Source organism: Halomonas garicola (assembly GCF_031935715.1).
Classification (GTDB): Bacteria; Pseudomonadota; Gammaproteobacteria; order Pseudomonadales; family Halomonadaceae; genus Vreelandella; species Vreelandella garicola.
Window position 1 is genome coordinate 1 of sequence record NZ_JASSZF010000012.1, and the last position, 56,151, is coordinate 56,151.

At 66.1% G+C, this 56,151-nt stretch carries 53 protein-coding genes and 1 pseudogene (1 of these 54 only partly in view); 33 read left to right on the top strand and 21 right to left on the bottom strand.

Going from position 1 to position 56,151, the window contains the following annotated elements:
• Window positions 1-104: pseudogene (locus RS027_RS06040) on the top strand (IS5/IS1182 family transposase); the annotation flags it as partial.
• Between the two features lie 64 nt (window positions 105-168).
• Here RS027_RS06040 and asd read toward each other — a convergent pair.
• Genes asd through rsgA form a run of 3 tightly spaced genes read right to left on the bottom strand, consistent with a single transcriptional unit; the run spans window position 169 to window position 2,953 of the window.
• Entirely contained in the window at window positions 169-1,032 is an 864-nt protein-coding gene (gene asd / locus RS027_RS06045) for an archaetidylserine decarboxylase (protein ID WP_311955023.1), read from the bottom strand.
• Window positions 1,033-1,062: 30 nt separating this feature from the next.
• A complete protein-coding gene (locus RS027_RS06050) occupies window positions 1,063-1,905 on the bottom strand; it encodes a sulfurtransferase (protein ID WP_311955024.1) in 843 nt (280 codons plus the stop codon).
• Between the two features lie 28 nt (window positions 1,906-1,933).
• Window positions 1,934-2,953: a small ribosomal subunit biogenesis GTPase RsgA gene (rsgA, locus tag RS027_RS06055; protein WP_311955025.1), complete on the bottom strand. Its 1,020-nt coding sequence runs from the start codon at window positions 2,951-2,953 to the stop codon at window positions 1,934-1,936.
• 119 nt (window positions 2,954-3,072) lie between these two features.
• On the opposite strand from rsgA, the gene orn reads away from it, so the two are divergent.
• The gene (gene orn, locus RS027_RS06060) at window positions 3,073-3,663 is read left to right on the top strand and encodes an oligoribonuclease (RefSeq protein ID WP_311955026.1); all 591 of its coding nucleotides are present in this window, start codon (window positions 3,073-3,075) and stop codon (window positions 3,661-3,663) included.
• Between the two features lie 9 nt (window positions 3,664-3,672).
• On the opposite strand, the gene queG is transcribed toward orn, so the two are convergent.
• The gene (queG, locus tag RS027_RS06065; RefSeq protein ID WP_376717583.1) at window positions 3,673-4,854 is read right to left on the bottom strand and encodes a tRNA epoxyqueuosine(34) reductase QueG; all 1,182 of its coding nucleotides are present in this window, start codon (window positions 4,852-4,854) and stop codon (window positions 3,673-3,675) included.
• A 100-nt stretch (window positions 4,855-4,954) separates the two neighbouring features.
• On the opposite strand from queG, the gene RS027_RS06070 reads away from it, so the two are divergent.
• The 11 genes from RS027_RS06070 to RS027_RS06120 all read left to right on the top strand — a co-directional run bounded on the left by RS027_RS06070 (window position 4,955) and on the right by RS027_RS06120 (window position 18,110).
• Entirely contained in the window at window positions 4,955-6,493 is a 1,539-nt protein-coding gene (locus RS027_RS06070; protein ID WP_311955027.1) for an NAD(P)H-hydrate dehydratase, read from the top strand.
• Window positions 6,494-6,497: 4 nt separating this feature from the next.
• A complete protein-coding gene (gene tsaE / locus RS027_RS06075; protein ID WP_311955028.1) occupies window positions 6,498-6,995 on the top strand; it encodes a tRNA (adenosine(37)-N6)-threonylcarbamoyltransferase complex ATPase subunit type 1 TsaE in 498 nt (165 codons plus the stop codon).
• A 17-nt stretch (window positions 6,996-7,012) separates the two neighbouring features.
• Window positions 7,013-8,446 (top strand): N-acetylmuramoyl-L-alanine amidase, encoded by a 1,434-nt coding sequence (locus RS027_RS06080; protein ID WP_311955029.1) that lies wholly within the window; start codon window positions 7,013-7,015, stop codon window positions 8,444-8,446.
• Window positions 8,447-8,470: 24 nt separating this feature from the next.
• Complete coding sequence (mutL, locus tag RS027_RS06085) at window positions 8,471-10,429, top strand: DNA mismatch repair endonuclease MutL (RefSeq protein WP_311955030.1); 1,959 nt, start codon at window positions 8,471-8,473, stop codon at window positions 10,427-10,429.
• A 35-nt stretch (window positions 10,430-10,464) separates the two neighbouring features.
• Window positions 10,465-11,403: a tRNA (adenosine(37)-N6)-dimethylallyltransferase MiaA gene (gene miaA, locus RS027_RS06090; protein WP_311955031.1), complete on the top strand. Its 939-nt coding sequence runs from the start codon at window positions 10,465-10,467 to the stop codon at window positions 11,401-11,403.
• A gap of 166 nt (window positions 11,404-11,569) precedes the next feature.
• Entirely contained in the window at window positions 11,570-11,812 is a 243-nt protein-coding gene (gene hfq, locus RS027_RS06095; protein WP_311955032.1) for an RNA chaperone Hfq, read from the top strand.
• Window positions 11,813-11,842: 30 nt separating this feature from the next.
• Window positions 11,843-13,153 (top strand): ribosome rescue GTPase HflX, encoded by a 1,311-nt coding sequence (gene hflX, locus RS027_RS06100; RefSeq protein WP_311955033.1) that lies wholly within the window; start codon window positions 11,843-11,845, stop codon window positions 13,151-13,153.
• 168 nt (window positions 13,154-13,321) lie between these two features.
• On the top strand, window positions 13,322-14,569 hold the full coding sequence (gene hflK / locus RS027_RS06105; protein ID WP_311955034.1) for an FtsH protease activity modulator HflK: 1,248 nt from the start codon (window positions 13,322-13,324) through the stop codon (window positions 14,567-14,569).
• Window positions 14,570-15,460, top strand: a complete 891-nt coding sequence (hflC, locus tag RS027_RS06110; protein ID WP_311955035.1) for a protease modulator HflC — start codon at window positions 14,570-14,572, stop codon at window positions 15,458-15,460. It abuts the gene before it with no gap.
• 161 nt (window positions 15,461-15,621) lie between these two features.
• A complete protein-coding gene (locus RS027_RS06115; RefSeq protein WP_311955036.1) occupies window positions 15,622-16,815 on the top strand; it encodes an ATP phosphoribosyltransferase regulatory subunit in 1,194 nt (397 codons plus the stop codon).
• Window positions 16,815-18,110 carry an adenylosuccinate synthase gene (locus RS027_RS06120; RefSeq protein ID WP_311955037.1) on the top strand — a complete coding sequence of 432 codons (1,296 nt, stop codon included), beginning with the start codon at window positions 16,815-16,817 and terminating at the stop codon, window positions 18,108-18,110. Before RS027_RS06115 ends, RS027_RS06120 begins: the two co-directional genes overlap by 1 nt.
• Before the next feature lie 15 nt (window positions 18,111-18,125).
• Here RS027_RS06120 and cobO read toward each other — a convergent pair whose 3' ends face one another.
• A complete protein-coding gene (gene cobO / locus RS027_RS06125) occupies window positions 18,126-18,725 on the bottom strand; it encodes a cob(I)yrinic acid a,c-diamide adenosyltransferase (protein WP_311955038.1) in 600 nt (199 codons plus the stop codon).
• Window positions 18,726-18,908: 183 nt separating this feature from the next.
• Between cobO and RS027_RS06130 the strand changes: the two genes are divergently transcribed.
• The 4 genes from RS027_RS06130 to RS027_RS06145 all read left to right on the top strand — a co-directional run bounded on the left by RS027_RS06130 (window position 18,909) and on the right by RS027_RS06145 (window position 24,111).
• Window positions 18,909-19,394 carry a YajQ family cyclic di-GMP-binding protein gene (locus RS027_RS06130; protein WP_311955136.1) on the top strand — a complete coding sequence of 162 codons (486 nt, stop codon included), beginning with the start codon at window positions 18,909-18,911 and terminating at the stop codon, window positions 19,392-19,394.
• Between the two features lie 96 nt (window positions 19,395-19,490).
• Entirely contained in the window at window positions 19,491-22,121 is a 2,631-nt protein-coding gene (gene pepN, locus RS027_RS06135) for an aminopeptidase N (RefSeq protein WP_311955039.1), read from the top strand.
• 65 nt (window positions 22,122-22,186) lie between these two features.
• Window positions 22,187-23,737 (top strand): lipid kinase YegS, encoded by a 1,551-nt coding sequence (yegS, locus tag RS027_RS06140; protein ID WP_311955040.1) that lies wholly within the window; start codon window positions 22,187-22,189, stop codon window positions 23,735-23,737.
• Complete coding sequence (locus RS027_RS06145) at window positions 23,620-24,111, top strand: hypothetical protein (protein WP_311955041.1); 492 nt, start codon at window positions 23,620-23,622, stop codon at window positions 24,109-24,111. Before yegS ends, RS027_RS06145 begins: the two co-directional genes overlap by 118 nt.
• Before the next feature lie 141 nt (window positions 24,112-24,252).
• On the opposite strand, the gene RS027_RS06150 is transcribed toward RS027_RS06145, so the two are convergent.
• On the bottom strand, window positions 24,253-24,456 hold the full coding sequence (locus tag RS027_RS06150) for a cold-shock protein (protein WP_311885436.1): 204 nt from the start codon (window positions 24,454-24,456) through the stop codon (window positions 24,253-24,255).
• 131 nt (window positions 24,457-24,587) lie between these two features.
• Here RS027_RS06150 and RS027_RS06155 point away from each other — a divergent pair, with 131 nt between their 5' ends.
• Window positions 24,588-25,241 (top strand): LysE family translocator, encoded by a 654-nt coding sequence (locus tag RS027_RS06155; protein ID WP_311955042.1) that lies wholly within the window; start codon window positions 24,588-24,590, stop codon window positions 25,239-25,241.
• A 38-nt stretch (window positions 25,242-25,279) separates the two neighbouring features.
• Here RS027_RS06155 and RS027_RS06160 read toward each other — a convergent pair whose 3' ends face one another.
• Window positions 25,280-27,259, bottom strand: a complete 1,980-nt coding sequence (locus RS027_RS06160; RefSeq protein ID WP_311955043.1) for a transglycosylase SLT domain-containing protein — start codon at window positions 27,257-27,259, stop codon at window positions 25,280-25,282.
• Between the two features lie 226 nt (window positions 27,260-27,485).
• Here RS027_RS06160 and RS027_RS06165 point away from each other — a divergent pair, with 226 nt between their 5' ends.
• The 4 genes from RS027_RS06165 (at window position 27,486) to sixA (ending at window position 31,482) form a co-directional block, all read left to right on the top strand.
• A complete protein-coding gene (locus RS027_RS06165; RefSeq protein WP_311955044.1) occupies window positions 27,486-27,803 on the top strand; it encodes a YkvA family protein in 318 nt (105 codons plus the stop codon).
• Window positions 27,804-27,922: 119 nt separating this feature from the next.
• Window positions 27,923-29,827 (top strand): molecular chaperone HtpG, encoded by a 1,905-nt coding sequence (htpG, locus tag RS027_RS06170; protein WP_311955045.1) that lies wholly within the window; start codon window positions 27,923-27,925, stop codon window positions 29,825-29,827.
• A gap of 111 nt (window positions 29,828-29,938) precedes the next feature.
• Window positions 29,939-31,021, top strand: coding sequence for an NAD(P)H-dependent glycerol-3-phosphate dehydrogenase (locus RS027_RS06175; RefSeq protein ID WP_311955046.1), 1,083 nt, complete (start codon window positions 29,939-29,941; stop codon window positions 31,019-31,021).
• Window positions 31,018-31,482, top strand: a complete 465-nt coding sequence (gene sixA / locus RS027_RS06180; RefSeq protein ID WP_311955047.1) for a phosphohistidine phosphatase SixA — start codon at window positions 31,018-31,020, stop codon at window positions 31,480-31,482. Before RS027_RS06175 ends, sixA begins: the two co-directional genes overlap by 4 nt.
• 6 nt (window positions 31,483-31,488) lie before the next feature.
• Here sixA and gatB read toward each other — a convergent pair whose 3' ends face one another.
• The 3 genes from gatB to gatC all read right to left on the bottom strand — a co-directional run bounded on the left by gatB (window position 31,489) and on the right by gatC (window position 34,793).
• Window positions 31,489-32,958, bottom strand: a complete 1,470-nt coding sequence (gene gatB, locus RS027_RS06185) for an Asp-tRNA(Asn)/Glu-tRNA(Gln) amidotransferase subunit GatB (RefSeq protein WP_311955048.1) — start codon at window positions 32,956-32,958, stop codon at window positions 31,489-31,491.
• Window positions 32,958-34,442 (bottom strand): Asp-tRNA(Asn)/Glu-tRNA(Gln) amidotransferase subunit GatA, encoded by a 1,485-nt coding sequence (gatA, locus tag RS027_RS06190; protein ID WP_311955049.1) that lies wholly within the window; start codon window positions 34,440-34,442, stop codon window positions 32,958-32,960. Before gatA ends, gatB begins: the two co-directional genes overlap by 1 nt.
• A gap of 63 nt (window positions 34,443-34,505) precedes the next feature.
• A complete protein-coding gene (gene gatC / locus RS027_RS06195; protein ID WP_311955050.1) occupies window positions 34,506-34,793 on the bottom strand; it encodes an Asp-tRNA(Asn)/Glu-tRNA(Gln) amidotransferase subunit GatC in 288 nt (95 codons plus the stop codon).
• A gap of 175 nt (window positions 34,794-34,968) precedes the next feature.
• Between gatC and RS027_RS06200 the strand changes: the two genes are divergently transcribed.
• From RS027_RS06200 to tldD, 7 genes are read left to right on the top strand one after another with little or no spacing between them, the layout of a single operon-like run.
• Window positions 34,969-36,006 carry a rod shape-determining protein gene (locus tag RS027_RS06200; protein WP_311885449.1) on the top strand — a complete coding sequence of 346 codons (1,038 nt, stop codon included), beginning with the start codon at window positions 34,969-34,971 and terminating at the stop codon, window positions 36,004-36,006.
• Window positions 36,007-36,030: 24 nt separating this feature from the next.
• Window positions 36,031-36,972 (top strand): rod shape-determining protein MreC, encoded by a 942-nt coding sequence (gene mreC / locus RS027_RS06205; RefSeq protein ID WP_311955051.1) that lies wholly within the window; start codon window positions 36,031-36,033, stop codon window positions 36,970-36,972.
• Window positions 36,972-37,460 carry a rod shape-determining protein MreD gene (mreD, locus tag RS027_RS06210; RefSeq protein WP_311955053.1) on the top strand — a complete coding sequence of 163 codons (489 nt, stop codon included), beginning with the start codon at window positions 36,972-36,974 and terminating at the stop codon, window positions 37,458-37,460. The genes mreC and mreD overlap by 1 nt, the downstream gene beginning before the upstream one ends.
• A complete protein-coding gene (locus tag RS027_RS06215) occupies window positions 37,457-38,050 on the top strand; it encodes a Maf family protein (RefSeq protein ID WP_311955055.1) in 594 nt (197 codons plus the stop codon). Before mreD ends, RS027_RS06215 begins: the two co-directional genes overlap by 4 nt.
• Before the next feature lie 49 nt (window positions 38,051-38,099).
• Window positions 38,100-39,563, top strand: coding sequence for a ribonuclease G (gene rng, locus RS027_RS06220; RefSeq protein WP_311955056.1), 1,464 nt, complete (start codon window positions 38,100-38,102; stop codon window positions 39,561-39,563).
• Window positions 39,564-39,566: 3 nt separating this feature from the next.
• A complete protein-coding gene (locus RS027_RS06225) occupies window positions 39,567-43,439 on the top strand; it encodes a YhdP family phospholipid transporter (protein ID WP_311955057.1) in 3,873 nt (1,290 codons plus the stop codon).
• On the top strand, window positions 43,436-44,875 hold the full coding sequence (gene tldD, locus RS027_RS06230; RefSeq protein ID WP_311955058.1) for a metalloprotease TldD: 1,440 nt from the start codon (window positions 43,436-43,438) through the stop codon (window positions 44,873-44,875). Before RS027_RS06225 ends, tldD begins: the two co-directional genes overlap by 4 nt.
• Here the strand turns inward: tldD and yjgA are convergent.
• Entirely contained in the window at window positions 44,866-45,396 is a 531-nt protein-coding gene (gene yjgA / locus RS027_RS06235) for a ribosome biogenesis factor YjgA (protein ID WP_311955061.1), read from the bottom strand. The two genes, tldD and yjgA, sit on opposite strands and share 10 nt — an antisense overlap.
• Before the next feature lie 41 nt (window positions 45,397-45,437).
• On the opposite strand from yjgA, the gene pmbA reads away from it, so the two are divergent.
• The gene (gene pmbA / locus RS027_RS06240) at window positions 45,438-46,778 is read left to right on the top strand and encodes a metalloprotease PmbA (RefSeq protein WP_311955062.1); all 1,341 of its coding nucleotides are present in this window, start codon (window positions 45,438-45,440) and stop codon (window positions 46,776-46,778) included.
• Here the strand turns inward: pmbA and RS027_RS06245 are convergent.
• The 10 genes from RS027_RS06245 to RS027_RS06290 form a co-directional block, all read right to left on the bottom strand.
• Window positions 46,775-47,044 carry an HPr family phosphocarrier protein gene (locus RS027_RS06245; protein ID WP_311955064.1) on the bottom strand — a complete coding sequence of 90 codons (270 nt, stop codon included), beginning with the start codon at window positions 47,042-47,044 and terminating at the stop codon, window positions 46,775-46,777. The genes pmbA and RS027_RS06245 overlap by 4 nt on opposite strands.
• Before the next feature lie 50 nt (window positions 47,045-47,094).
• Window positions 47,095-47,982, bottom strand: a complete 888-nt coding sequence (rapZ, locus tag RS027_RS06250; protein ID WP_311955066.1) for an RNase adapter RapZ — start codon at window positions 47,980-47,982, stop codon at window positions 47,095-47,097.
• 53 nt (window positions 47,983-48,035) lie between these two features.
• Window positions 48,036-48,506 (bottom strand): PTS sugar transporter subunit IIA, encoded by a 471-nt coding sequence (locus RS027_RS06255; protein ID WP_311955068.1) that lies wholly within the window; start codon window positions 48,504-48,506, stop codon window positions 48,036-48,038.
• Between the two features lie 6 nt (window positions 48,507-48,512).
• The gene (gene hpf / locus RS027_RS06260) at window positions 48,513-48,821 is read right to left on the bottom strand and encodes a ribosome hibernation-promoting factor, HPF/YfiA family (protein ID WP_311955070.1); all 309 of its coding nucleotides are present in this window, start codon (window positions 48,819-48,821) and stop codon (window positions 48,513-48,515) included.
• An 84-nt stretch (window positions 48,822-48,905) separates the two neighbouring features.
• On the bottom strand, window positions 48,906-50,312 hold the full coding sequence (locus RS027_RS06265; RefSeq protein ID WP_311955138.1) for an RNA polymerase factor sigma-54: 1,407 nt from the start codon (window positions 50,310-50,312) through the stop codon (window positions 48,906-48,908).
• Window positions 50,313-50,390: 78 nt separating this feature from the next.
• Window positions 50,391-51,116 carry an LPS export ABC transporter ATP-binding protein gene (gene lptB, locus RS027_RS06270; protein WP_311955142.1) on the bottom strand — a complete coding sequence of 242 codons (726 nt, stop codon included), beginning with the start codon at window positions 51,114-51,116 and terminating at the stop codon, window positions 50,391-50,393.
• A 95-nt stretch (window positions 51,117-51,211) separates the two neighbouring features.
• Window positions 51,212-51,718 carry a lipopolysaccharide transport periplasmic protein LptA gene (lptA, locus tag RS027_RS06275; RefSeq protein WP_311955073.1) on the bottom strand — a complete coding sequence of 169 codons (507 nt, stop codon included), beginning with the start codon at window positions 51,716-51,718 and terminating at the stop codon, window positions 51,212-51,214.
• Complete coding sequence (gene lptC / locus RS027_RS06280; RefSeq protein WP_311955076.1) at window positions 51,715-52,335, bottom strand: LPS export ABC transporter periplasmic protein LptC; 621 nt, start codon at window positions 52,333-52,335, stop codon at window positions 51,715-51,717. The genes lptA and lptC overlap by 4 nt, the downstream gene beginning before the upstream one ends.
• Window positions 52,336-52,343: 8 nt before the next feature.
• Window positions 52,344-52,892, bottom strand: coding sequence for a KdsC family phosphatase (locus RS027_RS06285; RefSeq protein ID WP_311955080.1), 549 nt, complete (start codon window positions 52,890-52,892; stop codon window positions 52,344-52,346).
• A gap of 42 nt (window positions 52,893-52,934) precedes the next feature.
• The gene (locus tag RS027_RS06290; RefSeq protein WP_311955081.1) at window positions 52,935-53,921 is read right to left on the bottom strand and encodes a KpsF/GutQ family sugar-phosphate isomerase; all 987 of its coding nucleotides are present in this window, start codon (window positions 53,919-53,921) and stop codon (window positions 52,935-52,937) included.
• Window positions 53,922-54,159: 238 nt separating this feature from the next.
• On the opposite strand from RS027_RS06290, the gene RS027_RS06295 reads away from it, so the two are divergent.
• The 3 genes in view from RS027_RS06295 to mlaD are tightly spaced (at most 17 nt apart) and all read left to right on the top strand, a layout consistent with a single transcriptional unit that may run on beyond the window.
• Window positions 54,160-55,008, top strand: coding sequence for an ABC transporter ATP-binding protein (locus tag RS027_RS06295; RefSeq protein WP_311955083.1), 849 nt, complete (start codon window positions 54,160-54,162; stop codon window positions 55,006-55,008).
• The gene (mlaE, locus tag RS027_RS06300; protein WP_311955090.1) at window positions 55,009-55,821 is read left to right on the top strand and encodes a lipid asymmetry maintenance ABC transporter permease subunit MlaE; all 813 of its coding nucleotides are present in this window, start codon (window positions 55,009-55,011) and stop codon (window positions 55,819-55,821) included.
• Window positions 55,822-55,838: 17 nt separating this feature from the next.
• Window positions 55,839-56,151: the 5' portion of an outer membrane lipid asymmetry maintenance protein MlaD gene (mlaD, locus tag RS027_RS06305; protein WP_311955093.1), read on the top strand. The gene runs 152 nt beyond the window's last position; only the first 313 of its 465 coding nucleotides appear in the window; its start codon is at window positions 55,839-55,841; its stop codon lies beyond the right edge, outside the window.

The following is a 56,151-nucleotide window of genomic DNA, read 5'->3' on the forward strand; positions in this document are numbered from 1 at the left end:
GATTGAAACCGTATCGCGCCATTGCGACGCGCTACGATAAGCTCAAACGAAATTACGAAAGCATGGTGGCCTTGGCATGCGGCTTTTTATGGCTACCAATGTGAAACGTCAACAGGCCCTAAGCTTATCTTGTTTATATCAGTTTTCAACCGGACCGATTATCCGCGCTTAGCCGCCTTGCCTGTTCTCCCGGCTTGCTTCCATACGTCCCAGACTTTGTCCCATCGCCACCTTGGCACCGGGGGTAAAGTCGTCGAATGCTACCGGGTTTACGGTGCACATCACCACCGTGGAGCCGAGCTTGAAGCGGCCGAGCTCGGCGCCTTTTTCAAGCGTGACGGACTCGTCCAAACGGGTGCGCTGGGGCGTGCCGGCAAGCGGGGTGATCTGCCCGGCCCAGACGGTTTCGATGGCGGCCACGATCATCGCGCCGACAAGCACCACGGCAAGCGGGCCGTGCGCGGTATCAAACACGCATACCAGCCGCTCGTTGCGGGCAAAGAGCCCCGGCACATAGCCGGCGGTGGCCTGGTTGACCGAGAACAGCCGCCCGGGCACGTAGATCGTCTCGCGCAGGGTGCCGGTCATCGGCATGTGCACGCGGTGGTAGTCCTTGGGTGAGAGATACACCGTGGCGAAGCTGCCGCCGGCGAAGGTATCGGCCAGCTCGGCGTTGCCGCCGAGCAGGGTGCGGGCGGAAAAACGATGCCCCTTGGCCTGGACGAGTTCGCCGGCGGTAATGCGCCCGTACTGCGATAGCGTGCCGTCGGCGGGGCTGATGAAGCCTTCGCCCAGGGGCCGGGAGTCGTCCTTGAGCGCCCGGGTGAAGAAATCGTTGAAGGTGGTATAGGCGCGGTAGTCCGGCTCCAGCGCCTCGCGCATATCCACCTTGAAGCGCCGGATAAAGGCGCTGATCAGGGCGTTTTTCAGCCCCGGGGAACGGCACTCGGCCAGGCTGCCCGCAAGCCTTGAGATGGCGTGGTGGGGCAGCGGGTACTGCATGAGCGCAAAGGCTTTTTGGGAAAGCGTCACGGGCGTTGGTTTCCGTCGGGTGTTATCGGATCAGGTTTCAATCGGCGTGTCGTCGCGGTTGCCCCATTCGCCCCAGGAGCCGGCATAGCCGCGGATGTTGAAGCCCAGCGCGCGGCCAACAAGCCAGGTAAAGGCGCTGCGGTGATGGCCCTGGCAGTGGGTGGCGATCTCCATGTCCTGGGTAATGCCCATGGCGTCAAGCTCGGTGATCAGCTCGGCGTAGCCGCGAATGCGCAGGTCGCGCTCGGGATCCATGGCGTTGGTCCACTCCATGTTGACCGCGCCGGGAATATGGCCCAAGTGCTTGTTCTGGCCCTTTTCGCCGTTGTACTCCGCCGGCGAGCGGGCGTCCCAGACGGCAAAGTCGGCCTCGCCCAGGCGCTCCTTGATCTCGTCGCAGGTAATGCGCGCCTCGGGGTTGAGAATCTCGGCGCGGTAGTCGGTCGGCGTGGGCTTGGTGGGCTCGGTTTCCTGGGGCAGGCCCTCGGCGCGCCAGGCGGTGATGCCGCCGTTGAGGTAGGAATAGCGCCGGTGGCCGATCAGCTCAAGCGTCCACAGCAGCCGCGCGGCAAAGCCGCCGCCTTCGTCGTCGTAGGCCACCACATGAGTGTCCCGGGTAAGCCCCAGCTCGCTGAGCATGGCCGAGAGCGTGTCGATATCCGGCACCTCGCTGGGGACCGGCGCTTCGCCGCGCATCAGGCGGCGGCACTCCAGAAACACCGCGCCGGGAACGTGGCCCCGGGCGTAGCTGCCGGGGTCCTTGGGCACGTCGATGATCAGAAGCTCCGGGTCGTCAAGGTGGTCGTTGAGCGTTTCCGGCTCGACGATCAACGGCAGCAGGTGGGCTTCCGAGCTTTGCTGTGGGGTGCTCATGACAACTCCTTACGTTGACGTGGCTTATTCAGCTTGGCGTGTCCAGGCTGGCGAGAATGCGCCGATAGCTGGCAAAGCGTTGTGGATGAATATTGCCTGCCTCCACCGCGGCAAGTAAAGCGCAGCCGGGTTCGGCCCGGTGGCGGCAGTCGCGAAAGCGGCAGTGGCCCAAGTAGGGGCGAAACTCGACAAAGCCTTCGGTGACGGTGTCGGCGTCCAGGTGGGCGAGGCCGAATTCGCGGATGCCCGGGGAGTCGATGAGCACGCCGCCGTCTACCCCGGGCATGGCGTAAAGCCTGGCGGTGGTGGTGGTGTGGGTACCCTTGCGCGTCTCTTCGGACAGCGCACCGATGCGCAGGCTTTCGTCGGGCAGCAGGTGGCCTACCAGCGAGGACTTTCCCACGCCGCTCTGGCCCACCAGCACCGAGGTGCGCCCGGCGAGCTGGCGGTTGAGCGCGTCGAGCCCGGCGCTTTGTTCGGTGGTGGTGCTGACTACCGGGTAGCCTAGCGCCCGGTAGCGCTCGAGCAGCTGGCCAAGCTCCCCGCCGTCGTCGGGCAGCAGATCGACCTTGTTGAGCACCAGCACCGGGGCGATGCTGGTGGCCTCGGCGGCCACCAGGTAGCGGTCGATGAGGTTGGCGTGGGGCCTAGGTTCCACGGCAAAAACGATGAGGATCTGATCGACGTTGGCGGCGACGGGCTTGAGCCGGCCCTGAGGGTCCGGGCGGGAGAGCACGCTTTCGCGCTCGGTGGCGGCGACCACCACGCCGGAGCCGTCCTCGCCTTCGCGCCAGATGACCACATCGCCGGTGACCAGTCCCTGGAGGTTGGCGCGCAGGTGGCAGCGCACCGCCGCGCCGTCGGCGCCGCGTACTTCAAGCGTGCGCCCGAAGTGGGCAAGCACCCGGCCGGTTTGCTCGGCGCCGTATTCGCCGGCGGCCAGCTGTTCGTTCTCCCGGGCGCTGTGCCTGGCGGCGCGCTTTTCGCGTTCGGCCTGGACCTTTTCCACTCGCCAGCGCTGCTGACGGCTCAGTTTACGTTTGCTCATGGCCACCTGTTGATCGGTACAGTTGAAGGGTACACTAGCGCTTTTCCGCATTGTAACGGCTTTGGCGGCGGCTGAGTGGCCTGCCGCTGCGCCGCCGCTGAATCTATCAGGGAGCCACCATGAGCGAGACAACGCCACGCAAGGATCTTTTGATCTGGATCGACCTGGAAATGACCGGGCTGGACCCCAACAGGGAGCGCATTATCGAGGTGGCCACCCTGGTCACCGACGGCGACTTGAACACCGTGGCCGAAGGGCCGGTGATTGCGGTCAAGCAGCCCGACAGCCTGCTCGAACAGATGGACGACTGGAACCGCAAGACCCACGGCGAGTCCGGCCTGGTCAAGCGGGTTCAGGAAAGCACCACGGATACCGCCGCGGCGGAGGCGCAGACGCTTGCATTTCTGCGCCGCTACGTCGAGCCGGGCACCTCGCCCATGTGCGGTAACAGCATCCACCAGGATCGGCGCTTTCTGGAGCGTGAAATGCCCGAGCTCTGGGCATTCTTCCACTACCGCAACCTGGACGTGTCCACGGTGAAGGAGCTGGCCAAGCGCTGGAACCCGGACGCCCTCAAGGGCTTCACAAAGCGCAACGCGCACCTCGCCATGGACGATATCAAGGAGTCCATCGAGGAGCTTTCGCACTACCGCCGCACGTTTTTGCAGACCGGCAACAGCGCAGAAGACCTCTACGGCGAAGAAGAGTAGCGCTGCGGCTTAGCCGGCGGTAGCAATGCGCTGCCGGCCTTTATCGCGCTGCTCGGCCAGCGCCCAGGCCACGTGCTCGCGTACCAGCGCGCTGGGGTAAGCGCGCCTTGCCATCAGGGCGGCCTCCACCGCCGGGCTGAAGGGGGCGTTGCCCAGCGCCACGGCAACGTTGCGCAGCCAGCGCTCGTAGCCGATGCGCCGTATGGCGCTGCCGGCGGTCCTGGCGAGAAACTCTTCCTCGCCCCAGCCAAACAGCGTTAACAGCTCCGCCCGATCAAGGTCGTGGCGCGGCTGGAAGTCGTCTTCCCGAGTGGGGTGGGCAAAGCGGGTGAAGGGGCAGTAAAGCTGGCAGTCGTCGCAGCCGTAGATGCGGTTGCCCATGGCCCGGCGGTACTGTTCGGGGATCGCGCCGTGAAGCTCGATGGTGAGGTACGAGATGCACTTGCGCGCATCGACCACGCCGTCATCGACGATGGCCCCGGTGGGGCAGACGGTCTGGCAGCTGTTGCAGCTGCCGCAGTGGTCGCGCTCGAAAGGGGCGTCCACGGGGAGCGGCAGGTCGGTGTAGAGCTCGCCCAGAAAGAACAGCGAGCCGGCCTTCGGGTTGAGCAACATGGAGTTTTTGCCGAACCAGCCGAGCCCGGCCTTTTGTGCCAGCGCCCGCTCCATCACCGGGGCGGAGTCGACAAAGGCGCGGTAGCCGATCTTGCCGACCCGCGCCTCGATGCGCTGGGCGAGCGCCGCCAGGCGCTTGCGCATCAGCTTGTGGTAGTCGCGGCCCAGGGCGTAGCGCGAGATATAGGCGCTTTCGGGGCGGCTGAGTACGGCGATGCTGTCCATATCTGCCGGCAGGTAGTCCATGCGCACGCTGATCACCCGCCGCGTGCCGGGCTCAAGCTCGGCGGGGCGGGTGCGCTTGGTGCCGTGCTTGGCCATAAAGCCCATTTCGCCGTGGTAGCCCTGGTCGAGCCAGTCGTTTAGGTGGGCCTCGTGGTCGCCGCCGGGGCCTTGAGAGAGATCGGTATCGGTAATTCCCACCTGCTGAAAGCCCAGCTCGTCGCCCCAGGCTTTGATCTCGTCGGCAAGGGCGGAAAGCTCGGCCGGAGACAGCGGCGAGTCGGAAGCCTCGTCGGCGGGCGCATAGCGGGTGGGAACGTCGTTGGGAACGTCTGTGGGAACGGAGGCGGCCATGGCGGGTCAACGGTCAGACTGTCACGCTATGCTAACGTACAAGCCGCGCCGGCGCGAAACGCGCCGCACGCTTGATTCAACCCCGGCAAGAGGAGACTCCGTGAGCTCTGTGATCTCGCAGCCCCTGCGCCCGCTGTACACCGCCGGCCAGACGGGGGAAATCGACCGGCGCACCGTCGCTTCCGGTATCGAAGGCTTTGCCCTGATGCAGCGCGCCGCCGCCGGCGCCTGGCAACACCTGCGCGCCCGCTGGCCCGAGGCGCGCAGCGTTAGCGTGCTGTGCGGCGGCGGCAATAACGGCGGCGACGGCTACGTCATTGCCGCTCTGGCCGCCCAGGCCGGGCTTTCCGTGCAGTGCCTGGCGCTGAAGCCGATGGGTGAGCTTGAAGGCGATGCCGCCCGGGCGGCAGCCATGGCAAGGGCAGCGGGCGCGCCGGTCGAGGAGTGGCAGGATGACGCTGCGCTGCACGGCGAGGCGGTGGTGGACGCCATGCTGGGGACCGGCCTTGCCGGCGACGTCAGGGGAGCCTACCGCCAGGCGATTGACGCGATCAACCGCGCCGGTAAGCCGACGCTGGCGGTGGATATTCCTTCGGGGCTGGCCGCGGATACCGGCGCGCTGCTGGGCGTGGCGGTGCGCGCCGACGCCACGGTGACGTTCATCGCCGACAAGCTGGGGCTTTATACCGGCAGGGCGCCCGACCATACCGGCGAGGTGATGTTTTGCCCGCTGGGCGTCGACGCCCGGGCGTTTGATGACATTGTGCCGCGCGGCGTGTTGCTGAGCGCAAGCCGGCTGGCCGAGGCCTTTGCCCCGCGCCGGCGCACCGCGCACAAGGGCGACATGGGCCACGTGCTGGTGCTGGGCGGTGCGCCGGGTATGGGCGGCGCGGCGCTGATTGCCACCCAGGCCGCCGCCCGGCTGGGCGCGGGCAAGGTAAGCCTGGCCACCGCGCCGGAGCACGTCGGCGCCAGCTTGATCCGCTGCCCGGAAGTCATGGCCCACGGCGTATGCGGCGGGGCGGACCTGGCCGGGCTGGTGGAGCAGAGCGACGTGCTGGTGGTGGGCCCCGGCATCGGTCAGGGCGCCTTTGGCCAGGCCGTGCTGGCCGCGGCGCTTGAGAGCGACAGGCCGCTGGTGGTGGACGCCGACGCGCTGAACCTGCTGGCCGCGCGCTTTACCGCTGAGCGCCGCGATAGCTGGGTGCTGACGCCGCACCCCGGCGAGGCGGGCCGCCTGCTGGGCATCACCGCCGCCGAGGTCGAAGCCGACCGGCCGGCGGCGGCCGAAGCGCTGCGCCGCCGCTACGGCGGCACTATCGTCCTCAAGGGCGCCGGCACCCTGGTCGCCGGCCCCGGGGGGCTTGGTGTCTGCCCCTACGGCAACCCGGGCATGGCCAGCGGCGGCATGGGCGATGCCCTGGCGGGGATGCTCGGGGCGCTGGCCGGTCAGCGCGGCATGAATGATGACAGCGTCCGGCTCGGCGTGCTGATTCACGCCCTGGCGGCGGATATGGCCGCCCGGGACCACGGCGAACGTGGTTTGCTGGCGAGCGATCTGGCATCCTGTGCGCGCCGGCTGATCAACCCCGGGTCTGACAGTTTGCCATCAAGGTACTCATTATCATCAAGGTATTAGCCCCATGCAGGTGCAACTCCCCGACGAGAGCGCGCACGTCGCGTTCGGCGAAACCCTGGGCCGACTGTTTCAAGGCCGCGGGCGCCTTTATCTACACGGTGACCTGGGCGCGGGGAAGACCACGCTCACCCGCGGCGTGCTGCGCGCCTACGGCTACGAAGGCGCGGTGAAAAGCCCCACCTATACGCTGGTCGAGCCCTACGCGCTTGACGGCAAGCGCGTCTATCATCTGGATCTTTATCGCCTGGGTGACCCCGAGGAGCTCGAGTTCATCGGCGGGCGCGACGTCTTCGCCGACGACGCCCTTTGCGTAGTCGAGTGGCCCAGCCGCGGCGCGGGCTGGCTGCCCCCGGCGGATGTGGACCTGACGCTGGACGTCGCCGGGGCCGGGCGCCGCGCGCGGCTGGAAAGCGCAACGGTCAGGGGCGAGGCGCTGCTTGCCGAGCTGGCAGACGCTCGCGGGTTAGACGACGACGCAGCCGGCTTCCGGGGCGACGTGTGATGGCGGCGCGGGAAAGGATGCGCAGAGCGAAGCTGGCGGTGCTCATGGCGCTGGGCCTGGCGCTGCCCGCCGTCTCGCAGGCGGCAACGGTGGACAGCGTGCGCCTGTGGGCGGCGCCGGACCACGCCCGGCTGGTGTTTGATCTGTCCGAGCCGGCCAAGGCCGAAGTGTTTGCGCTGGACTCGCCGTCAAGGCTGGTGATCGACCTGGCGGACAGCGATCTGCAGGCAAAGATGGACGATCTGCCCCTGGAGGGCAGCGCAATTTCGGCGGTGCGCACCGGCGTGCGCGAGGGCGACGATCTGCGCGTGGTGCTCGAGCTCAGCCGTGATATCGAGCCGCGCCATTTCAACCTGGCGCCCAACGAAGAGTACGGTCACCGGCTGGTAGTGGATCTGGAATACCCGGGCGAAAGCGCGGTGGAAAACCCCATCGACCCCATCGAGTCGATGATCCGCGAGCAGGAAATCGCCGCCAAGCGCGCCAGTACCAAAGCCAAGGCGCTGGGCAAAGCGCCCGAGGAGACGTCCGTCGTCGAGCAGGCCGAACCGCACCCGCGGCGCGATATCATCATTGCCGTGGATGCCGGCCACGGCGGCGAGGATACCGGCGCGGTGGGCCCCGGCGGCACCCGGGAGAAGGACGTGGTGCTTGAGATCAGCCAGCGGCTGGCCGCGCGCATCAACGCCGTCGAAGGGTTCAAGGCGGTATTGATCCGCGACGGCGACTACTACCTTGGCCTGCGCCAGCGCACGCGCCTGGCCCGGGAGCAGAAGGTGGATTTCTTCGTCTCGATCCACGCCGACGCCTTTACTAGCCCGCGGCCCCAGGGCAGCTCGGTATTTGCGCTGTCCCAGCGCGGGGCAACGTCGGAAACCGCCCAGTGGCTGGCCGACAGCGAAAACCGCTCGGATTTGATCGGCGGGGTGGACGGCAACCTTTCGCTGCGCGACAAGGACCAGGTGCTGCGCGGGGTGCTACTCGACCTGACCATGACCGCCACGCTCAACGACTCGCTGACCATCGGCGGCCAGGTGCTTGACCAGCTGGGGCGGATCAACCACCTGCACAAGTCCCGGGTCGAGCAGGCCGGCTTTGTGGTGCTCAAGTCGCCGGATATTCCGTCGCTGCTGGTGGAGACCGGGTTTATTTCCAACCCCACCGAAGAGGAGCGCCTGGCAACGCCGTCGCACCAGGAAAGCCTGGCCAAGGCGATATTCGGCGGTGTCCGCAAGCACTTTGAGCGCCATCCGCCGCCGGCCAGCCTGCTGGCTTGGCAGCGCGACCACGACCGTCGCCCCGGCAGCGACGAGTATCGCATTCAACAGGGCGACACGCTGTCGGCCATTGCTTCGCGCCACAACGTGCCGGTGGGCCGCCTGCGCCAGGCCAACGAGCTCAACGGCGACGTGATCCGCGTCGGCCAGGTGCTGCATATTCCCGAATCCTGACAAGGTGAGTGTTGGAGGTAGATAGTGGACGATAACGCGGCCGCAGCGCCCAGAATCCACGTGCTCGACCCGCGCCTGGCCAACCAGATATCCGCTGGCGAAGTGGTCGAACGCCCGGCGGCGGTGGCCAAGGAGCTGATGGAAAACGCCATCGACGCCGCCGCCCGGCGCATCGAAGTCGAGGTGGAGCAGGGCGGCGCGCGGCTGATCAAGGTGCGCGACGACGGCACCGGTATCGCCGAAGGCGACATGGCCCGGGCGCTGTCCCGCCACGCCACGAGCAAGATTGAAAACCTCGACGACCTGGAGGGCGTAAGCTCGCTGGGGTTTCGCGGCGAGGCGCTGGCCTCGATCAGCGCGGTATCCAGGCTTTCGCTGACCTCCAATGCCCTAGACGACCCCCGCGAAGGCTTTCGCGTGGTGGCCGAGGGGCGCAGCATGGAGGCCCGGGTCACCCCGGCGCCGCACCCCCGCGGCACCAGCGTCGAGGTGCGCGATCTGTTCTTCAACACGCCGGCCCGGCGCAAGTTCCTGCGCACCGAAAAAACCGAGTTTGCCCACCTGGAAGAGGCGTTTCGCCGCCAGGCGCTGTCGCGCTACGACGTCGCCTGGACGCTGCGCCACAACCGCAAGACCGTTCACCAGCTGCCGCCGGGCGACTCGCCCGCCGCCCGGGAGCGGCGTATCGCCTCGCTTCTGGGCAAGACCTTTATCGAGCACGCCCGCTACATCGAGCGCCAGGTGGGCGATCTGCGCCTGTCCGGCTGGGTGGGGCTGCCTACGCACTCCCGAGCTCAGGCCGACCAGCAGTACTTTTTCGTCAACGGCCGGGTAGTCCGCGACCGCCTGGTGGCCCACGCCGTGCGCCAGGCCTACCGCGACGTGCTCTACGGCGGCCGCCACCCGGTCTTTGTGCTCTACCTGGACGTAGACCCGGACGTGGTCGACGTCAACGTCCACCCGACCAAGCACGAAGTGCGCTTTCGCGACGGGCGCACGGTACACGACTTTCTGTTTTCCAGCCTGCATCACTGCCTGGCCGACACCCGGCCCGACGCCGTAGCCGAGCCGTCCGCCGCGGAGGCCCACGCTGGCGCCTCGGAGGAAGCGACGCAGGGCGGTGTGGGCGCAGACGACGGCCGCTTCGAGCAGCAGGGCATGGCGCTTGCGCCCGCGCCCGGCCACCATGCCGGATCGTCTTCGCCGGCGGGCCCGCCCGGCGGCGCCGGCCACCCGGGGGCCGCCAAGGTGCGCCGCTTTATGCAGGGCTACCAGGCGCTGCACCCGGACCACGAAGAGACGCTGTTGACGCCGCGTGCGCCGGAAGACAGCGCCCGGGAGGTGCGCCAGGCGCCGACGCCTGAGGCGTCCGCCATGCCCGCGGCCGACCCCGCCGCCGCGCCGCCGCTGGGTTTTGCCCTGGGCCAGCTGCACGGCGTGTTCATCCTCGCCCAGAACGCCAGGGGGCTGGTGATCGTCGATATGCACGCCGCCCACGAGCGCATCGTCTACGAGCGCATGAAGCGCCAGCTGGACGCCGCCGGCGTGGACGCCCAGCCGCTGCTGGTGCCGGTGTCGCTTTCCGCCAGCGGTCGCGAGGTGGCCGCCGCGGAAAGCGAGCGCGAGGCCATCGAAAAGCTCGGCATCACCCTGGACGTGGCCGGCCCCGAGACGCTGCTGGTGCGCCAGCTGCCGGCGCTTTTGTCAGGCGCCGATCCGGAAGCGCTGGTGCGCGCCATGCTCGAGGAGCTCGAGCGCTACGGCCGCACCCGCCAGGTCGAGGCGCACATTCACGAGCTGCTGTCGACCATGGCCTGCCACGGCAGCGTGCGCGCCAACCGCCGCCTGACGATCGACGAGATGAACGCGCTGCTGCGCGATATGGAGCGCACCGAGCGCAGCGACCAGTGCAACCACGGCCGCCCGACCTGGACGCAGATGAACATGCAGGCGCTGGACCGGCTGTTTTTACGCGGCCAATAGGCGGCCAGCAGAGTGTTACAGGAGCTACCAGGTTCATGACCGACTCACGCCCGCCGGCGATTTTTTTGATGGGGCCCACCGCCTCGGGCAAGACCGATGCGGCGATCGCTCTGCACGAGCGGCTGGGCTGCGAGATCGTAAGCGTCGACTCCGCCATGGTCTATCGCGGGCTGGATATCGGCAGCGCCAAGCCTGACGCCTGCGAGCTTGCCCGGGCGCCGCACCGGCTGATCGACATCCGTGACCCGGCGGACCCGTATTCGGCGGCGGATTTTCGCCGGGATGCGCTGTATGAGATGCGCGAGATCACCGCCCGGGGCCGGATTCCGCTGCTCACCGGCGGCACCATGCTGTATTACAAGCAGCTGCTGGACGGCGTTGATAACCTGCCGCCGTCCGACTCGGCCATCCGCGCGCGGCTCGAGGCCGAGCAGGCTCGGGACGGCCTGGTGGCCTTGCACCGCCGCCTGGGGCAGGTGGACCCGGCCGCCGCCGCGCGCCTTCACCCCAACGACCCCCAGCGCATTCTGCGCGCTCTGGAAGTTTTCGAGGCGAGCGGGCGCACGCTCACCGAGCTTTGGGCCGAGCAGCGCCCGGAAACCTTTCCCTGGCGGGTGCTGTCCATAGCCCTGGCGCCCGCCGATCGCGCCGTGCTGCACCGGCGAATCGCCACTCGTTTTGCCGCAATGCTCGACAAGGGGTTGATAGATGAGGTCGTCGCCCTCAGAAAGCGTAGTGATCTGCACGCTGATCTGCCGTCGATGAAAAGCGTGGGTTACCGCCAGGTGTGGGCTTATCTGGACGGCGAGTACGACCGCGAGGCGCTGGTCGAGCGCGGCGTCATTGCCACGCGCCAGCTGGCCAAGCGCCAGCTGACCTGGCTGCGCCGCTGGCAGGGCCTGCACTGGGTAGATGCCACGGACGCCGGGGCGCTTGAGCGCGTCATGGCGCTGGCCGGCCACGGCGCCGGCTGAAATAGGCGCTTTTAAGGCCGTGCGTGAGCGCGCCGCTTAGCGTAAGATGAGCGCTTTATCGTTAGCGTTTTCGAGCGGTCGCGCGCCGGCCTTTCGGGTAACCCTGCTGCAGGGCGCCTCTGGCGCACTTTTAATAACCAACTCCAAGACAGTTTGGGAGAGCATCATGTCCAAAGGGCAGTCCCTTCAAGACCCGTACCTGAATATCCTGCGCAAGGAGCGCATTCCGGTGTCCATTTTCCTGGTCAACGGCATCAAGCTTCAGGGTCAGATCGAGTCATTCGACCAGTTTGTCATTCTGCTGCGCAACACCGTCAGCCAGATGGTCTACAAGCACGCGATTTCCACCGTTGTGCCGTCGCGCAACGTGCGCCTTCCGGCATCGGACACCGGCGACGTCGAGGCCTAATGCTGCACCAACCAAGCCATGAGGTACTGATTGTTTTTTGAGCGCCCCGATGCCGGTGAAACGGCCGTACTCGTGCACGTCGATTTTCCCGACGAGCACGCCCGGGAGGACCCGGGCGAATTTCTCGAGCTGGTGCGGTCCGCCGGCGCGACGGCGGCCACGCTGCTGACCGCCAGCCGCAACCGCCCGGATACCCGCACCTTTATCGGCTCGGGCAAGCTTGAAGAGCTGCGTGCCATGCTGGCGGCGCACGAGGCTGAGCTGGTGCTTTTCAACCACGGCCTGAGCCCGTCCCAGGAGCGTAATCTGGAGCGCGAGCTCAACTGCCGAGTGCTGGACCGCACCAGTTTGATCCTGGATATTTTTGCCCAGCGGGCGCGAACCCACGAAGGCAAGCTGCAGGTTGAGCTTGCCCAGCTTGAGCATGTCTCCACGCGCCTGGTGCGCGGCTGGACACACCTCGAGCGCCAGGCCGGCGGCATCGGCGGGCGCGGCCCGGGGGAAACCCAGCTGGAGACCGACCGCCGGCTGCTGCGCGGCCGGATCAAGGCGATTCACAAGCAGCTCAACAAGGTGCGCAAGCAGCGCGAGCAAAATCGCCGGGCGCGGGCTCGGGCGGAGATCAGCAGCATTTCGCTGGTCGGCTATACCAACGCCGGCAAGTCGACGCTGTTCAACGCGCTGACCGACGCCCACGTCTATCAGGCCGACCAGCTGTTCGCTACCCTGGACCCGACGCTGCGGCGCCTGGAAATCGACGACGTGGGGCCGGTGATCATGGCCGATACCGTGGGCTTTATCCGCCACCTGCCGCACAAGCTGGTCGAGGCGTTTCAGGCCACGCTGCAGGAAGCGGTGGATGCCTCGCTTCTGGTCCACGTGATCGACGCAGCCGACCCTGATCGCGAGCTCAACGTCGAACAGGTCGACGAGGTGCTCGAGGAAATCGGCGCGGATCGCGTGCCTATGCTCAAGGTCATGAACAAGATCGACCGGCTGGACAGCGCCCCGCGCATCGAGCGCGACGGCGACGGAGTGCCCGACACCGTCTGGCTCTCGGCCCAGGATGGCCGCGGAATTGATCTGCTCTATCAGGCGTTGAGCGAACGTCTGGCCTATGATGTCATCGACTTTTCGCTGACGCTTAAGCCGGAGCAGGGCAAACTGCGCGCCGGGCTGCACGAGCTTAACGCCGTGCAGTCCGAATATTTTGACGAAAACGGGCGCCCGGTACTTGACGTGCGTCTGCAGCGACGCGACTTTAACCAGCTGATGGCAAGACTTGGCGAGCGTGCCGATACCTATTTGCCCGAGGCCCTCAAGGAGCCGGCCGGCTGGTAGGCGCCCGGCCCTGAGCGCCGGCCCGACGGCGATGACCCCGCGATAGCACGCTCAAGAACAGCACGCTCAAGAACAGCACATATAAAGATAGCAGGATGACAGGGCACGGCGTCGCGCCTAGGCGCCCCGACGCGGCGTGCCGGTGAACACCTTGATGGAGACTAACGTATGGCCTGGAACGAGCCTGGTGGTGGCAACCAGCACGACCCCTGGAGCGGGGGCGGTCGACGCAAGGGCGGCGACAGCGGCGGCAACCGCGGAGGCGGTGGCGGAAACGGCGGCGGACCGCCGGACCTTGACGAGGCGCTGAAGAAGTTTCAGCAGAAGATCAACGGCATGCTGGGCAAGAAAAAAGGCGGCAACGGCGGCGGCGGTGGCAACGGCGGCGGCAAGTCGCGCAGCGCCTTTACCCTGCCCGGGCTTTTGATCGTCGTGGCGCTGGCCATCTGGGCGGCGTCGGGCTTTTACCTGGTCGACCAGTCCGAGCGCGGCGTGGTGCTGCGCTTTGGCAAGTTCCAGGAGATCGTCACGCCCGGCCTGCAGTGGAATCCGCCGCTGATTGACGACGTGCGCATGGTCAACGTGACCCGGGTGCGCTCGCTGACCCAGACCCAGTCGATGCTGACCCAGGATGAAAACATCGTGAAGGTCGAGATATCGGCCCAGTACCGGGTATCGGATCCGTCCAACTTCATGCTCAACGTGCGCAATCCCAACCTGACCATTGAAAACGCGCTGGATTCGTCCCTGCGCCACGTGGTTGGCGGCACCAACATGATCGATATCCTGACGTCCGGGCGTGAGATTCTCGGCAGCTCGGTGGCCAGCCGTCTGCAGACCTACCTGGACAACTACGACGTGGGCATCCAGCTGCAGACCATCAACATCGAGTCCACCTCGGCGCCGGAGCCGGTGATCGACGCCTTCGACGACGTCATCCGCGCTCGAGAGGACCGCCAGCGGACAATTAACCAGGCCGTGGCCTATGCCAATGCCATTATTCCCCAGGCCCAGGGGCAGGCCCAGCGGGTTATCGAGCAGGGCCAGGGCTATCGCGAATCGGTAGTGGCCGAGGCCCAGGGTCAGGCCAACCGCTTCCTGTCGCTGCTTTCCGAGTACCAGAACTCGCCGGCAACCATGCGCGAGCGCCTGTACATCGAAGCCATTGAAGACGTTTTCGGCGCCACGCCCAAGGTGCTGCTGGATACCGGTGACAACGCGCCGCTGATGTACCTGCCGCTGGACAAGCTCGGCGGCAAGGGCGGCACGATGTCCAACGACGGTAAGCAGTTGGACCCCCGTGTCCTTGAGAATATCTCGCCGCAGGCGGCCTCGTCGTCTTCGTCAAGCCGTTCCGGCAGCAACGCCGGCAACCGCTCCAACAACAGAACGTCCACCCGCAGGGAGGGCCGGTAAATGATCAATAATCGATCCCTGCTGATCGTCGGTGGCCTGGCGGTTGCCGCTTGGCTTGCCAGCAGTAGCCTGTTTGTCGTGGATGAAACCGAGCGCGCGGTGAAGCTTCGATTTGGCGAAGTCGTGGAAGAGAACATCGAGCCGGGGCTGCACTTCAAAGTGCCCATCACCCATACGGTGCGCAAGTTCGATACCCGGCTGCTGACTCTGGATACCGACACCAGCCGCTATCTGACCGAAGAGCAGAAAGCCGTTATCGTCGACTCCTATGTTCAGTGGGAAGTCGTCGATCCGACGCTTTACTACGAGGCCACGGCGGGGGATGAAACCATGGCCGTGCGGCTGATCCAGCCCCGGGTGGACGAAAGCCTGCGTAACGCCTTTGGCCGGCTGGAGCTGCAGCAGATCATCGCTGAAAACCGCGACGAGCTCATGACCGGTCCCCGCAAAGATCTGGATAGCCTGATGCGCGACGAGCTCGGGGTCGCCATCCGCGATATCCGTATCAAGCGTATTGACCTGCCCGAAGACGTGTCCGCGGCGGTGTTCGAGCGGATGCGCTCCGAGCGTGAGCGCGAGGCCCGCGAGTGGCGTGCCCAGGGGAAGGAAGAGGCCGAGCGGATCCAGGCTAACGCCGATCGCCGCCGCCAGGTGCTGCTGGCCCAGGCCCGCGAGCGTTCGGAAACGCTGCGCGGTGAAGGCGATGCCGAGGCGGCGCAGATTTATTCCAGCGCCTACGAGCAGGACGCCGAGTTCTTCTCTTTCTGGCGTAGCCTCAACGCCTACCGCAAGAGCTTTGCCGACAGCGACAACCTCCTGGTGCTGGAACCGGACAGCGAGTTTTTCCGCTATCTGAACAACGCCATGCCGGCGTCGGAAGACGCGGAGTAAGTCGCCGCCCGCCGGAGGAACGGGGTTTCTCCGGCGGCCAAACATGGTAGACTTCGTTAACCGGGCGTTGCCCGGTTTTTTTGTGGCCTCACGTTAGCGGATTTGTCGCGCTGCCGATGAATTCCCGGGGGCTTTCACCGTCGTCTCGCAGGATTGTTGACATGACCATCGCTGACCGCTGGCTGTTGCCCGACGGCATGGATGAGGTGCTGCCGCCGCAGGCAAGCCGCATGGAGGAGCTCCGCCGCGGGCTGCTGGACCTCTATTACCGCTGGGGATACGACCAGGTAATGCCGCCGCCGGCGGAGTTTCTCGATTCGCTTTTGACCGGTACCGGCACCGACCTCGATTTACAAACCTTCAAGCTCACCGATCAGCTGACCGGGCGCATGATGGGCGCTACCGCCGACGTGACGCCTCAGGTCGCGCGGATGGATGCCCACTCGCTGCGCCGGGAAGGGCCGGTGCGGCTGTGCTACTGCACCAGCGTCATGCGCGCTACGGCTGACCCTTATCAGGGCGGGCGCAGCCCGGTGCAGGTCGGCGTTGAGCTTTTTGGCCATAGCGGACTTGAAGCCGACAGCGAAATCATCCAGCTGGCGCTGGAAAGCCTGACCGCGGCCGGCGCCGGCGAGCTGCACCTGGCGCTTGGCCACATCGGCATCTATCGCAGCCTGGTCGAGGCCGCGGCGCTCAACGAAGAGCAGGAGCGGGCGCTGTTTACCGCGCTGGCGCTGAAATCTCCCGGCGCCATTGAACGCGAAGTCCAGCGCACCGTGAGCGACCCGGCGCTGGCCGACATGCTGACGGCGCTGGGTGAGCTTCACGGCGACGTGAGCGTGCTCGATCGGGCCCGGGATGTCTTTGCCGGCGCGCCGGCCACGGTGACCGCCGCCCTCGACGAGCTTTTGGCGCTACAGCGCCGGGTGCGCGCGCGCTTTGACGTCTCGCTGTATTTTGATCTGTCCGAACTGCGCGGCTATCAGTACCACACCGGGATGATGTTTGCCGCCTACGTGCCGGGCTACGGCCATGCCCTGGCCAAGGGCGGCCGCTATGACGATACCGGACGGGTCTTCGGCCGCGCCCGCCCGGCCACCGGGTTTTCCACGGATTTGAAACAGCTGGCGACTCTGGCGGAGGCGACGCCGGCGCCGGGGGCGATTCTGGCGCCGGCCATTGATGAGGACGCGCTGTGCGACGCCGTGGCGGAGCTTCGCCGCCGCGGCGAGCGCGTCATCCAAGCGCTGCCGGGGCAGCGCGACGAGCCGCTGGCGCACGGCTGCGACCGTCGGCTAGAGCTTATCGACGGCCGTTGGCAGCCAACGGCCCTGACACAAGAGACGAGTGCATAATGGGTAAGAATGTCGTAGTACTGGGCACCCAGTGGGGTGACGAAGGCAAGGGCAAGATCGTTGACCTGCTCACCGAATCGGCGTCGGCGGTGGTGCGCTTCCAGGGCGGCCATAACGCCGGCCACACGCTGGTAATCGACGGCGAAAAAACCGTGCTGCACCTGATTCCGTCGGGCGTTCTGCGCGACGACAAGATCTGCGTGATCGGCAACGGCGTGGTGCTCTCCCCGGAGGCGCTGCTCAATGAAATTCACGAGCTGGAGCAGAAGGACGTGCCGGTGCGCGAGCGGCTGCGGTTGTCGCCGGCCTGCCCGCTGATCCTGCCCTACCACGTGCGCCTGGATCAGGCCCGGGAAAAAGCCCGCGGCGTGGCCAAGATTGGCACCACCGGCCGCGGCATCGGCCCGGCCTACGAAGACAAGGTCGCGCGCCGCGGGCTGCGCCTGGGCGACATGCTCCACCGCGAGCGTTTCGCCGCCAAGCTCGGCGAGGTGCTCGACTACCACAACTTCGTGCTGACCCGCTACCACGGCGAGCCGGCGGTGGATTTCCAGGCGGTGCTCGACAGCGCCATGGCCATGGCCGACGAGCTGCGCCCCATGGTCAGCGACACCGTGGGCCTGGTGCACTCCCTGCGACAGCGCGGCGAGAATATCCTCTTTGAAGGCGCGCAGGGGGCGCTTCTGGACATCGACCACGGCACCTACCCCTACGTCACCAGCTCCAACACCACCGCCGGCGGTACTGCCACCGGGTCGGGCGTGGGGCCTTTGTACCTCGACTACGTACTAGGCATTACCAAGGCCTACACCACCCGGGTGGGCTCCGGGCCTTTCCCCACCGAGCTGTTTGACGACCACGGCCGCCACCTGGCGGAGAAGGGCCACGAGTTTGGCGCCACCACCGGGCGCGCGCGGCGCTGCGGCTGGTTTGACGCCGTGGCCCTGCGCCACTCGGTGCAGATCAACTCGATTTCCGGGCTCTGCCTGACCAAGCTCGACGTGCTCGACGGCCTGGAAACCATCCGCGTGTGCGTGGGCTATCGCAGCAAGGACGGCGACGTGCTGGACAACCCGGTGGATTCCGAGGGCTACGAGGCCATCGAGCCTTTGTACCAGGACCTGCCGGGCTGGGAGGAGTCCACGCTGGGGGTCAAAAGCGTCGACGGCCTGCCGGCCAACGCCCGAGCCTACATCAGCTTTCTGGAAGAGCAGATCGGCACCAGCATCGCCATGATTTCCACCGGCCCCGACCGCGTGGAAACCATCGTGCTGCGTAACCCCTTTGACGGCTGATTCCGCGCGGACGGGTTAAAAATCGATGCCGCGGCGGGCCTGAATGCCGCTGGCGAAGGCGTGGCGGACTTCCTGCATCTCGGTGACGGTGTCCGCCATGGCGACCAGGTCGCGGTGGGCATTGCGCCCGGTGATAATGACCGTCTGCTCCGGCGGGCGGTTCTCCAGCGCCTCCCTGACGGTATCGATATCGAGATAGCCGAACTTGAGCATGTAGGTGATTTCGTCAAGCACCACCAGATAAATCTCCGGGTCGGCGAGCATGCGCGCGGCGTCGGCCCAGACTTCCTCGCAGGCCCGGGTGTCGGCTTCGCGGTTCTGGGTGTCCCAGGTAAAGCCCGTGGCCATGATGGCGACGTCAAGGTTGGGGTCGTCTTCCAGGCGGTTGCGCTCGCCGCACTCCCAGAGCCCCTTGATGAACTGCACCACGCCGACCCGGTAGCCGTAGCCCAGCGCTCGGGTCACGGTGCCCCAGGCGGCGGTGGTCTTGCCCTTGCCGTTGCCGGTGTTGACGATGATCAGGCCGCGCTGCTCGGTGGCGTTGGCGACTTTTTCGTCCACGCGCGCCTTCAGTTTTTGCATTGACGCTTTATGGCGCGTCTCGCGATCGCTCATGGTATCTCCCGAGGTGGTTGGATTGGCGCCGTAGCCTAGGCCATGCCCGCGTGTCGGACAAGGCTTGGATGGCTGGCGGTGGGTCTTATTTAGTCAGCTAATGAAATTGGCGGGCAGCGGGGTGGCTGCTCTAGAATAGCGGGTCATCCCATGTCAGGAAGCGTCTACTTTCAGGAAGTGACCATGCCCTCGTTTGATATCGTATCCGAATTTGATCGCCACGAAGCGACCAACGCCGTTGACCAGGCCAACCGCGAAGTGCAAACCCGCTTTGATTTTCGCGGCGTCGACGCCGGCTTTACCCTGGAGGGCGACAGCGTCGCGCTGGAGGCCGAGGCGGATTTCCAGCTTCAGCAGATGCTTGAGATGCTGCGCGGGCGGCTGATCGCCCGAGGCATCGACGCACGCTGCATGGACGTCAAGGAGCCGGAACTCTCAGGGGTTCGGGCGCGTCAGACGGTAACGCTCAAGCAAGGGCTCGAGCAGGCCGACGCCAAGGACATCGTCAAGCGCATCAAGGCGAGCAAGGCCAAGGTGCAGGCGCAGATCCAGGGCGAAAAAGTCCGCGTGACCGGGAAAAAACGCGACGACCTGCAGGGCATCATGGCGCTGCTGCGCGGCGAGGAAGGCCCCGATTTGCCGCTGCAATTCGACAATTTCCGCGACTGATCCAGGCCGCTGCCGGCGAGCCTGGCTTACTGTTTTTTCTTTTACTGTATTTGCCGTCGGCCCATCAGAGCCGCTGCCAACAAGGAGTCATGCGCTATGTCAAAACCGCAGCCGGTTTATTTAAGCGACTACCAGCCGCCCGCCTATCGGGTGACCCATACCGAGCTGACCTTTGACCTAGACCCCGCCAATACCCGCGTCGAGGCGTGCCTGACCGTCGAGCGCCACCCGGACGCCGGCGCCGATGCGCCGCTTTATTTCCACGGCGAGCAGCTGACGCTCGAGTCCGTCGCCGTTGACGGCGAACCCCTGGCGGACAGCGCCTATCGCCACGACGACAAAGGGCTGACCATTGCTGACGTGCCCGCGGCGTTTACTCTGGAAACCCGGGTGCGTGTGGCGCCCAGGGACAACACCGCGCTGGAAGGGCTCTACCAGTCCAACGGCATGTACTGCACCCAGTGCGAGGCCGAAGGCTTTCGCCGGATCACCTTTTACCCGGACCGTCCGGACGTCATGACGGTATTTCGCGTCACCGTGATCGGCGACGCCGAGCGCGAGCCGGTGCTGCTGGCCAACGGCAACCCGGTCGAGCGCGGCGGGCTTGACGGCGGGCGCCACTTCGTTACCTGGGAAGACCCACACCCCAAGCCGTCCTACCTGTTTGCCCTGGTCGCCGGCGATCTTGCGTGTGTGGAGGACAGCTTCACCACCATGGGCGGCCGCGACGTCACGCTGCAAATTTGGGTCGAGGAAGAAAATCTGGGCAAGACCGACCACGCCCTGGCTTCGCTCAAGCGTGCCATGCGCTGGGACGAGGAGCGCTACGGTCGCGAGTACGATCTTGATCGCTTCATGATCGTCGCGGTCAACGACTTCAACATGGGCGCCATGGAAAACAAGGGGCTCAATATCTTCAACTCGGCGGCGGTGCTGACCCACCCGGACACCGCCACCGACGCCGCCTTCCAGCAGGTGGAGGGCATCGTCGCCCACGAGTACTTCCACAACTGGTCGGGCAACCGCGTGACCTGCCGGGACTGGTTTCAGCTCTCGCTCAAGGAAGGCTTTACCGTGTTCCGCGACCAGAGCTTCACCGCGGATACCAACTCGGCGGCGCTCAAGCGCATTCAGGACGTGACGTTTTTCCGCACCGCCCAGTTTGCCGAGGACGCCGGCCCCACGGCGCACCCGGTGCGCCCGGACCACTACATCGAGATCACCAACTTCTATACCCTGACGGTTTACGAGAAAGGGGCAGAAGTGGTGCGCATGCTAAAAAACCTGGTGGGCTGGGACGCCTTCCGCCGGGGCAGCGATCTTTACTTCGCGCGCTTTGACGGCCAGGCGGTAACCATCGAGGACTTCGTCGGCTGCATGGTGGAAGCCTCGGGCGAGGATTTGTCCCAGTTCATGCGCTGGTATGATCAGGCGGGTACCCCGGAGATCGACGCCCACGGCGAGTACGACTACGCCAACGCCGAATACCGCCTGACCCTGCGTCAGCGCACCCCGGCAACGATAGGGCAGCAGGCCCCCGAGCCGCTGCACATCCCCGTGCGCATGGGGCTCATCGGGACCAAGTCGGGGCACGATTTGACGTTGACGCTCGACGGCGAAGCCTGCGGCAAGGATACCGTACTCAACCTGTGCGAAGCCGAGCAGACGTTCGTCTTCACCGACGTCGCGGAGGCGCCCACGCCGTCGCTTTTACGCCATTTCTCGGCGCCGGTGAAGCTGTACTTCCCCTATTCCCGGGAGGGTCTGGCGTTTCTGCTCACCCAGGACAGCGACGGTTTTAACCGCTGGGAAGCCAGCCAGCGCCTGGCCATGCTGGCCCTGAACGATCTCATTGCCGCTCACCGCAACGGCGTGGAAAAGGTCATGGACACCCGCGTGGTGGAGGCTTACCGGACGCTGCTCAACGCGCCGGCCGAAGACAAGGCGGTGATGGCCGAAATGCTGCGGCTGCCGTCCGAGGCCTGCATTGCCGAGCATCAGCCGCTGGTGGACGTGGACGCCATCCACGCCGCCCGAGAGTTTGTGTGCCAGTCGCTGGGCTTTGCCCTGCGCGACGATTTTCTCGCGCTGTTCAAGGCCAATCAGGCGGACGAGCCCTACGCGCCGACGCCTGAGCAGATTGGCCGGCGCAGCCTGAAAAACGTAGCGCTGGGCTATCTCATGACCATCGAAGACGAGGTCGGGATCGAGCACTGCCAGGCGCAGTTTGACGCCGGTCACAACATGACCGACGTGCGCCAGGCGCTGACCCTGCTGGTGCACTCCAGCCGCGACGACCTGTCCGCTCCGGCGCTCAGGGCCTTTGGCGAAAAATGGGCTCACGACCCTCTGGTCATGGACCAGTGGTTCAGCATTCAGGTATCGCGGCCCCAGGACGACGTGCTCGATCGCGTCAAGTACCTGATGGAGCACCCGGCCTTTTCGCTGACCAATCCCAACAAGGTGCGGGCGCTGCTGGGTACCTTCGCGCAAAACCGCATCAACTTTCATCGGCTGGACGGCGCGGGCTACGCCCTGCTGGCCGATACGGTGATCGAACTTGACGGGTTAAACCCGGAAATGGCGGCCGGCCTGATGACGCCGCTGACGCGCTGGCGCCGCTTTGACGATACCCGTCAGGCGCTGATGCAGGCCGAACTCCAGCGCATCCACGACCGGCCGCTGTCGGCCAACGTTTTTGAGATGGTGGACAAGGCGCTGGGCTAAAAGCGGACGGCTTCGGGCGACACAGCGACAATAGGGACAACGGCAATACGAGGTGGACGGATACGGTGAGCGACATCAATCGGCGTTATGTACTGGTAGTAAACGGCAAGTCTGCCGGCGATCCGGCGCTGCGGGCCGCGGTGGCCAAGAAGCGGCGGGCGGGTATGGCGCTGATTGTCTATGCCACCTGGGAAGCCGGGGACGCGGCGATGTTTGCCGAAGCGGCCGTGGATCACGGCGCCACCCACGTGATTGCCGGCGGCGGCGACGGTACGGTCAACGAAGTGGTCAACGGCCTGATGCGTCTTCCCCGGGAAAAGCGTCCGGCGCTGGGCATTGTGCCGCTGGGCAGCGCCAACGACTTTGCCCGCTCGCTGGGGCTGCCCCTGGAGCCCTACGCCGCGCTGCAGAAGATCTGCCGCTGGGAGCCCCAGCCGGTGGACGTGGTGCGGATTTCCGCCACCGGGCAGGGCAAGGGCGTGGACGAGTACTACCTCAACATGGCTACCGGCGGTTTTGGCGCCGAGGTGACCTCGACCACGCCCAAGCTGCTCAAGCGCCTGCTGGGCGGGGCGGCCTACTCGGTGATGGGAGCGCTCAAGACCTGGCGCCACCGCAGCTACGAAGGCACGCTCAACTGGGATAACTGCGAAGAGAAGGCCGCGTTTTTGCTGGTGGCGCTGGGCAATGCCCGCCAGTCCGGCGGCGGCCAGGTGCTGGCGCCCAGCGCCAGGATCAACGACGGCTACCTGGACATGCTGCTGGTCAAGGACTTCGGCTCTTTCAGGGAGCTTCCGCAGCTGATCCGCGAGCTGCGCGAATTTCCGGCCCGGGGGCGCTTTGTGCGCTACCTGCCGGTGTCCAAACTCTCGGTGAGCACCGACCCAAGCCATCCGCCCTGGCCGTTGACCCTGGACGGCGAAGCGCATCGCTTTGACGCCTTTTCCGCCGAGGTCGTCCCCCTGGCGCTGCGCTTGGCCATGCCCGCGGACTCCGAGCTGCTGGTGGCTACAACTCCTGAGTCGCTTACCGGCGAGACAGCCGCGACAACCCAAACGACGGCCGCGGCGACAAGACGCCGGCGCCCGACAAGGTCGCGCAGACGGCCAGACCTTCTACGGCCTGGCCAACGGCCTAGCCCTGTTTTACTTACAGCGACGGTAAGGAGAATACCGCCATGTCAAACCGCTTTTGGATACCGACGCTCATGGCCACGGCGCTGCTGCTTGGCGCCTGCAGCGATGATGACGCGTCAGAACCGGCCCCGGAAGGCGGCGACACCCCCGCCGAGCAGAGCGAAGACGCGCCGGCTGAGACGGCAGACACCACCGAGTCGGCGTCTTCGGACGAGGCGCCCGATCTGGATACGGCCGATCCGGAGACCGACGCGGAGACGCCGGCCCCGGCCGGCGAGACGGATAGCGCCGCCGGCGATTCGGCGTCTGACGATACGGCGCCTGAAGACGTTACGGCCGAAGACGCTACGTCTGAAGGGGCTGTGCCCAAAGAGGTCACCGCCGACGACGACACGCTTTCCGCAGACCCCGAAGACGTGCTCGAGGACGAGGACGCCGCCATGCCCGGCGAGGTCACGAAGTCCGACGTGGACGACGTGATCAGCGATATCGACCGGCGCTTCGAAGAAGCCGAGCAGGAGCTCAAGGAGCAGTTCGAAGAGGCGGAAAAGCAGGCGCCGACGACCGAGCCGCTACCCGGAGATGCGGGCGCCTCAGCGGAAAACGGCATGCCGTCAGAGAAGGACGTCGCGCTGCCGGATGAGGAGCTGGATATTGAACCTTCCGCCCCGCCCGGCAAGCTCGACGGCGAGATTGGCAAGTCGGAGGTCGACGAGCTGATCGAAGACGCCGAGCGGCGTTTTGAAGAAACCCAGCAGCAGCTCCAGGAGCAGTACAAGGAGCTTGAGCAGCAGGACGTGGAGACCGCCTCGGATACGGCCACGCCCACGGTGGACGAGCCGGAGCGCGACTGACAGGCATAAAAAAAGCCCGCCGACCGGCGGGCTTCTGCGATGTTCCTGGCGCTCGCAGGCGCTATATCCTCAGGGTGTTGATCAAGAGCTTGCTCAGGGGTTGGCTCAAGAGCATACCTTAAGAAATTAGCCCTGAGAGAATCAGTGGGCCTGGATATTCGAGGCTTGTAAGCCTTTCTTGCCCTGGGTGACCTCAAAGCTGACCTTTTGGCCGTCCTGCAGGGACTTGAAGCCTTCGGCCTGAATTTCGGAAAAGTGGGCGAACAAGTCGTCACCGCCGTCATCCGGAGAGATGAAGCCGTAACCCTTGGTGTCGTTGAACCACTTTACAGTGCCAGTTGCCATTATCAATTTCCTTGCTTGCTTGGTTATCTGACGAAGGCACCTTTGCCTGATCGTCAATTTCAATGTAGAGGTTAAATGTCGGGGCGTAAAGTCTCGGCCAATGATTTTTACCGCTTAACGGAGCCGGCAGCATGGCCGAGTGGAGTTTGATCGACGGGCACTTCGGGGCTTTTGTGGTGGCCATTACGCTACTTTCTCTGACGCCGGGGGTGGATACGCTGCTGGTGATCCGCAACACCGCCCGGGGCGGCGTCGGCGACGGCGTGGCCACCAGCCTTGCCATTTGCTGCGGGCTTTTTATTCACGCCGCGGTATCGGCGCTGGGCATTTCGCTGATTCTTTTGCAGTCGGCGACGGCGTTTGGCGCGCTGAAGTTTGCCGGGGCGGCCTATCTGGTCTGGCTGGGCGTGCAGAGCCTGGGCGCCATGCGCCGGGGGCAGGGGCTGGCCGCGGAGGGTACGGCGGGTGCCCGGGGGCAGGCCAGGCGACTGCAGGCGGCGCGCGAAGGGCTCGTCTCCAACGTGCTCAACCCCAAGACCGTGGTGTTTTATATGGCCTTTCTGCCGCAGTTCATCGCGCCCGAGGACCCGGCGCTGGTGAAGTCGCTGTGGCTTGCCGGCGTGCACTTTGCCATTGCCAACGCCTGGCAGATCGCCGTGGCGCTGATGGTGGGGCGCGCCGGCCGCTTTCTGGCAAGCGCCCGCGTGGCGCGCGCGCTCAACGGGCTGACCGGCAGCGTGCTGATTGCCTTCGGCATTCGGCTGGCGCTGGAGCAGCGGCCGTAGGGCGGCCGTTCCAGCGCCGTGACAGCCGATGCCCGGCATCAGCGCATCAGCGAACGATCGTAGCGGGTGTTGCGCTCGGCTTCGCTCAGCAGCGATACGCCCTCGGCATCGCCGCCCTGGGCCAGGTGCTGGAAAATCGCCCGGTAGGTCAGCACGGCCTGGACGTAGTGGCGGGTTTCGCGGAAGGGGATGCGCTCGACGAAGAGGTCGAAGTCCTCGGCGCGGTGCTCGCCCAGCCAGCGGTCGACCCGGCGGGGGCCGGCGTTATAGGCCGCCGTCGCCGCCAGGCGATTACCCCGGTAGCGCTTTAGCGTTTCGCTGAAGTAGGCGCTGCCCAGGCGGACGTTGAGCTCGGGGTCGAGCACGCCGTAGCGGCCCGGCGCGTCAAGCCCCAGCGAGCGGCTGACGTCGCTCGCGGTACCGGGCATCAGCTGCATCAGCCCCAGTGCCCCGGCAGGGGAGCGCGCCTTGGGGTTGTAGGCGCTTTCCCGCCGGGCAATGGCCATCAGCAGGTAGGGGTCCACGTCGTTGCGGCGGCCAAAGCGCTCGAAGGCGTCGCGGTAGGCGTGGGGAAAGCGCCATTCCAGCGCGTCCCACATCTTGCCGGCAATGGTGGTTTGCACCAGCCGGGCGGGCCAGCTTTCGTGGCCTGTCTCGGCCTGCTGCGCGGCGTAGCCGGCAAGCGCCTGGGCGCGCTCGGGCGTGGCCCGGCGCACGGCGTGGAGCCATTCGCTGGTGGCAAGCCCCGGCTCGCCGATGCGAATCAGCGCCTCGGTGCGGCGCACTTCGGGCAGCGCGGCAATGCGCTCCCGGGTGGCCTCGTCAAAGCCGTAGCGGGCCATGTTGAACGAGTAGGGCTGATCCAGACGCTCGGCGGCGGCGAAGCCGTAAAAGTCGCGCTCCTCGGCGGCGTTCTGGTAGTGACGGCGGGCGGCGCCGCCGTCGCCCAGCTGGGCGTCGGCCCGGGCCAGCCAGTACTGCCAGCGGCTGTTTTCCCGCTCTTCGGCGGGCATTTGGCCGACCCAGTGGCGCACGTCTCCCCAGGCGCGCTCGGCCAGGGCCCGGCGGACCCGGAGCTCCCGCACCCGCTCGCTGTCCAGGGTGGGCAGCACGCCGTCGACCCAGTCAAGGGTGCCGGGGGTGTCGCGCACCAGGGCGTAGAACGCCAGCTCCTCTTCAATGGCGCGGCGGGTGGCGGATGAGAGGTTAACGCGCGAGGCCTTGGCCTGCCAGGCGGCGAAGGCGGCCTCGGTATCGCCGCGGGTCAGGCGTTCCATGGCGGCGCGATAAAAGCCGCCGGTGGCGGCGCACTCAGGCCCCAGGCAGTCCGGCGCAAGGCTCAGGCTCTCGGGGTCACGGCGGGTGTTTTCCGCGGTGCTGACGGCGGTGTGCCAGCGCTCATCCAGCTGATCCAGCAGGTAGTCCATCAAGCGGGTCTGCTTGGCTTCCCAGGCGAGCATGGCGCGGTCCCATACGTCGTCGGCGTCGATCACTCCGCGGCTTTGCAGACGGTTGAACAGCGCGTCGCAGGCGGTGGGGCGCGACTGGCCCACAAGCCACAGCTCGCGGCCCAGCTCCTCGGCCCGGGTCGGGTTTTGTTCCAGCAGGGCAGTGGCATAGTGGCACTGGCGTTCGGCCCCGGCCGGCTTGTCGTCGGCCACGGCCAGCAGGTCGTCAAAGCGCTCGGCTTCGCCGTAGGCGCTGATGGCCTGGCCGCGCATCCAGACCGACAGCGGCGAGTCCTCGTGCTCCGTGATAAAGGCATTGACCCGCCCGGGGGAGGCCTCGGGTAGCGCCCCCCGCAGCCGGTGATAGTCGACGTAGCCGTGCAGTATATGCCCGGCAACCGCGCTATCATTGATGCTGGCCCAGCGCTGCTCGCGAGCGTCGGCCAGGGCGTCGCGCATGGCCGTGTCAGACAGGGCAAGCGCCGCCGGTGGCAGGCTGCCCAGCAGTAGCGCCCCGGCCAGTCCCACGGTCTTGGCTCGATGATAAAAGCGGCGTCGCAAAGCGTGCATGACGAACTCCTCGCGTCAGGATGAAACATCCGGGTCAGGGTGAACACAGCAGAGCGGGGCGAAAAGGCTTGAAGCTCAAGGGCTGTTTGACTATCAAAGGATGTGTAACGAACAGATGTGAACGGACAGCCGCACATGCTGCCCGAAATGCTGTCCCGATCATACGGTGAGAAGCGCCGGAGTGCGATAGACCGGTCTCCGCCGATAAGCTGCCAGGAGGTGGCATATGGCACTGTACTCCCGTCAACGGTGGCGCCGGCTCAAGTCCCGGGCCTGGACGCTGCCGCGCATAGCCCGCGGGCTGCGGCTGTTTTTCCCCATGACCCGCGACGTCATGGGCGGACGCTATCGCCCGGTGCCGTGGAAGGCGTTTGCGCTGATGGCAGGGGCCATCGGCTACCTGGTGATGCCGTTTGACCTGATTCCGGATTTCATCCTGCCGTTTGGCCTGCTGGACGATGCCGTTATCGTTAGCTGGCTGCTGGCGCGCGTCGATGAGCAGCTGGACGCGTACCGAGCCTGGCAGGACGGCCGCTCGCGCTAACGGTGTCTTGAAAACGGCTGGCCAAGCCCCATATTTCGTTCACGCCATATTCATGCCGCGCGGGCCCATCGCCTTCTGCGCGGCCGGTAGGAAACGACAACGACCCGAGGGCTGAAATAATGACCACCGCAACCAGGGAAGAAACGCTGGGTTTCCAGACGGAAGTCAAGCAGCTGCTGAACCTGATGATCAACTCGCTGTACTCCAACCGCGAAATTTTCCTCCGCGAGCTGATTTCCAACGCCGCCGACGCCTGCGACAAGCTGCGCTACGCGGCCCTTGACAACGACGCGCTGTACGAGGGCGACAGCGAGCTGCGCGTGGAGATCGAGCACGACAGCGACGCCGGCACCGTTACGCTGCGGGACAACGGCATCGGCATGAGCCGCGACGACGTCATCGCCAATCTGGGCACCATTGCCAAGAGCGGCACCGCCGAGTTCCTGCAGCAGCTTTCCGGCGAGCAGCAAAAGGATGCCAACCTGATCGGCCAGTTCGGGGTGGGCTTTTACTCAAGCTTCATCGTCGCCGACGAGGTCTCTGTCCGCACCCGCAAGGCCGGCGCTCCCGCGGCCGAAGGCGTGGAGTGGCGTTCGGCGGGCGAGGGCGAGTTCACCATCGGCGAGCTTGAGCGCGACGCTCACGGCACCGAAATCGTCCTGCAGCTGAAAGAGGACGCCAAGGAGTTTGCCGACGACTCCCGCCTGCAGAACCTGGTGCGCAAGTACTCCGACCACATCGAAGTGCCGGTGAAAATGCCCAGGACCGAAGCCGCCAAGGACGATGACGGCAACGACGTCGAAGGCAGCGAAGTCACCACCTGGGAAACCGTTAACGAAGCCACCGCGCTCTGGGTGCGCCCCAAAAGCGAAATCACCGCGGACGAGTACAAGGCGTTCTACAAGCACGTATCCCACGACTTCTCCGATCCGCTGACCTGGAGCCACAACAAGGTCGAGGGCAAGCTCGAATACACTAGCCTGCTGTTCGTGCCCGGCCGCGCGCCGTTCGACCTTTACGAGCGCGACGGTGCCCGCGGGGTCAAGCTGTACGTTCAGCGCGTGTTCATCATGGACGACGCCGAGCAGTTCCTGCCGCTGTACCTGCGCTTCATCAAGGGCGTGCTGGATACGCGGGATCTGTCGCTCAACGTGTCCCGGGAGATTCTCCAGCAGGACCCTCAGGTCGAGAAGATCAAGAGCGCGCTGACCAAGCGCAGCCTGGACATGCTGAAAAAGCTGACCAAGGACACCGAGACCTACCAGACGTTCTGGAACACCTTCGGCAGCGTACTCAAGGAAGGCCCGGGCGAAGATCCCGGCAATCGCGAAAACATTGCCGGCCTGCTGCGCTTCTCGTCCACCCATACCGACAGCGCCACTCAGGACCAGTCCCTTGCCGACTACGTCGAGCGCATGAAGGAAGGCCAGCAGAAGATCTACTACATCGTCGCCGACGGCTTCAACGCGGCGAAGAGCAGCCCGCATCTGGAAATCTTCCGCAAGAAGGGCATCGAGGTGCTGCTGCTCTCCGATCGCATCGACGAGTGGCTAATGAGCCATCTCACCGAGTTTGACGGCAAGACCCTGACCGACGTGGCCAAGGGCGAGCTGGATCTTGGCGATGTCGAAGACGAGGAAGAGAAAAAGGCCCAGGAAGAAACCGCCAAGGACAAGGAAGACCTGGTCAAGCGCGTTCAGGAAGCGCTGGGCGAGAGCGTTCAGGAAGTCAAGGTAACCCACCGTCTGACCGACTCGCCGGCCTGCGTGGTGCTGCCCGAGCACGAAATGGGCTTTCAGATGCGCCGTATCATGGAAGCCGCCGGCCAGCCGCTGCCCGAGGTCAAACCGATTCTTGAGCTCAACCCCGGGCACGCGCTGGTGAATCGCCTGGAAGGCGCTGACGAAGCCAGCTTCAGCGATCTGGCCCACATTCTGCTGGATCAGGCGATCATCGCCGAAGGCGGCCATCTGGAAGACCCGGCGGCCTATGTCAAGCGGCTGAACGGCGTATTGACCGCCTAAACCGCCCGCGACGCGCGCCACGGCCCGTCAGGCTTGCCTGGCGGGCCGTTTGTTTTGCCGGCGCATTTGCTAAAGTATTGAGTTATCACCATTTCGGCAGGACACCCTAATATGGCGGAACAGCAGATCAAGGTCGCGGTGCTGGGCGGCGGCAGCTTCGGCACCGCGCTTTCCAGCATCGCCGCGGACAACGGCGCCCAGGTGCGCCAGTGGATGCGAGACGCCGCGCTGGTCGAGCAGATCAACCGCGAACACCGCAACGGGCGCTACCTGCCCGACTATGCCATAAACGAGGCGGTGCACGCCTCTACCGACATGCAGGCGGTGCTTGAGGGCGTCGAGCTTGTGCTGATCGCGATTCCCTCCAAGGCCTTTCGCCAGGTGGTGCAGGCGGCGCGCCAGTGGCTGCGCCCCGAGCAGATCCTGGTGAGCACCACCAAGGGCATCGAGTCCGATAGTTTCATGCTCATGAGCCAGGTGCTGGAGCAGGAGACCGGCTTTGCCCACATCGGCGTCATTGCCGGGCCCAACCTGGCCTCGGAGATCGCCGACAAGCAGCTCACCGCCACGGTGGTGGCAAGCGCCGACGCCGAGACCCGGACCCGGGTGCAGCAGGTGCTGAGCTGCGGGTATTTTCGCGTCTACGCCAGCAGCGACCGCCACGGCGTGGAGCTGGGCGGGGCGCTGAAGAATATCTACGCCATTGCCGCGGGCATGGCGGCCGCCCTCGGTATGGGCGAAAACACCCGCAGCATGCTGATGACCCGGGCGCTGGCGGAAATGAGCCGCTTTGCCGTGGCCCAGGGCGCCAACCCCATGACCTTTCTGGGGCTTTCCGGCGTCGGCGATTTGATCGTGACCTGCTCCTCGAGCCTATCGCGCAACTACCGCGTGGGCTATGCCATGGGCGAAGGCCGCACCCTCAAGCAGGCGGTGGATGCCCTGGGCCAGGTAGCCGAAGGGGTCAACACCGTGAAGCTTGTGTGCGCCAAGGCCTCTGAAATCGGCGTCTACATGCCGCTGGCCGAAGGGCTTGAGCGCGTGCTGTTCCAGGGCGTGCCGGCCAAGCAGATGGCCAGCGGCCTGATGACCGGCGAGCAGAGTAGCGACGTGGAATTTGTGCTGCCCCGGGCCGAGGTGCAAAAGGCCCACCGGGATACCCCGAACAGCCAGACAACAGGAGACCCGCAATGAGTTATCTCTGGATCATGCGCCACGGCGAGGCCGCTGACGGCTCGCCGGACAGCGCCCGGCCGTTGACGGCCGACGGCGAACAGCAGGCAAGCCTCATGGCAAGCCGGCTGGCCGAGCGCTGTCAGGCGGACGGCACGGCGGTCACGCGGATCGTGACCAGCCCCTACCTTCGCGCCCGGCAAACCGCCGCCGTCATGGGCGACGCCCTGGGCGTGGCCGTGGAAACGCTCTCCGGGATTACCCCGGAGGATTCGCCCCAGGCGTTTTGCGACTGGCTGGTCAACCAGCCGGGTAACCTGCTGGTGGTCAGCCATATGCCGCTGGTCGGCGGACTGACCGGGCTTTTGGTCGACGGCCGCGAAGACCAGGGCCGGGCGTTTCCCACGGCGGACATAGCCGAACTCGAGGCCGACGTCTGGGCCGCCGGCTGCGCCCGGCTTACAAGCTTTACCGCGCCTTAGGGGCTTTTATACCAGCGCGTCGAGCTTTTCCTTGAGCAACTGATTGACCTGCTGAGGATTGGCCGTGCCGCGCGAAGCCTTCATCACCTGGCCGACAAAGTAGCCGATCATCTTGCCGCGCTTGTCGGGTTCGGCCTCGACGTACTGGGCCACCTGTTTGGGGCTCTGGGCAATGACGTCGTCGATCATCGCCTCGATGGCGCCGGTATCGGTGACCTGTTTTAAGCCCTTGGCCTCGATAACGGCGTCGGCGCTATCGCCCTGGCCGTCCCACAGCGCCTGGAACACCTGCTTGGCGGCCTTGCCGCTGATGGTGTCGTCCTTGACCCGGGCAATAAGCTCGCCCAGCTGGCGGGCGCTCACCGGGCTCTCGCCCACCTCCAGGTGCTCGCGCTTGAGCGCCGCGGAAAGCTCGCCCTGCACCCAGTTGGCCGCCTGCTTGGCGTCGCCGCAGACGTTCATGGCCTCTTCAAAGTAGTCGGCCATGTCGCGGCTGGCGGCGATCACCGAGGCGTCGTAGGCCGAGAGCCCAAGCTCATCCTCAAAGCGCTCGCGCTTGGCGGCGGGAAGCTCCGGCAGAGCGTCGCGCAGATGATCGATGTAGGCCTGATCCAGCACGATGGGCAACAGGTCCGGGCAGGGGAAGTAGCGGTAGTCGTTGGCTTCCTCCTTGGTGCGCATGCTGCGGGTTTCGTCGCGGTCCGGATCAAACAGGCGGGTTTCCTGGACCACCTCGCCGCCGTCCTCGATGAGCTCGATCTGGCGCTCGACCTCAAAGGCGATGGCGTGCTCGACAAAGCGGAAGGAGTTGACGTTCTTGATCTCCGCCCGGGTGCCAAATTCGGCCTGGCCCTTGGGGCGCACCGAGACGTTGACGTCGCAGCGCATGGAGCCCTCGGCCATGTTGCCGTCGGAAATGCCCAGGTAGGTGACGATGGAATGGATCGCCCGAAGATAGGCCGAGGCCTCTTTGGCCGAGCGCATGTCCGGCTCGGAGACGATTTCCAGAAGCGGCGTGCCGGCGCGGTTCAGGTCGATGCCGGTCATTTCCCGGCCGCCGTCGTCGGTAAAGCTTTCGTGGAGCGACTTGCCGGCGTCTTCTTCCAGGTGCGCGTGGTGAATGCGGATGCGCCGGGTGACGTCGTTGTCCAGGCGGATGTCAAGCTCCCCGGGCCCGACGATGGGGTAATACATCTGGCTGGTCTGGTAGCCCTTGGGCAGGTCGGCGTAGAAGTAGTTCTTGCGGTCAAACACGGACGTTTCGGCGATCTCGGCGTTGACGCCGAGGCCAAACTGCACGGCCATGGCCACCGCCTGCTCGTTCACCACCGGCAGGGTGCCGGGCATTCCCAGATCCACGGCGCTGGCCTGGGTATTGGCCTCGGCGCCGAAGGCGGTGGAGGCGCCGGAGAAAATCTTCGAGCGTGTGGCGAGCTGGACGTGGACCTCAAGCCCAATCACGGTTTCCCATTGCATCAGGCGATCTCCTTGGCGAAAGCGGGACGTTGTTGGTGCCAGTCGGTGGCCTGCTGGAACTGGTGGGCGACATTCAGCAGCCGGGCTTCGGCGAAGTGCGCGCCGAGGATCTGCAGCCCCACCGGGCGGCCACCGGAGAAGCCGGCGGGCACGCTGATGCCGGGGATGCCGGCGAGGTTGACGGCGATGGTGTAGATGTCCTGCAGATACATCGACACCGGGTCTTTCTGCGCGCCGAGGTCGAACGCCGGCGTCGGCGAGGTCGGCCCCATGAGCACGTCGACCTGGTCAAAGGCGTCGAGAAAATCCTGGCGAATGAGCCGGCGGACCTTCTGCGCCTTGGTGTAGTAGGCGTCGAAGAAGCCCTCGGACAGGGTGTGCGTGCCGATGAGAATGCGCCGCTTGACCTCTTCGCCGAAGCCTTCGGCCCGGGAGCGCTGGTAGAGATCGATCAGGTCTTCGGGGTGGTCGCAGCGGTGGCCGAAGCGCACGCCGTCAAACCGCGCCAGGTTCGACGACGCCTCCGCCGGGGCGATGACGTAGTAGGCCGAGGTGGCGTAGCGGGTGTGGGGCAGGCTGACGTCGCGCACGGTAGCGCCCAGAGATTCGTACACCTTGACCGCCTCGCGCACCGCGCTTTCCACCGCCGGGTCCAGGCCGTCGCCGAAGTATTCTTTGGGCAGGCCGATCTTGAGCCCGGCGAGGGGCGCGTCGAGCTCGGCGGCGTAGTCGGGCACGCAGCGCGCAGCGCTGGTGGAGTCGCGCAGGTCGTGGCCGGCGATGGCGCCGAGCAGGTGGGCGCAGTCTTCGGCGGTGCGCGCCATGGGCCCGGCCTGGTCCAGGCTCGAGGCGTAGGCGATGATGCCGTAGCGCGACACGCGCCCGTAGGTGGGCTTGAGCCCGGTAATGCCGCAGAACGCGGCGGGCTGGCGGATCGAGCCGCCGGTGTCGCTACCCATGGAGGCCGGCGCCAGGCCCGCCGCCACGGCGGCGGCGCTGCCCCCGGATGAGCCGCCGGGTACGGCGGAGAGGTCCCAGGGGTTTTTTACCGCGCCGTAGTAGCTCGACTCGTTGGACGAGCCCATGGCGAATTCGTCCATGTTGGTCTTGCCAAGGCTTACGCAGCCGGCGGCGTCGAGCTTTTCCGCCACCGTGGCGCTGTAGGGGGCGACGAAGTTATCCAGCATTTTCGAGCCGTTGGTGGCCTTGACGTCGCGGACACAGAAATTGTCCTTGAGCGACAGCGGCACGCCGGTGAGAAAGCCGGCGCGGCCGTCGGTCCGGGCCCGGTCAGCGTCGTCGGCGGCGGCCAGCGCCTGCTCGGCGGTGACGCTGATGAAGCTGTTGAGCGTCGGCTCGGCGCGCTCGATGCGCTTGAGGTAGTCGGTGGTCAGCTCGCGGCTGGAGGCGTCGCCTTTTTGCAGCGCGGCGGCAAGCGAGGTAACGGTGTGATCAAAAGTGTCGTCAGCAGTGCGGTCAGACATGGCCCACAGGCTCCGTTGAGGAATAAGTAGCGGGATAACAGAAGGGGCGGTGCGGCGCTGCGGCTATTCCACCACCCGGGGTACCAGGTAAAGGCCGTCTTCGGTGGCCGGGGCCAGGCGCTGAAAACGCTCGCGCTCGTTCCCTTCGGTGACGTCATCGGCGCGCAGCCGCTGGGTGGCATCGAGAGGGTGCATCAGCGGGGCGACGCCGTCGGTGTCAACGCCCTGCAGCTGGTCGACCATCTCCAGAATCCGGTTCAGGTCGTCAACAAAGCCCAGGGCTTGCGCGTCGCTTACGTCGAGCCGGGCCAGATGGGCCGCCCGGCGCACATGGGTCTGTTCGAGCGCCATGATCAAATGTCCTCATCAAAACAGGGTGAAATAGGGTAGGCGAAGTGGCGCAGAAGGTAGCATATCCTGGCGCTTGCGGGCAGTGGTGGTGCGCTGCGCTGTTGCCGCCGTGCGGATGCGGTGATACCGTTTGCCCCCGCACAGGGTTCCCGGCCAGCACTAGGTAATAACATTCATGTTCAAACGTTTGAGGGGGCTGTTTTCCAGCGATCTATCGATCGACCTGGGTACGGCCAACACACTGATTTATGTACGCGGGCGCGGCATCGTCCTTGACGAACCTTCCGTTGTCGCCATCCGCCAGTCCGGCACCATGCGCAGCGTTGCCTCAGTGGGCACCGACGCCAAGCGCATGCTGGGGCGTACGCCCGGCAATATTACCGCGATTCGTCCGATGAAGGACGGCGTGATTGCCGATTTTACCGTCACCGAGCAGATGCTCCAGCACTTCATTCGCAAGGTTCATCAAAGTACGTTCTTGACGCCGAGTCCGCGCGTGCTGGTCTGCGTTCCCTGCATGTCGACCCAGGTCGAGCGCCGCGCCATCCGCGAGTCGGCCGAAGGCGCCGGCGCTCGGGAGGTGTTTCTCATCGAAGAGCCCATGGCGGCCGCCATCGGCGCCGGGCTGCCCATCGAGGAAGCTCAGGGCTCGATGGTGGTGGACGTCGGCGGCGGCACCACCGAGATCGCGATTATTTCGCTTAACGGCGTGGTCTACTCCGAGTCCATCCGCGTGGGCGGCGACCGCTTCGACGAGGCGATTACCGGCCACGTGCGCCGCTACTACGGCAGCCTGATTGGCGAGGCGACCGCCGAGCGCATCAAGGAGGAGATCGGCTGCGCCTATCCCGGCAGCGAGCAGCGCGAAATCGACGTTCGCGGCCGCAATCTGGCCGAAGGCGTGCCGCGCAGCTTTACGCTCAACTCCCACGAGATCCTCGACGCGCTCCAGGATACCCTGGTGGCCATTGTCTCGGCGATCAAGAGCGCGCTTGAGCAGTCGCCGCCGGAGCTTGCCTCGGACATCGCCGAGCACGGCCTGGTGCTGACCGGCGGCGGCGCCATGCTGCGCGACCTGGACAAGCTGATTGCCGAAGAAACCGGCCTGCCGGTAATCATCGCCGAAGACCCGCAGTCCTGCGTGGCCCGGGGCGGCGGCAAGGCGCTGGAAATGATCGATCAGCATACCTTCGAGCTGCTGTCGAGCGACTAGCCGCGCCGACGGCTGTGCGGAGGGTTGCTTATTAAACCGCTGTTTTCCCCCGGGCATCTGCCCGGCTACCGGCTGTTTTTTTGCGTACTGGCGGCAGGCGTCCTTATGTTTGCCGACCAGAACTTCACGCGCATGGAAACCCTGCGCGCCCAGCTTTCCACCGTAGTGGCGCCCGTTCAGTGGGTGGTTAGCCTGCCCAGTGATCTGCTGAGCTGGGGCACGATCGCGTTTACCGAGCAGCAGGCGCTGGTGGATGAAAACCGCCGGCTACGCGAAAAAATGCTCACGCTGTCCCACCGCGCCCAGCGCATGGACAGCCTCCAGGCGGAAAACGCCGAGCTGCGCGATATTCTCAAGGCGGCGCAAAAGCGCGATATCGGCTACATCACCGCCGAGCTCATTTCGCTGGACAATGACCCGTTCAGCCACCGCATGGTGATCGACCGCGGGCGGCGCAACGGCGCCTACGTGGGCCAGCCGGTGATCGATGCCTCCGGCCTGGTCGGCCAGGTGACCTCAGTATCGGCGTATTCCAGCCGGGTCATCCTGCTGGCCGACGCCAGCCACGCGCTGCCGGTGCAGGTCAACCGCAACGGCCTGCGCTTTATCGTTCAGGGCACCGGGCGCTACGGCACGGTCAAGGTGCTGCACGTGCCCGATACCGCCGATATTCGCGAAGGTGACCTGCTGACCACCTCGGGCCTTGCCGGCCGCTTTCCCGGCGGCTACCCGGTGGCGCGGGTCACCGAGGTCTACCACGATCCCGGCCGGCCGTTTGCCCAGGTGACGGCGCGCCCGCTGGCCAAGCTCGAGCGCTCGCGCCACTTTCTGGTGCTGTTTCCGCCGCCGAAGCGCGAGGCGCAAACGCCCTGGGGCGACAGCCTTTCGATCAGCGACGTGGCCTTTGGCAGCGCCCAGCGGGTGGCGGCCGCGCTGCGGGCCGCAGATGCCCCGAGGAGTCCCTGATGGCGCGAGTTTCCGGCGTACCGCTTCCCGCCGTTTGGCTAGCCCTGCTGCTGGCGCTGTGCCTGCAGGTGATGCCGCTGGCGGAAGGCTGGCAGATGTACCGCCCGGACTGGCTGGGCCTGATGCTGATTTACGGCTGCATGCGCGCTCCAGGGCGCGTGGGCGTGCTCCACGGCTTTGTTCTCGGCCTGCTGCTGGATTTGATCCAGGGCCACGTGCTGGGGCAGAGCGCGCTGGTGTTTTCGCTGCTGGGGTTTTTATGCGCGCTGGTCTACCCGCGCTTTCGCCGCTATTCGCTTTTGCAGCAGGCGGTGCTGGTGCTGGTGCTGCTGGGGATCGTGCAGCTGCTGGAGCAGTGGGTTAGAACCCTGTGGGGCGACTCTTCCATCCACCTGGCGTTTTTGCTGCCGGCGCTGTCAAGCGCCCTGCTGTGGCCCTGGCTTGCTACTCTGCTGCGCGCCCTGGAAGGCCGCCGGGGGAATCCATGAGCCATGCCGAGGCCGTGCTGTGCCTGGCGTCGGCGTCGCCGCGCCGCCGGGAGCTGCTGGCAGCGCTAGGCGTGCCGGTGCGGGTGCGGCCGTGCGACGTTGACGAAACGCCGCGGTCGGACGAGGCGCCGGACGCCTACGTCCTTCGTCTGGCCCGGGATAAGGCCCGGGCGGCGGCGAAATTGAGTACACTGCCTACGCTTGGGTCGGATACCGCCGTGGTCCTTGACGACGCCGTGCTTGGCAAGCCCCGGGACGCCGAACACGCCGCTGCCATGCTCGCGGCTCTGGCCGGCCGCGAACACCGGGTGCTCACCGCCGTTGCCGTAGACGGCCCGGAAGGCATGCTAAGCGCCTGCGTTGCCACCAGAGTGGCGCTTCGCGAGATTGCCCCCGAGGAAATCGCCGCCTACTGGCGCACCGGCGAGCCCGCCGGCAAGGCCGGCGGCTATGCCATCCAGGGGCTCGCCAGCGCCTTTGTCAGCGAGATTCACGGCAGCTACTCGGCGGTGGTGGGGCTTCCGCTATACGAAACGGCAGCAATGCTGCGCCGGCAGGGCGTGGCCCTTTGGCACGGCGCTTTGCCGTAACTTTGAACGTGAACCCCCGGGTGGCGGCAACGACATTAAGGAAGGCTGCATGAGTGGTGAAGTTCTGATCAATTTAACGCCCATGGAAACCCGCGTGGCGCTGGTGGAAAACGGGGTGCTTCAGGAAGCGCTGATCGAACGCTCGTGCCGGCGGGGGATCGTGGGCAACATTTACAAGGGCAGGGTCGTGCGCGTGCTGCCCGGCATGCAGGCGGCCTTTGTCGACATCGGCCTTGCGCGCGCGGCGTTCATTCATGCCCACGAGGTCATGCCCGCGGGCACGCCCGCCGACGAGCAGCTGTCCATCGGTCAGCTGTTGCACGAGGGCCAGGCGCTGGTGGTGCAGGTCACCAAGGACCCCATCGGCACCAAGGGCGCGCGGCTGACCACCCACCTGTCGATTCCCTCGCGCTACCTGGTCTACATGCCGGACTCGCCGCACCACGGCGTCTCCCAGCGCATCGAGGACGAGCGCGAGCGCGAGCGTCTTCGCCAGCTGCTGGACCGCACCGTGGCCGGCCAGCCGCTGGAAGCCGGCGGTGGCTTTATAGTGCGCACCGCCGCGGAAAGCGTGGGCGAAGAGGAGCTGGCAAGCGACATCCACTTTCTGCTGCGCCTGTGGCAGAAGGTCGGCGAGCGCAAGATCACCGCCGCGCCGCCGACGGTGATCTACGACGACCTGCCGCTGTTCATTCGTACCCTGCGCGACGTCATGCGCGACGATATCGAGAAGGTGCGCATCGACTCCCGGGAAAACTTTACCCGGCTTAAAGAGTTTGCCCGGGAGTTTATGCCCACGGCCATCGAGCGCATCGAATACTATCCCGGCGAGCGCCCGCTGTTTGACCTTTACAGCGTGGAGGATGAGATTCAGAAGGCGCTCAGCCGCCGGGTGCAGCTCAAGTCCGGGGGCTACCTGGTCATTGACCCCACCGAGGCGATGACCACCATCGACGTTAACACCGGTGGCTTTGTCGGCCACCGCAACCTCGAAGAAACCATCTTCAAGACCAACCTCGAGGCGGCCACTTCCATTGCCCGCCAGCTGCGGCTGCGCAACCTGGGCGGCATCATCATCATCGATTTTATCGACATGGAAGACGCTGAGCACCAGCGCCAGGTGCTGCGCCTGCTGGAAAAAGCCCTGGAGCGCGACCATGCTAAAACCCGCTGCACCGGGGTCACCGAGCTGGGTCTGGTGCAGGTGACGCGCAAGCGCACCCGGGAAAGCCTGGCCCAGACGCTGTGCGAAGCCTGCCCCACCTGCGAGGGCCGGGGCATGCTCAAGACGCCGGAAACGGTGTGCTACGAGATTTTTCGCGAGATCCTCCGCGAAGAGAGGGCGTACAACGCCGAAACCTACATGGTGCTGGCCGCTCAGTCGGTGGTTGACCGGCTGCTGGACGAGGAGTCCACCTCGGTAGCCGATCTGGAAGCCTTTATCGACAAGCCCATTCGCTTCCAGGTCGAGCAGCACTATTCACAAGAGCAGTACGACATCGTGCTGATGTAGCCCATGACCCTGCCCACGCTGCGAAAAGGCTGCCTGCTGGTGCTGGCCTGGTGCCTGGGCACGCTGGCCGTGCTGCTGCTGGTACTGCGCCTGCTGGCAAGCCAGGCCGATGCGCTGACTCCGCACCTGGAAGCTTTTTTGCAGTCGCACTTCGGCGCGCCGGTGAACATCGAATCGCTGTCGCTTGCCGTGGAGCGCGACGGCCTGCGCCTGGACCTGCGCGGCGTAGAGGCCGAACTCCCCGACGCCCCGCTCTTCTCCCTGGGGGCGCTGCGCCTGCGGCTGGACGTCGGGCGCTCGCTTCGGGCGCTGGCGCCGGTCTTTCGCCAGACGCGGATGGAAGGCTTTTCCCTGCACCTGTATCGCGGCGAAGGCGCCGGCTGGGGCTGGCCCGAACCGGCGACGCTGCCGCTTTATTTAGCCCCGGATACCGAGGTTGACCTCGACACCGTTGACGCCTGGACGCGGCTGGTACTCCATCAGCGCCTGCAGATTACCGATACCCGGCTGCTGATGCACGGCAATGACGGCAGCGCCACCGTGCACGCCCCCCGGCTGGTGCTGAGCGGCAGCGACAAGCGCATCCGCATGGCTGGGGAGGTGGCGGTGGCATCGTCGCTGCTATCCGAGGCGCCGACCGACCTGCCCGCGGCGAGCCTCAAGGCCGACGTGCGCCCGGGAAGCGCGGGGCTCAAGGACTACTCCGCCGCCCTGCAGCTGGATATGCAGCTGGAGCAGCTGTCGGCGCTTGCCGAGCTGGTGCGCCCGGACTTTGCCCCTCAGCTTGCGCTCTCCGGCGGGGAGTCAACGTTTTGGGGGCGCTGGCAGGCGGGCCGGCTGGAAGACGTTCGCCTGCAGTTCAACCTGCCCGAGCTTAAGCTTACCCAGGCCGACAAGCAGGTGGTGCTCAAGGGATTGGAAGCGCTTGGCCAGTGGCGCCGGGACGGCGACGGCGGCAATGCCTGGCTGAGCGGCGACGTGGCCGATGCCGAGCGCGTGGCGACGTCGGGCAGCAAGGCGCCGACGCTACCCAGACACTGGCAGTTGACCCATCAGCAAAGCGACTGGGAGCTGCGCACCAGCGCCTTTGAGCTGGACTCGCTGGCGGCCTGGAGCGACTACGTGGTGCTGCCCGAGTCGCTCACGCGCCCGCTGGCGGCGCTGGCGCCGGAGGGCACGGTAAGCGGCCTCCAGGTAGGCCAGCAAGGCGGCGAGTGGCGGGTCGATGCGGCCCTCCACGACCTCGTCGTGTCGCCCTGGGACGAGGCGCCCGGGGGCGGGCCGCTGGATGCCTGGGTCAGGGCTCGGGATCAGCGCGGCCGGGTGACGTTTGCCGGCGGAGACGATACCTCGCTGTACTTTCCCCAGGTGTTCGACCAGCCCATGGAGCTTGGCCACGCCAAGGGCCAGGTGCAGTGGGTGCACGACGGCCCGAGTACGCTGATCAGCGGCCGCCAGCTGGAGGTAGTGTGGAACGGCGCCCGGGTGACCGGGGAGTTCGGCCTGGCAAACGGCGGCGAGCGTCAGCAGATGGGGCTGGACCTTGCCTTTACGGACGTCGACGCCGTGAATACGCCGCTGATGGCGTGGCTGCCGGTTAAGGTGCTGGGCGATGACCTCAAGGAGTGGCTGGCCGACGGCGTCAGCGGCCGGGTGGAGCAGGGGTCGCTGCAAATCACCGCGCCGCTGGGTGAAAATACGAGTGCCGACGACATCGAAACCACCCTGGCGCTGGACATTACCCAGGGGGCGCTGCCCATCGCCGAGGGCTGGCCGACGCTTAGCGACGTCGAGGGCCGGCTCGAGCTCGACCGCGAGCGCCTTGAGGCAAGTGTCGCCCGGGCAGAGAGCCACGGCGTACGCGCCACGGACGGCGAGGTCGAGCTCGACGTGGCGAGCGGGGAGCTGGGCATAACGGGCGATCTGGCGGCCGAGGCGGACGCGCTCAGGGCGTTTTTCCTCGCCGCGCCGGCGCTTGAGGCCGAAAGTCTGCTGGAAGACGTCCGCGCCCGGGGCGATGCCCGGGGCGAGCTGGATATCCGCCTCGATCTTGACGACCCCGAGTCGCTGGCCCTGGACGTGCACGTTAAGCCGCGCTTTGAGCGGCTGGCCTACGCGCCTATCGGGACCGGCCTGAGCCAGCTGGAGGGCGATATCACCTGGCGCCAGCGCGGCCGCGAAGGCGACCTGCTGGGCGAGGCGCAGGCGGATTTGCCCGGCGGCGATATCCGCGCGGACTTTACCCCGGGAAATGTCGCCCTGGACGGCAGTGTCAACGTCGCCGAACTGCTGGGTGCCGCGGATTTAGCGCCGGAGGCGGCAGCGAAACTGGTGGGTGGCAGCGCGCGCTGGCAGGGGGCGATCAAGCTGGGCGATACGCCGACGCTGCATCTGCAAAGCGGGCTTGAAGGCATTGGCATCAAACTGCCCGCGCCCTTTGCCAAAGCGGCCGGTGCGCGCCTGCCGTGGACCCTGGATGCCGATCTTGGCGCCGGGCGCGTGGAAAGCCGGCTTGGCCGCATGGCCACGCTGCGCGCACGCGGGGTCGACGGCGAGCTTGCGGGCCAACTCAATCTCGGTACCCGGGCCGCTCGGCTGCCTCGCTGGCCGTCGCAGAGCGGCTGGCGCATCGCTGTCGGGGCACAGGAAGTGGAGCCTTTGGCGTGGCGCGAGCTGGGGTCGGCGCTTTCCTCCCGCGCGGATGACGCGGGCAAGGGCGCCGGCGGCCTGACCGCCGGCGGGCCGCTGACGCTGTCGCTTGAGACCCCCTGCGTGAAGTATAACGGTGAGTGTTTGGGTAGCGTCACGGCTACCGGCCAGCGCCTGGCCGGCGGCGGCGTGGATCTGGCGCTGGACGGCAGCGTGCTCGCCGGAAATCTGCGCTATCGCCCGGGCGACGCAGAGCCGATAGATATTACCGTGGACCAGCTGATGGTTGACCGGCTGCTGGGGCTTTCATCCCCGGACAAGATCTCAGGGGACAGCGTTGCCCCTGCGCCCGGCAGCTGGATGGAGGCGGTCGAAACTCGGGTGCCGGCGCCGGCGGCGATGCCTGACTGGCTCACCGAGCTGCCCGCCGGCCGCCTGCGGGTCGCCGATATCGTCCTGGGCAACAAGCGCTTTGGCCCGCTGACCGCCTATTGGCAGGCCGGCCGGCATCATTTCACGCTGGCGCCGGTGGGGCTGACGCTTGGCGAGCTGTCGGCGCGCGGCGAGCTGGTCTGGCAGGGCAGCGATCACTCGAGCCAAACCCGGGCAGACCTGACGCTTGACGGCGGCGACCTGGGCACGGCCTTTGCCCGGCTTGACCAGCCGCTGGCCATACGCAGCAAAAGCACCCGCGTGGCCGCCTCGCTTGAGTGGCCCGGCGCCCCCTGGCAGTTTGCCCTGAGCCGGGCCGGGGGCAGCCTTTCCACGGATATCCGCGACGGCCGCTTTCTCACTCTGGATTCGCCGTCGGCGCGGCTGGTGGGCCTGCTCAACTTTGAAAATATCCTGCGCCGGCTGCGACTGGACTTTTCCGACGTGACCGGCAAGGGCACCGCGTTCAACCGCGTCAAGGGCAAGGCCGACGTGGCCGGCGGGGTGCTGCGCCTGCGCGGCCCCTTGACCATTGACGCGCCGGCGACGAGCATGCGGCTCACCGGCAGCGTGGATTTGCTGCAGCGTGAACTCGATCAGCGTCTGGGCGTCACACTGCCCATCAGCCAAAGTCTCCCCATTGCTGCCTTTGTCGCCGGTGCGCCGGTGGTAGGCGGCGCGCTGTTCGTGGCGCACACGCTGTTCGGCGATGCCCTCGAGCGCGCCACAACGATTCATTACCGGCTGGAAGGCCCCTGGGCTTCGCCGGACATCATACTGGAAGGTACCCAATGACGCAGCTTGATCAGGCAGCTTCGATATTACTGACACCCGGCGGGCTCGATCTGGACAGCCTGGACACCGGGCTTGCCCACGCCATGGGCCCGGGTATCGACTACGCCGACCTGTATTTCCAGCGCCAGTGGCAGGAGGGCTGGATGCTGGAAGACGGCGAGGTCAAGGAAGCCAGCTACAACATTGACGGCGGCGTCGGCGTGCGCTCGCTTGCCGGCGAAAAAACCGGCTTTGCCTACTCCAACCAGATTACCGCCGAGGCGCTGGTGGATACCGGCAAGACCGCCTCGGGCATCGTGCGCAGCGGCACCCAGCGCCACGGCCAGGCGGCCGGCCCGGTTAGCGCCGCGCTGTGCTACCCGGGCATTGACCCGCTGAATGATCTTGGCGCCGATGACAAGGTGGCCATGCTCAAGCTGGCCGATCGCGTGGCCCGGGCCGCCGACCCCCGGGTGAACCAGGTCAGCGCGTCGCTCTCCGGCACCTATGAAGTGGTGCTGGTGCGCGCAAGCGACGGCACCCTGGCCGCGGATATCCGCCCGCTGGTGCGCTTTAACGTCAGCGTCATTGCGACCAGCGGCGGGCGCCGCGAGCGCGGAAGCGCCGGCGGCGGCGGGCGTTTCTCCATGGGCGCGCTGCGCGATGCCGGCGTGGCCGAGCGCTACGCTAAAGAAGCCGTACGCCAGGCGCTGGTCAACCTCGAGGCGGTAGACGCCCCGGCCGGGCAGATGCCGGTGGTGCTGGGCGCTGGCTGGCCGGGCATTCTGCTCCACGAGGCCGTGGGCCACGGGCTGGAAGGCGACTTCAACCGCAAGGGCAGCTCGGCGTTTGCCGGCAAGATGGGTCAGCGGGTGGCGTCAAAAGGCGTCACCGTGGTCGACGATGCTACCTTGGCCGACCGCCGCGGCTCGCTCAGCGTGGACGACGAGGGCACGCCGGGGCAGCGCACGCCGCTGATCGAGGACGGCATTCTCACCGGATACATGCAGGACAAGCTCAACGCCCGCCTAATGGGCATGGTGCCCACCGGCAACGCCCGGCGCGAATCCTACGCCCATATGCCCATGCCGCGGATGACCAATACGCTGATGATGGCCGGCAAGGACGAGCCCGACGACATCATCAAAAGTGTCCGGCGCGGCCTTTACGCGGTGAGCTTCGGCGGCGGCCAGGTGGATATCACTTCGGGCAAGTTCGTGTTCTCCGCAAGTGAAGCCTACCTCATCGAGGACGGCGCGATCACCGCGCCGGTGAAGGGCGCCACGCTGATCGGCAACGGCCCCGAGGCCATGGGTCAGGTGTCGATGATCGGCCACGACATGGCGCTGGACAGCGGCATCGGCGTGTGCGGCAAGGAAGGCCAGGGCGTGCCGGTCGGCGTGGGCCAGCCCACCCTGAAGCTCGACGAGCTGACCGTGGGCGGGACTCAGTCCTGAGCCTTGAGCGCGGCGCTTTCGCGCAGGTGCTTGAACAGCTTGCGCGCGCTTGACGGCGGCTTTTGCTGCTCGCGTTCGCGCCGGGCATTGCGGATCAGCTGGCGCAGGGTCTGGCGGTCGGCGTCGGGATATTCCCGAAGAAAGCCGTCCACGGCGTCGTCGCCTTCGTCGATCAGGCGGTCGCGCCATTTTTCCAGGCGGTGAAAGGCCTGGTCGCGCTGGACCCGCTCCTGCTCCATGGCGTCAAATTCGGCGCGGATGGCGGGCAGGTCTTCCTTGCGCATGAGCTTGCCGACGTACTGCATGTGCCGTCGGCGGGCCTCCCGGGAAGGGATCCGCGCGGTTTCGTCGATGGCGTGCTGCAGATCGTCGGACAGCGCAAAGCGGGCGCGCTCGGCGGGCTTCATGGCGATCAGGGTTTCGCCCAGCGCCTGCAGCTCGTGCATTTCGCGTTTCAGCTGGGTTTTGCTGGGGCGCTCGCTGGGCGTTTCGCTTGCCGGGTCGGCATGTTTTTTAGACATGGGTCCACTCGTTAACGGTGATAGATAAACAGGAGGCCATTATGGCACAGGCATTTGATGCCGAGGCGCAGCAGACGGTGCTGGCATCCCGCGCGGAGCAGGCGTTGGCGCTGGCCAAGGAGCTCGGGGCTGACGCCGCAGAGGTCGGCGCCAGCGTCGATCAGGGCGTGGAGATCAGCGTGCGCTTGGGCGACGTGGAAACCGTGGAGCTCTCCCGGGACCAGGGCGTTGCCGTGACGGTCTACGTGGGGCAGCGCAAGGGCAGCGCCTCATCCACCGATGCCGGCGAGGACTCCATCCGCGCCGCGGTGGAAAAGGCGCTGGCGATCGCCCGCTACACCGGCGAAGATCCGGCGTCGGGGCTTGCCGACGCCTCGCTCATGGCAAGCGAGATTCCCGATATGGGGGTGCATTATCCCTGGGCGCTTTCTACCGAGCAGGCGATCGAGCTGGCCCTTGAGAGCGAGCGGGCCGGCCGCGAAGTCGAGGGCATTACCCAGTCCGAAGGGGCGACGCTCTCCACCGGCGAAGGCGTGCGCGTCTATGCCAACAGCCACGGCTTTGTCGGCACTCAGAAAGGCAGCCGTCACGGGCTTTCGTGCCTGCTCATCGCCGAAGACGAAAACGGCATGCAGCGCGACTTTGACTACACCACCGCGCGCAACCCCGCTGACCTGCGCGACCCGGGGGAAGTCGGACGCGAAGCGGCGCGGAAAACCCTGCGCCGGCTGGGCGCCCGCCGTCCGGCGACCGGCACTTTCCCGGTGCTGTTTGACCCGTCCCAGGCCGGCGGGCTGGTTGGGCACCTGATGGGCGCGCTGGCCGGCGGCGCGCTGTACCGCCAGGCGTCGTTTCTCTGTGATAGCCTGGGCAAGCCGCTGTTTCCGGAGTGGTTCAGCCTGGAGGAGCGCCCCATGGAGCGCGGCGCCACGGCCAGCTCGCCGTTTGACGGCGACGGCGTGCAGACGCGCAACAACCGCTTTATCGACCGGGGAAAGGTCGCAAGCTACATGCTCTCGGCCTACAGCGCCCGGCGGCTTTCCATGGAGACCACCGGCAACGCCGGCGGTGCGCGCAACCTGCGCCTTGACGCGCCGCTCGAGCCGATTGATGCGCTGCTGAAAAGGATGGACCGCGGCGTCTGGGTGACCGAGCTCATGGGGCAGGGCGTCAACGGCGTGACCGGGGACTATTCTCGGGGCGCCAGCGGCTTCTGGGTGGAAAACGGCGAGGTGCAGTACCCCATCGAGGAGTTCACCGTTGCCGGCAATCTCGAGCAGATGTTTGCCAACCTCGCGGGGCTCGGTGACGACCTGGATACCCGGGGCAGCATCCATACCGGAAGCTGGCTGATCGACAATATGACCATAGCCGGCAACTAGCGATCCTCGTCGAAGCGGGCGTCAAACAGCGCTTCGACGGCGTCGAGGGCCTGGTTGGCATCCTCGCCCTCGGCATGCACGGTGAGCTCGGTACCGCAGGGGGCGGCCAGCATCAGCAGCGCCATGATGTTGCGGGCGTCGGCTTTCTGCTCGCCCCGGTGAACGTGAACCTTGGCCGCAAACGGCTGGCAGCAGGTAACAAGCCGGGTGGCCGCGCGGGCGTGGAGCCCGCGGCGGTTGGTCAGGGTCAGGGTTTTGCAGGGCACGCGGTGTCCTTTTGTTTATTGCTGATGTTCTCGTGCTGATGGGTGATTCGCTATGACTGATCCCCGGCCGAGCGGGTGTACTGTACCGACAGCTCGCGGTGGCGCACGTGGATGTCGTCCCGGGCGTCGAGCAGCAGCCGGCCCAGCTGTTCGACCAGATACACCGAGCGGTGCTGACCGCCGGTACAGCCGATGGCCACGGTGATGTAGCTGCGCTGGCTGTTTTGATAGGCCGGCAGCCAGCGCTCAAGCCAGCTGCGGATGTCTTCGCACATGGCGCCAACCATCGGATAGCCGCGCAAAAACGCCTCGATGTCGGGGTCGCGGCCGTTAAGGCCACGTAGCGCCGGATCCCAGTAGGGGTTGGGCAGGCAGCGGACGTCGAACACCAGGTCGGCGTCAAGCGGCACGCCGCGCTTGTAGCCGAAGGATTCCACGGTCAGGGTCAGCTTGCCCGGCTGGCGGTGGGCTACCTGGTCGGCAATGCGCCGGCGCAGGTCGTGAACCGAGAGCCGGGAGGTGTCGATGGTCAGGTCGGCCAGGTCGCGCACGTCGCTCAGGGTCTCTTCTTCCTTGGCGATGGCCTCTTCCAGGGTCATGTCCGTGTCTCGGGTGAGCGGATGGCGGCGGCGGGTGGCGGAGTAGCGCTCCAGCAGGATGCGCGCGTCGGTGGTCAGGTAGACCACGTTAAAGCCGATGTCCCGGGTGCGCAGGCCTTCGAGCAGGCCCGGCAGCAGCGCCAGGGCACCGGGGAGGTTGCGCGCATCGATGCTGACCGCCAGGTGGGTGCACCCGGCCTGGTCGCGCAGCTCGTCCACCAGCGAGCCCAGCAGCATGGCCGGCAGATTATCGATGGCGTAATAGCCCAGGTCTTCCAGCGCTTGCAGGGCAATGGACTTGCCCGAGCCGGAACGACCGCTGATGATGACCAGTTGCATGGCGTCTCTCGTGGTATCGAGCGGCTCCCGCCGGTAGTGAAGGAAGCGGGGCGCTATGGGTCGGGCTGCTCGCGGATCTTGTCGATGATCAAATCAAGCAGGTGGCGCTGACTTTGCGCCCGGCGCAGCTCAAGGCGGGTGTTGGCGTCGTTCATGATCATCGCCACCTGGCCCAGCAGCGCCAGGTGGTTGTCGTCGGCCTCTTCGGGCACCAGCAGCACAAAGACCAGGTCCACCGGCTCGCCGTCGATGGCGTCGAAGTCGACGGCTTCGGCCAGCTTGAGGAAGCCGGCGATGGGCGAGTGGCAGTGCGGGCTGCGGGCGTGAGGAATGGCCACCCCGTTGCCGATGCCCGTGCTGCCGAGTTTTTCCCGGCTGATCAGGCGGCTGAAGACTTCCTGGCTGTCCAGGCTGGGGATGTTTTGCGCAATAAAGGTGCTGAAAAACTCCAGCACCCTTTTTTTGCTGCCCCCGGGAACGTCGTAGAGCACGCGCTCCGGGGGGAGGATCGCTTCCAACGTCATTATGCTTTAACGCAGGCCGGCGCCCTGGGCGCGGGCCTGTGCTTTTTCCTTGTGTTTGACCAGCTGGCGGTTGATCTTGTCGGCCAGCGCGTCGATGGCGGCGTACATGTCGGTTTCTGTGGCATCGGCGTGCAGTTCGGCGCCGGCAACGTTCATGGTGCAGGCGGCCTGCTGGCGCTCTTTTTCCACGGATAGGGTCACTTGCACGGTGGTGATGTTGTCGTAGTGGCGCTCGACTCGGGCGAGTTTGTCATTGACGTAGTCACGCAAGGCGTCAGTCAGTTCGATGTGATGACCGGTAATGTTGACCTGCATGGACGTACTCCTTATCCGTGGGATGGTCGTTTGATTGTAACCCTTTTGGCCGGCAAACAAAGCCCCCGGCCAAAGTTTCGCCGGTTAGCCCCGGCGGCGGCGTTCGCTGGTGGGCGGAATGCCCAGGGCTTCGCGGTATTTGGCCACGGTGCGGCGCGCCACCCGGATACCGGCTTCGTCGAGCAGCGCGGCCAGGCGGCTGTCGGACAGCGGCTTGGCGGGGGGCTCCTGCTCTATCAGCTGTTTGATGCGTGCGCGGATGGCGGTGCTTGAATGGGTGCTGTCGTCGTCGCCAGCGAGCTGGCTGGAGAAAAAGTACTTGAGCTCGAACACGCCGCGGGGCGTATGCAGGAACTTCTGCGTCGTCACCCGGGAGATGGTGGATTCGTGCATGCCCACCGCTTCGGCAATATCGGCAAGCACCAGCGGCTTCATGGCCGCCTCCCCGTGGTCGAGGAAATCCAGCTGGCGGGCCAGGATCTCGCGGCCGACGCGTAGCAGGGTATCGTTGCGGCTGGCCAGGCTCTTGATCAGCCAGCGGGCTTCCTGAAGGTGCTCTTTGAGAAAGCTGTTGTCCCGGCTGCTGTCGGCTTTTTGGATCAGCGCGGCGTAGTCGGGCTGGATGCGCAGCTGGGGCAGGGCGTCGGGGTTGAGCTCGAGCTGCCAGCCGCCTTCGCTGCGCCGGGCGAGAAGGTCGGGGAGCACGTGGCCGCTGCCGGCGCTGTCAAAAGCGCTGCCGGGGCGCGGGTCGAGGCTTTTGATCAGTTTGGTGACGGCGTCGAGCCCGGCGTCGTCAAGGCCCAGCCGGCGCTTGAGCAGGCGCGTATCGCCTTGGCCAAGGGCGGTGAGAAACTGCCGCGCCAGCCGGCGGGCGGGCATCAGCTGCGGCGTAGTGCCGGGCATGGCGTCAAGCTGCAGCGTCAGGCATTCGCCCAGGTCCCGGGCAAAGACGCCGGTGGGGTCGAACTGCTGCAGGCGGCCAAGCATGCGCTCAAGGCAGTCGGCGCTGATGGGCTCGCCCCCGTGGCCCTTGAGGCCCTCGCCTATGTCCTCCAGCGGCTGGGTCAGATAGCCGTTGGCGTCGACCGAGTCGATCAGCGCTTCGCCGGTGAGCCTGGCGCCGGGGGTCAGGTCGAGCATCGCCAGCTGCCAGAGCAGATGGCCGTGGAGGGTCTGGCCGGCCGCCTGACGTTCGAAGTCGGGGCCTTCGCCGGTGGTCTGCTGGGTATCGGGGTAGGTGTCGGACCAGTCGCTGTCCACGGCGAGCTCGCCGGGTATCTGCTCGGCCCAGCTGTCTTCGGCGGGCTCGACGGCGGCCTGCTCGCCAAACTCGTCTTCCTGCTCAAGCAGAGGGTTGGCTTCCACCGCCTGCTGAATTTCCTGGCGCAGATCCAGCGTCGGCAGCTGCAAAAGGCCAATGGCCTGCCTGAGCTGGGGCGTCATGGTCAGTTGGGTACCGACGCGTAGCTGAAGGGACGCTTTCATGGCCATGGCAGAAACACTCATCGCAGGGGACGCTTTACTCTGATTACCCTAAGTCCGGTTGCTGTCCGGCGGCAAGCGGGGGCGCTACAGGCGGAATTCGTTGCCCAGATAGATGTCGCGTACCTGCTGGTTATCGAGAATGCTGTGCGGCGAGCCGTTGGCGATGATATGCCCGTCGCCGACGATGTAGGCGGTATCGCAGATATCCAGGGTTTCGCGCACATTATGGTCGGTAATCAGCACGCCGATGTGACGCTCTTTCAACGCCCGGATGACGGTCTTGATTTCGCCCACCGAAATCGGGTCCACGCCGGCAAAGGGCTCGTCGAGCAGGATGAACGCCGGCTCGATGGCCAGCGAGCGGGCGATTTCCACCCGCCGGCGCTCGCCGCCGGAGAGGCTCATGCCCAGGTTGTCGCGGATATGGCCGACGTGGAAGTCGTCGAGCAGCGCCTCTAGGCGCGCCTTTCGGGCCTGGCGGTTGAGGTCCTTGCGGGTTTCCAGAATGGCCATGATGTTGTCGGCCACCGAGAGCTTGCGAAAGATAGACGCTTCCTGGGGCAGGTAGCCGATACCGGCCCGGGCGCGCTCGTGCATCGGCGCCCGGGAAAGGTCGGTATCGTCGATGCCGACGCTTCCGGCATCGGCCTTGACCAGCCCGACGATCATGTAGAACGACGTGGTCTTGCCCGCGCCGTTGGGGCCCAGCAGCCCGACAATGCTGCCCTGGGAGATGTCCAGGTTGATGTCCTTGACCACCTGGCGACGCTTGTAGCTTTTGGCCAGATGGCGGGCGTGCAGCGTCTTGATCGCTGCCGGGGGCGGCGTGTCGGCGGTGATGTCGTCAAAAGACACAGTGGGGCCTCTTTATCGGTAATCTGCGCTTGCAAGGACGCCGGCGGGCGCTATTTCTCGGGCTGCAGCGTCATGCGAATGCGCTGGTTGTCGCTGCCTTCGACGTCGGAGCGGGCCTGGACTACTTTCCTGTCGATGAAGTACTCGAGGCGGCCACCCTTGAAATGGTCGCCGCCCTGATCGAGCTCGGCCTGGTCAATCAGTTCGACCCGGCGATCGGCGACGTGGTAGATGATCCGGCGCGCATTGCCTTCGATGGGGGGCTTGTTCGGGTCCGGCCGGTGGCGCAGGTAGGCGCGCTCGCCGAAGGCCGTGGCCCGGGAGAGCTCGCCTTCATCATTGCGCTGTATTTCCACCCGGGCGCCGCGCAGGCGCATCTCGCCCTGGCGTATCTGGACGTTGCCGCGATAGACCGCCGTGCCGGCGCGCTGGTCGAGATCGAGCTGGTTGGCTTCGACCTCGACGGGGTCGACGGGCGCTGCCTGGGCGAGGCCGACGCCCAGTACGCCGATGCCCAGGATAGCCGCGGTAATGCAACAATAAAGGCGTGTGCTCATGGGGTTTCCTTGGCGGATGCCGCCGCTGGTGGATGGTGGCCGCGAACCTGGCCTTTCAGGCGTACCTCGCTGGTGTCCAGCCAGGCATCGAGCTTTTGGGCCCGCATGCGCTGGGGCGGCTGCTGCAGCAGAACCGGGGTGTCGCTCCAGGCGTGCCGGTTGACGCTGTCGTAATGAAGCGTCCGGGTGTCGAGCTGCCAGCCTTCATCCGGCGCCGTCAGCCGGGTATCGCCGTCGAGCGTCAGCCGCTGCTGCTGGCCGCTGAGCGTACCGCTGTTGGCGGTGGCGCGCCACTCGCGCTGCTCGCTGTCGATCAGGGTGGCGTGGGGCATGTCGAAGCGGGTGATGGCCTGCTGGGGCGTATGGGTAATATGCGGGGAGGCCAGCCGCTGGGTCAGGTTGCCGGCGTCGTCGTAGAGCTTGAGCTCGGCGTTTTCGATCACGTGGCCGGGCTCCTCGGCCCGGGCGGCAGGGTCCGGCGGGGCCTGGCGGGTACCGCGCAGGTCGAGCCAGGCCAGCAGCACGCCGAGCGCGACGAGGAGCAGCGGCAGCCAGGCCCGCTTTTGCAGCCGGGAAAGCCGAACCAGGGTAGCGTGGATAAAAGAAGGCCTCTGCATGTGCTGTCTCACGACGACGGCGGTAGGTACCGGTAGCTTGCCATGATGCTGTCCCAGTGGCCCTGGGCGGCGAGCAGCGCGTCGCAGATCTCGCGCACCGCGCCGTGACCGCCCGCCCGCGCGGTGACCCAGTCGGCGTGCTTTTGCATATAGGTTGGTGCGTTGGGCACGCAGATGCCTACGCCGGCGGCCTGGATGGCGGCAAGGTCGGGCAGGTCATCGCCGCAGTAGGCGACCTGCTCAAGGGTGGTGTCCAGAGAATCGCAGAGCCCGCTGAGGGTTTCCAGCTTGTGTTCGCAGCCCTGATAAACGTGGGTGATCCCCAGCGCCCTGGCGCGGCGGGTGACCATGGCCGAGTCGCGCCCGGTGATCAGCGCTACATGAATGCCCATGCGCTTTAGCAGTTTGAGGCCGTGGCCGTCCTGGGTGTGAAACGCCTTGGTTTCCATGCCGTCGGCCTGAAAATAGAGGCGCCCGTCGCTCAGGACGCCGTCAACGTCAAGGGCGAGCAGGCGTACGTTCGCCAGTCCGGCGCTGGGGGCAATCGATTGAGGCATGCTGTCTCCGTCAAAAAAAGCTGGACCGGCGCGCCGCCGGGGCTAAATGACGCCGCTGGCGAGCAGGTCGTGCATGTGCAGTGCGCCGATGGGGCGCTGGTGGTCATCGACCACGGCAAGCGCGGTGATCTTGCCGTCTTCCATGATACGCACGGCTTCGGCGGCAAGCACGTCCGGGGCGATGCGTCGGCCCGGCCGTGTCATCACTTCGTCGACGGTCAGGCGCAGCACGTCGCGGTGCTGGTCCAGGGTACGGCGCAGGTCGCCGTCGGTATATACCCCGGCCAGGGTGCCGTCGGCGTTAACTACGCAGGTAAAGCCGAGCCCCTGGCGGGTAATTTCCAAAAGCGCGTCGCGCAGCGGGCTGCCAAGTGCCACCCGGGGCAGGCGCTCGCCGCTGTGCATGATGTCCTGGACGCGCAGCAGCAGGCGCTTGCCCAGGCTGCCGCCGGGGTGCGAAAGGGCAAACTGCTCGGCGGTGAAGCCCCGCGCCTCCAGCAGCGCCACGGCCAGGGCGTCACCCAGCGCCAGGGCGGCGGTGGTGGAGCTTGTCGGGGCCAGGTCCAGCGGGCAGGCTTCGCGCGCCACGCCGCTGTCCAGGTGGGCGTCAGCGTGGCGGGCAAGGGTGGAGTCCGGGCGGCCGGTCATGCTCACCAGCGGCACGCCCAGACGCTTGAGCAGCGGCAGCAGCGCGGTGACTTCGCCGGTTTCGCCGGAGTTGGACAGCGCCAGCACCAGATCGGTCGGAGTGATCATGCCCAGATCCCCGTGGCTCGCCTCTCCGGGGTGTACGAAAAACGCCGGGGTGCCGGTGCTGGCAAGGGTCGCGGCAAGTTTACCGCCGATGTGGCCGGACTTGCCCATGCCGGTTACCACCACGCGGCCCCGGCAGGCGAGTATCAGCTCGCAGGCGCGGTCGAAGTGAGCGTCGAGCTTGGCCTTGAGGTCACCAATGGCGGCCTGCTCTACGGTCAGGGTACGCAGCGCGCTCTCGCGTGGGGAGACAGGGGTGGCGGATGAATCGGGCATGCGGGGCTCTTTTCTCTGTATGTCTTTAACTATGCGTCTTTAACTATGCGTCTTTAACTATGTGTCTCTAATCGACGGGTGCGGGTATCGTACCATTGCGTGCAGGCCTGCCGAGGGTTTTATTTTATTCGCCGGCGAATGGATTCTGTCGGGCTATGGCGTTAAAGTACGCTGTTCGATAACCTGAGTCAGGCGGTTTGTCCATCAGACGATGATTTGTCCAGCAGACGAGAGTGCCATGACGGATTCGGCCTTTATAGAAGTGGAAGACCTGCATTTTTCCCGCGGAGGACGCCCTATCTTCCGCGGCGTCAACCTGTCCATTCCTCGGGGCAAGATGACGGGCATCATGGGGCCGAGCGGGTCGGGAAAAACCACGCTGCTCAAGCTCATCGGCGGCCAGCTGACGCCGGACAAGGGCCGCGTGCTGATCGACGGGCAGGACGTGCACCGACTGTCGCGCAAGGCGCTGTTTGCCCTGCGCCGGCGTATGGGCATGCTGTTTCAGAGCGGCGCGCTGTTTTCTGACCTGGACGTGTTTGAGAACGTGGCGTTCCCGCTGCGCATCCACACCGACCTGCCCGACGCCATGGTCCGCGATATCGTGCTGCTCAAGCTCCAGGCGGTGGGGCTGCGCGGCGCCCGCGAGCTGACCCCGGCCGAGCTTTCCGGCGGCATGGCCAGGCGCGTGGCGCTGGCCCGGGCGGTGGCGCTGGACCCCGAGCTGGTGCTCTACGACGAGCCGTTCGTGGGCCAGGACCCCATCGCCATGGGCGTGCTGGTGCAGCTGATCAAGCGGCTGGGCGAGGCGCTTTCGCTGACCTCCGTGGTGGTGTCCCACGACATCAAGGAAACTATCAGCATTGCCGACTACCTTTATCTGATCGCCGACGGCGGTATCGTCGCCCACGGCACGCCGGCAAGCCTTGATACCCACAACGATGCCCGGGTCAGCCAGTTCATGCACGGCGAGCCCGACGGCCCGGTGCCGTTTCACTATCCGGCGCCGCCGTTCTATCGCGATATTCTCGGCGCTGACTCAGCAGCCGAAGAGGCAGAGGTGGACGCCACCCCGGGAGCAAACTAGATGGCAGGAGGGATTCGACGGTCGTTTTCGCGGCTGGCAGGGCGGGTGGCCGGCCTGGGGCGCGGGGCCTTCGGCGTCGTTGAGGCACTGGGACGGGCGAGTATTTTCGTCGCCCGCTCGGTCGCCGGCGTACCCTCGGGTGAGGGGCTTCGCCTGTGGCTTGTGCAGATGCACTTTGTCGGCGTCATGTCGCTTGCCATTGTGCTGGTGTCGGGGCTTTTTATCGGCATGGTGCTGGCGCTTCAGGGCTATACGATTCTGATCGACTTCGGTGCCGAGCAGGCGCTTGGGCAGATGGTGTCGCTTTCGCTTCTGCGCGAGCTGGCACCGGTGGTCGCTGCGCTGCTGTTTGCCGGGCGCGCGGGGTCGGCGCTGACCGCCGAAATCGGCCTGATGAAGGCCACCGAGCAGCTGACCAGCATGGAGATGATCGGCGTGGACCCGCTGCGTCGGGTGGTGGCGCCGCGCCTGTGGGCGGGCTTTGTGTCGCTGCCGCTGTTGACCGTCGGCTTTAGCGTGGTGGGCGTCTGGGGCGGCTACCTGGTGGGCGTGCAGTGGCTCGGGGTTTCCGAGGGCGCTTTCTGGGGCAACATGCAGTCAAGCGTGGCGTTTTTCGCCGACGTGGGTAACGGCATGATCAAAAGCCTGGTCTTCGCGCTCGTCGTCACCTGGATTGCGGTCTTTCAGGGCTATGATTTGATTCCTACCTCCGAAGGGATTTCCCGGGCGACCACGCGCACCGTAGTGTATTCCTCGCTTGCGGTCCTGGGGCTGGATTTTGTGCTGACCGCCGTCATGTTCGGCGGCCTTTAAAACGCGGGAGCAGATGCATGCAACGCAGTAAAACCGTAGAGTTCGGCGTGGGCCTTTTCATTCTTGCCGGCATTCTGGGCATGGTCTTTCTTGGCCTCCGCGTCAGCGGTCTGACGCTTGCCGCGCCGTCGGAAACGTTTCAGGTGGACGCCAACTTTTCCGATATCGGCAGCCTCAAGCCGCGCGCTCGTGTCACCATGGCCGGGGTCACCGTGGGCCGGGTGGAGTCCATCGACCTGGATACCGAATGGTTTGACGCCCGGGTCACCATGCGCCTGAAAAGCGATCTGGAAGGGCAGCTTTCCCGGGATACCACCGCCGCCATCCTCA

Coding starts and splice junctions, on each gene's coding strand:
- RS027_RS06285 (WP_311955080.1), bottom strand. CDS start 52,892: ATGCCTCAATCGATTGCCCCCAGCGCCGGACTGGCGAACGTACGCCTG.
- gatC (WP_311955050.1), bottom strand. CDS start 34,793: ATGGCGCTCGAACAGACCCATGTGCGCCGGGCGGCCCATCTGGCCCGG.
- hpf (WP_311955070.1), bottom strand. CDS start 48,821: ATGCAGGTCAACATTACCGGTCATCACATCGAACTGACTGACGCCTTG.
- RS027_RS06290 (WP_311955081.1), bottom strand. CDS start 53,921: ATGCCCGATTCATCCGCCACCCCTGTCTCCCCACGCGAGAGCGCGCTG.
- rsgA (WP_311955025.1), bottom strand. CDS start 2,953: ATGAGCAAACGTAAACTGAGCCGTCAGCAGCGCTGGCGAGTGGAAAAG.
- lptC (WP_311955076.1), bottom strand. CDS start 52,335: ATGCAGAGGCCTTCTTTTATCCACGCTACCCTGGTTCGGCTTTCCCGG.
- RS027_RS06175 (WP_311955046.1), top strand. CDS start 29,939: ATGGCGGAACAGCAGATCAAGGTCGCGGTGCTGGGCGGCGGCAGCTTC.
- rapZ (WP_311955066.1), bottom strand. CDS start 47,982: ATGCAACTGGTCATCATCAGCGGTCGTTCCGGCTCGGGCAAGTCCATT.
- RS027_RS06265 (WP_311955138.1), bottom strand. CDS start 50,312: ATGGCCATGAAAGCGTCCCTTCAGCTACGCGTCGGTACCCAACTGACC.
- hflC (WP_311955035.1), top strand. CDS start 14,570: ATGATCAATAATCGATCCCTGCTGATCGTCGGTGGCCTGGCGGTTGCC.
- tsaE (WP_311955028.1), top strand. CDS start 6,498: ATGCAGGTGCAACTCCCCGACGAGAGCGCGCACGTCGCGTTCGGCGAA.
- RS027_RS06150 (WP_311885436.1), bottom strand. CDS start 24,456: ATGGCAACTGGCACTGTAAAGTGGTTCAACGACACCAAGGGTTACGGC.
- RS027_RS06120 (WP_311955037.1), top strand. CDS start 16,815: ATGGGTAAGAATGTCGTAGTACTGGGCACCCAGTGGGGTGACGAAGGC.
- miaA (WP_311955031.1), top strand. CDS start 10,465: ATGACCGACTCACGCCCGCCGGCGATTTTTTTGATGGGGCCCACCGCC.
- RS027_RS06115 (WP_311955036.1), top strand. CDS start 15,622: ATGACCATCGCTGACCGCTGGCTGTTGCCCGACGGCATGGATGAGGTG.
- htpG (WP_311955045.1), top strand. CDS start 27,923: ATGACCACCGCAACCAGGGAAGAAACGCTGGGTTTCCAGACGGAAGTC.
- yjgA (WP_311955061.1), bottom strand. CDS start 45,396: ATGTCTAAAAAACATGCCGACCCGGCAAGCGAAACGCCCAGCGAGCGC.
- queG (WP_376717583.1), bottom strand. CDS start 4,854: ATGGCCGCCTCCGTTCCCACAGACGTTCCCAACGACGTTCCCACCCGC.
- RS027_RS06165 (WP_311955044.1), top strand. CDS start 27,486: ATGGCACTGTACTCCCGTCAACGGTGGCGCCGGCTCAAGTCCCGGGCC.
- RS027_RS06200 (WP_311885449.1), top strand. CDS start 34,969: ATGTTCAAACGTTTGAGGGGGCTGTTTTCCAGCGATCTATCGATCGAC.
- orn (WP_311955026.1), top strand. CDS start 3,073: ATGAGCGAGACAACGCCACGCAAGGATCTTTTGATCTGGATCGACCTG.
- lptA (WP_311955073.1), bottom strand. CDS start 51,718: ATGAGCACACGCCTTTATTGTTGCATTACCGCGGCTATCCTGGGCATC.
- RS027_RS06255 (WP_311955068.1), bottom strand. CDS start 48,506: ATGACGTTGGAAGCGATCCTCCCCCCGGAGCGCGTGCTCTACGACGTT.
- mlaE (WP_311955090.1), top strand. CDS start 55,009: ATGGCAGGAGGGATTCGACGGTCGTTTTCGCGGCTGGCAGGGCGGGTG.
- RS027_RS06215 (WP_311955055.1), top strand. CDS start 37,457: ATGAGCCATGCCGAGGCCGTGCTGTGCCTGGCGTCGGCGTCGCCGCGC.
- tldD (WP_311955058.1), top strand. CDS start 43,436: ATGACGCAGCTTGATCAGGCAGCTTCGATATTACTGACACCCGGCGGG.
- pepN (WP_311955039.1), top strand. CDS start 19,491: ATGTCAAAACCGCAGCCGGTTTATTTAAGCGACTACCAGCCGCCCGCC.
- pmbA (WP_311955062.1), top strand. CDS start 45,438: ATGGCACAGGCATTTGATGCCGAGGCGCAGCAGACGGTGCTGGCATCC.
- RS027_RS06080 (WP_311955029.1), top strand. CDS start 7,013: ATGCGCAGAGCGAAGCTGGCGGTGCTCATGGCGCTGGGCCTGGCGCTG.
- RS027_RS06155 (WP_311955042.1), top strand. CDS start 24,588: ATGGCCGAGTGGAGTTTGATCGACGGGCACTTCGGGGCTTTTGTGGTG.
- hfq (WP_311955032.1), top strand. CDS start 11,570: ATGTCCAAAGGGCAGTCCCTTCAAGACCCGTACCTGAATATCCTGCGC.
- RS027_RS06130 (WP_311955136.1), top strand. CDS start 18,909: ATGCCCTCGTTTGATATCGTATCCGAATTTGATCGCCACGAAGCGACC.
- gatA (WP_311955049.1), bottom strand. CDS start 34,442: ATGTCTGACCGCACTGCTGACGACACTTTTGATCACACCGTTACCTCG.
- RS027_RS06225 (WP_311955057.1), top strand. CDS start 39,567: ATGACCCTGCCCACGCTGCGAAAAGGCTGCCTGCTGGTGCTGGCCTGG.
- rng (WP_311955056.1), top strand. CDS start 38,100: ATGAGTGGTGAAGTTCTGATCAATTTAACGCCCATGGAAACCCGCGTG.
- RS027_RS06160 (WP_311955043.1), bottom strand. CDS start 27,259: ATGCACGCTTTGCGACGCCGCTTTTATCATCGAGCCAAGACCGTGGGA.
- RS027_RS06295 (WP_311955083.1), top strand. CDS start 54,160: ATGACGGATTCGGCCTTTATAGAAGTGGAAGACCTGCATTTTTCCCGC.
- gatB (WP_311955048.1), bottom strand. CDS start 32,958: ATGCAATGGGAAACCGTGATTGGGCTTGAGGTCCACGTCCAGCTCGCC.
- cobO (WP_311955038.1), bottom strand. CDS start 18,725: ATGAGCGATCGCGAGACGCGCCATAAAGCGTCAATGCAAAAACTGAAG.
- RS027_RS06050 (WP_311955024.1), bottom strand. CDS start 1,905: ATGAGCACCCCACAGCAAAGCTCGGAAGCCCACCTGCTGCCGTTGATC.
- hflK (WP_311955034.1), top strand. CDS start 13,322: ATGGCCTGGAACGAGCCTGGTGGTGGCAACCAGCACGACCCCTGGAGC.
- sixA (WP_311955047.1), top strand. CDS start 31,018: ATGAGTTATCTCTGGATCATGCGCCACGGCGAGGCCGCTGACGGCTCG.
- mreD (WP_311955053.1), top strand. CDS start 36,972: ATGGCGCGAGTTTCCGGCGTACCGCTTCCCGCCGTTTGGCTAGCCCTG.